The organism is Micromonospora sp. CPCC 205539, from assembly GCF_036906815.1.
Taxonomy (GTDB): domain Bacteria; phylum Actinomycetota; class Actinomycetes; order Mycobacteriales; family Micromonosporaceae; genus Micromonospora.
The window spans coordinates 1-57,671 of the sequence record NZ_JBAKHW010000012.1 but is presented as its reverse complement, the minus strand read 5'-3'; the positions used below and the strand labels follow the sequence as shown (position 1 = coordinate 57,671).

The following is a 57,671-nucleotide window of genomic DNA, read 5'->3' as shown; positions in this document are numbered from 1 at the left end:
ACGGCTGCACCGGCTCGGTGCCGAGTTGGGCGTCGCGCACGCCGTGGACTACCAGGACGTCTACCACGACCAGGTCGCTCTCAGTCAGTTGATCCGCTCCGCCGACGTGGTCGTGCTGCCCTACGACTCCCGCGAACAGGTCACCTCCGGCGTGCTCATCGAGGCCGTGGCCGCCGGGGTGCCCGTGGTGGCCACCGCGTTCCCGCACGCCGTCGAGCTGCTCACTGGTGGGCCCGGTCTGGTCGTACCCCATCAGGACCCGGCGGCGCTGGCCGTGGCGATCCGGCGGATCCTGCTCGAACCGGGCCTGGCCGCGCGGCTGGCCGGTCGTGTCCGGCCGCTCGCCGCGGACCTGCGCTGGCCGGCGGTGGCGGCCCGCTACGGCACCCTCGCCGAGCAGCTCACCGAGGTCCGGCCGCCCGCGGTCAGCGCGGCGTCGGCATGACCGCGACCACCGGCCATCCCCGGCCCCGGGTCGGCGAGCGCTGGGCGACGGCACCGGCCCCGAGCTTCGCGCACCTGTCCCGGCTGAGCGACGACACCGGCCTGTTCGAGCACGCCCGGCACGCCATCGTGCGCCGTGAGCACGGCTACTGCACGGACGACGTCGCCCGTGGCCTCGTCGTCCTCAGCCGCGAGCCGGAGCCCAGCGCGGAGATGATCCGGCTCGCGGAGCGCTACCTCGCCTTCCTGACCCACGCGCAGGACGCTGGCGGCGCCTTCCACAACCGGCTCGGGTACGACCGGCGGTGGGCCGACGAGCCCGGGCTCGGGGACTGGTGGGGTCGGGCGCTGTGGGGGCTCGGCACCGCCGTTGCCCGCAGCCCGGCCGCCTGGATACGGGAGGAGGCGCTGGTCGCCTTCAGCCGGGGTGCCGCGCGACGGTCCCCGGCGCCGCACGCGATGGCCTTCGCCGGGCTCGGTGCCGTCGAGGTGCTGCGCCGACACCCGGGCCACGCGGCTGCGGCAACGCTGCTGGCGGCCGCGGCTACGACGGTCGGCCCTCCCGATCCCGACCCGCGGTGGCCCTGGCCGCGACAGCAGTTGACCTACGCCAACGCCGCCCTCGCCGAGGTGGTCATCGCCGCCAGTCAGCTGCGCCACGGCGGCCCGCCCCTCGACGACGGGTTGCGGATGCTCGCCTGGTTGCGCGACGTGCAGTCCCGGGACGGACGGCTGTCGGTCGTGCCCGCGAAGGGATGGCGGCACGGGGCGGTACGCCTCCACCACGACCAGCAACCGATCGAGGTCGCCGCCTTCGCCGACGCCTGCGCCACGGCTGCCGCGGTCACCGGCGACCTGGGTTGGGAGACGGGGGTACGGCAGGCGATCGGCTGGTTCCTCGGCGACAACGACATCGGCACCCCGATGTGGGATCCGGAGACCGGGGGCGGCTACGACGGGCTGACCCCGCACGGCCCGAACCTCAACCAGGGCGCCGAGTCCACCCTCGCGCTCATCGCCACCCTGCAGCACGCCCGGCGGTGGTCGTGACCGCGGTCCTGGCGGTTCGACCGGACGTCACGCTCACCCCGGATCCACGCCGGGTCATCGTCAAGCTCTTCGTCCCGGGTGAGGACGCCGCGGTGGTACGCACTCGCGCACGGGCGCTCATCGACCGCGTCGCGCACCTCCCCGACGAGGAGACGGACCGGCTGCTGCGGGACATCTTCGACCGCTTCGATGCTCGGCACCGCGACCTGGCCGGCACGTTCCGCCACCACTACGACCTCGTCCGGCACCGCGCCGCCCGGGCCGGGGACCTGTCGCCCAACAGCCGGCTCCTGGTCGGCGCCTACTTCAGCCACGAGTACGCCGTCGAGTCCGCTGCCCTGTGCAACCCGTCGATCGTGGCGCACCCCGACCAGAGCGATCTGGGCTCCGGACAACTGCGCGTCGCGGTCAGCCTGCGTCAGATCGGCGAGGGTCACCTGTCGTCCATCGGGTTCGCCACCGCGGTCCTCGGTCCGGGAATTCGGCTCACCGTCGCCGATCGGTCCGGTCCGCTGGTCGTCGGGCAACGGCTGGGGGTACGGCACCGCCGTGACCTGCTCGCCGCGGGCCTGGCCGAGGAGGACTGCGACAACGAGGTCACCGCCACCGTGCTGGACGCCCTGCCCGACCGGTACGACGAGGCGGCCTTCGAACGGGTGCTCGGCAACCTGCCAGCGGACCTGCTTTCCCGTAGCACCGGCATGGCGACCCTCGAGCAGCTACGCCGCACCAACGCCGGCAGCTACGCCATGTCCTTCCCCGCCGACACGGCACTACAGGATCGGGTGCTCTGGCCGGCCATCCCGGCGGAGAGCAACGGTATGGAGGACGCCCGGTTCGTCCGGTTCGTCGGCGAGGCCGGACCGGTCTACCGGGCCACCTACACCGCCTACGACGGGCGGAGGATCGCTCCCCGCGCGTTGGTCAGCAGCGACCTCCGGCATTTCGAGATGACCCCGATGCGGGGTCCGGGTGCCCGGAACAAGGGGGTGGCGCTGTTCCCCCGTACCGTCGGCGGCCGGCACCTGGCCCTGTGCCGCGCCGACGGCGAGACCATCGGTCTGACCTGCCTCGACGACGACAACCGGTGGCAGACCCCGAGCCCGCTGCACGCACCCCGCGACGGGTGGGAGCTGATCCAGGTCGGCAACTGCGGATCGCCCATCGAGACCGAGGCGGGCTGGCTCGTACTCACGCACGGCGTCGGCCCGATGCGCCAGTACGCCATCGGCGCGCTCCTGCTCGACCTGCACCGACCGGAGCGGGTCGTCGCGCGACTCCGCGGCGCGCTCCTGACACCCGACCCGGGCGACCGGGACGGGTACGTGCCCAATGTCGTCTACTCCTGTGGCGGGCTCGTTCACGGTGGCGAGCTGTGGCTGCCGTATGGGGCGAGCGACGCGCGGGTCGGTTTCGCCACCGTGTCGGTGGCTGCCCTCCTCGCTGCAATGGCGGAATCCTCGCCACCGGGAGACCATGACGGGTGAGACTGGTGGCGGAGTGACGTGGAACGCCAAGGAACGGCGGGAGCAGCAATCGTGAGCGACATCAGCCTCGAAGCCGACCCTCGGCGGGGCAGCGACTACGCCGATCTGTCCCGGCAGATCCGCGCGGCGGGTCTGCTCGATCGGCGGCACGGCTACTACGCGGTACGGATCAGCCTTGTTGTCGGTGCGTTCGCCGGATTGTGGGCCCTATTCGCCCGCCTGGGTGAGTCGTGGTGGCAGCTCGGCGTGGCGGCGGCGCTCGCGGTGGTCATCGCGCAGGCCGGATTTATCGGCCACGACGCCGGCCACCGTCAGGTCGCCCGCTCGCGCCGGGCGAACGACCTCATCGGCATTCTGCACGCCAACCTCCTGACCGGGATCAGTTACGGCTGGTGGGTGGACAAGCACAACCGGCACCACGCGCATCCGAACACCGAGGGCAAGGACCCCGACATCAGCGTGGCGGCCCTGTCCTTCACCACCAACCAGGCCCGGCGACAGCGCGGCCTCGGCGCGCTGATCGTCCGGCACCAGGCGTACTTCTTCTTCCCGCTGCTCCTGCTGGAGGGCCTGCACCTGCACGCCATCAGCCTGTGGGGCGTCCTCGGCGGGCGTCGCATCGCGCGTCGAGGTGTCGAAGTCGGCCTGCTGGCCCTGCACCTCGGTGGCTACCTCACCGCCGTGTTCGTGGTCCTGAGCCCCGCGCAGGCGGTCGCCTTCATCGTCGTCAATCAGGGCCTGCTGGGTCTCTACCTCGGCTGTTCCTTCGCCCCCAACCACAAGGGCATGCCGATCCTCAGCGCCGACGACGACCTCGACTACCTGCGACGCCAGGTCCTCACCTCGCGCAACGTGCACGGCGGGCCGGTCGTCGACGCGGCGCTGGGTGGTCTGAACTACCAGATCGAACATCACCTGTTCCCGAGCATGCCGTGCCCCAACCTGCGTCGTGCCCGGCCACTGGTCCAGCGGTTCTGCGCCGAGCGTGACATCGCCTACCACGAGACCGGCCTGGGCCGCTCCTGGGCGGAAGGGCTGCGCCACCTGCACGACGTCGGCTCCGAAGGCCCGCGTACGAGCGACGCGAACCGCTGAGACTGCGGATGTCCCGGTGGTGCCCCGGCGGCCGGCCTCCGGCCGCCGGGGCTTACACCGATCAGGACTCGGAGGTCCGGCGTCGGTAGAGGAGCATCAGCAGGGCCGTGCCGGTCACGACGGCGACGCTGCCGATCCCCGTCAGGACGGGCAACAGCGCGCTGCCGCCGCTGCCGCCGGTGACCGGCAGTTCGGTGCGGGTGGGCGTGGGCTGGCCGGTCGGCTGGCCCGTGGGCTGCCCGGTCGGTGTGCCCGTCGGTTGGCCGGTGGGCGTGCCGGTGGGCGTGCCGGTGGGCTGGCCGGTCGGCGTTCCCGTCGGCTGGAGGCAGGCGGGAGGGTTGATGGTGTTGGTCTGGAGCGTGACGGCGCCGGTCTGCGCCAGGGCGCGGCCCTGGAGCGTGGCGCCGGTGTTCATCGAGATCGAGGCCTGGGCCATGATGTTGCCCATCATCCGGCTGCCGGTGCCGATCGTGGCCGAGCTGCCGATCTGCCAGTAGACGTTGCAGGGCGAGGCGCCGTTGATGAACACCACGCTGCTGTTGGACGCGGTGGTGAGGGTCGAGGCGATCTGGAAGATGAACACCGCCGCCGGGTCGTTCTGACTGTCGAGCGTCAGGGTTCCGGTCAGTTGCGCGGCGCCGATCCGGTACACCCCCGGGGTCAGCGTGGCGCCGCCCAGCTCTGCGGGGAGGTTGGTGAACGGTGTCCGGCCGGCGGCGTCGTTGTACGCGGTGGTCAGATCGTTCTTGGCCTGTAGGGCGACCGCGTCACCGAGGTGGGTCTCTCCGCCAACGAGCCCTGGCGGGAAGCCAGGCGCGGCGTTGCCGGGGCTGACACCGAGGTTCTGCGCCAGGAAGGTCGGCCCGGTGTTGGTGACCGTCGTGCCGGCGAGTACGGAGAAGTTCGCCGCGGTCCCCAGGTTCACCGGTGCCTCGGCGGCGCTGGCGCCCGTGCCACTGAAGATCAGTACGGCGACGGCCGCGCCGCCGGCGATGATGGCCCCGAGCGCGGACATGACCGCGCGCCGAGGATGGCGGATTAGATTGGTTGTCACGTTGTGCCCTTTCGCGAATGCGTCTCACCAGACAGCGGTCCCGTAGCGGCTGGAGAACCAAACCAGACCAAAGGTGTACGTAACCGGACTTTTACACATCAAGCTTGTGAAAGTTGCATAACCGGCTAGATAGCGAGAAAGGCTGGCTGAGTGGAGCGTCAGGCCGTGGCTGATCCGCTCGTGCAGGCATCGATCGTTCGAGCGGGCAGCGTCGACACATGCGGCGATCGACGACCACCGGTGACCCGAGTGGGATTTTGCACTCCCAGTGCACTTGTCTGTGTCTCCGGGGCTGTTTAGCGTCACACCATGCCTGCCTCCTGGACATTCGCCGTTGCTCGGAACGACCTTGGACGGACCACGATCGCCGAAGGTGAGACGGCCGCTCTGTCCGATGGGGAGGCGCTGCTGAGGGTGGACCGTGTCGGCCTCACCGCCAACAACGTCACCTACGCGGTGCTCGGCGACTCGATGAGGTACTGGGAGTTCTTCCCGCCCGGCCCGCGCGGACTCGAGCCGCACTGGGGGCTCCCGCCGCTGTGGGGCTTCGCGGAGGTGGTCGCGTCGACCGTCGAGGGGGCCGAGGCGGGGCAACGCGTCTACGGCTACCTCCCGCCCGCCGGTCACCTGGTGGTCCGGCCGGCCCGTGTGGACGCGTCCGGCTTCCGTGACGCGAGCGGGCACCGGGCCGAGCTGCCCTCGCCGTACAACGTCTACCGGTCGACCACGGGCGACCCGGCGTACCGGCCCGACCAGGAGGACCTGCTGGTCCTGTTCCGGCCGCTGTTCTTCACCTCGTTCATGCTCGCGGATCAGGTCTTGGACAACGACTGCTACGGGGCGACGTCGCTGGTGATGTCATCGGCGTCCAGCAAGACCGCGTACGCGGCGGCCTTCGAGCTGCACGGCCACGGCCCACGCCTGGTGGGGCTCACCTCGCCCGGCAACGTCGCGTTCACCCGGTCGCTCGGCTGCTACGACGATGTCCTCACCTACGACGACATCGCCGATCTGGCCCAGGCCCCGACGGTCTATCTCGACCTGTCCGGTGCGCCCTCGACCCGTGCCGCCCTGCGGCGGCACCTCGGCGACCACCTCGTCCGGGACATCGCCGTCGGCCTCACCAACCAGACGCCGAACGCCGACGCCGCCGAGGAGGTGTTCTTCGCGCCGGTGCAGATGCGCAAGCGCAGCCTGGATTGGGGCCGCGAAGGGCTCGACCAGCGGTTCACCGACGCTTGGCGTAGGTTCGCCGAGGTGGTGAGCGGGTGGCTCGACGTCCGGGCCGGCACCGGGCCCGATGCCCTGCAGAACGCGTGGCTCGAAGTCCTCGCGGGTCGTACGCCGCCGCGCGTGGGTCATGTCATCCAGTTGTGAGCGGGCGTCCTACGGGACGATCGCGTCGACGTAGCCGCCGTCGACCCGGACGGCCGCGCCGGTGGTGGCCGAGGCCAGGGGCGATGCGAGGTACGTGACCATGTTCGCGATCTCCTCGGGCTCGATGAGTCGCTGCAGCAGGGACTGCGGCCGGTGCAGCCGCATGAACTCGCGCTGCGCGTGATCCCACGGCACGCCCTCGCCGACGAGGTCGGAGACGAAATCCTCGATGCCTTCGGTGTGGGTCGGCCCGGCGAGCACCGAGTTGACGGTCACGCCCGTGCCGGCGGCGGTCTTCGCGAACCCTCGGGAGACGCCGAGCAGGGCCGTCTTGGAGACGCCGTAGTGGATCATCTCGGCCGGGATGGCGACGGCCGAGTCGCTGGCGATGTACTGCACCCGTCCCCAGCCGCGTTGAATCATGGCGGGCAGGTAGGCGCGGGTCAGCCGGACGCCGGCCAGCACGTTCACCTCGAAGTAGCGACGCCACTCGTCGTCCGAGATCTCGAGCGCCGGGGTGGGGCCGAAGATGCCGAGATTGTTGATCAGAATGTCGACGGTGGGGAGCAGTTCGAGCGTCCGCGCAGCACCCTCGTCGCTGGCCACGTCGGCATCGATCTCGACCACGTCGGCACCCGGGACGTCAGTACGCAGGGCGTCCGCCGCCCGCTTGACGGTGGCGGCCGTACGGCCATTGACCGCCACCCGCGCGCCGGCGCGGGCGAGCCCGGTGGCGATGGCGGCACCGATGCCCTGCGTCGAGCCCGTGACCAGCGCTGTCCTACCGGCGAGATCAATGGTGACCGTCATGGCTGTCCCGTTCGTTCGCGCTTGTCGGGCCACCCCGGCTGGGCGACCGCGTACGCCACCCTCGACCGTAGCGGTGCACGTGGTCCCCGGCATGCCGAAGTCGCGTTCCGTCAAGCGCTCGACTTAGGTTACCCTCGCCTACCATCGCGCTGGGAGGGCTGCGTAAAGCGGAACGGGGAGGCCCCGGTCCTCAAGGCCGCGGGTGGTCGGGAGTTCAGCCCGCATCGGCAGTTCGGCGAATAAACACGACGCGGTGGGCAGAACCTCCCGCGTCGGTGCAATAAGGGTAGGCTTGCCTAATCGCGGACATTCCCAGTCAACGGAGGCGGCATGCGGCTGTACCTCACCGCGCTCAACCCCACCGACGCCGTGCTGGAGGGTTTCCTCCCAGCGGCGGCCTCGCTCGGGTTGCCGCTCACCGTGCTGACCGACCGGCCCGAGGAGTGGCCGGCCGACGCGCCGGTGGCGCGGTGCGTGGTCCACGATGCGGCGGCGGTGGTCGCGGCGACAGCCTCGGACGGGCCGGTCGCTCTACTGTCCAACAGTGACCACCTGCAGGAGGTCACCGCGATCGCCGCCCGAAAGCTCGGCCTGCCCGGCAAGGACCCCGAGGCGGCCCGGCTCTCCAAGGACAAGGCGGCGGCCCGCCGCGCCATCGCTGCCGCCGGGCTCGACCTGGTCCGCGCCGTCACCGTCGACCCCGGTGCCCCGCCCACGGTGCCGGGTGAGATGTTTCCGGCCGTGGTCAAACCCCGCGAGGGGGTGGCCAGCGAGGACGCCTACCTGGTGGCCGACCAGCGCGAGCTGACGGCCCGGGTGGCCGAGATCCGTGCCCGGCGGCCGGACGTCGCACTGCTCGTCGAGGAGTACCTCGCCGGGGAGTTGCAGACCTACGAGACCCTCGGCGACGGCTCGGCGCTGGCCGCCCTCGGTGGGTGGCGCACCCACCTCGCGGCGCCACCGACCTTCATCGAGGAGAGCCTCGACTGGTCGCCACCGGGGGAGCGGATCAGCGCCCAGCTCCGGGCGCGGCTCGACGCGCTCGGGGTCGGCTTCGGCGCCTGCCACACCGAGTACGTCGTGCAGGACGGCCGGGTACGGCTCATCGAGGTGAACTACCGCCTCATCGGCGACCGCATGGATCTGATCCTCGCCGACCTGCTCGGTGTGCCGTTGTTCGACTACGTCATCCGGCTGCACCTCGGCGAGCCGCTGGCCGCCCTCGACCTGCCCGCGATCGTCGACCGGCATGCCCGTGTCGAGTACGTCTGCGCGGACCGTTCGGGCCGGCTCGTCTCCGCGCCGGGCCGGCTCGACGCGGTCCACGGCGACGTTCGGCTGAGCTGCCGACCACTGCGTGCGGTGGGCCGGACCGCCGCCCACACCGGCACGAACCGCGACTACCTCGCGGCTCTGCACGCGATCGGCACCGACCAGGACAGCGTCCGGCAGTCGCTGGCTGTCTTCCGAAGCGATCTTCAGTGGACCATTGTCGAGTGAGCGACGACTGCGAGCGGCAAGTGTTCACCCGGGTGCTCGACGCGCTGCTGCGCGAGGACCATCTCGGCCTGCTCAGCCGTGGCCGGTCCAACGGCCCCGACTGGTGGGAGGTGCCGCACGCCGCCGGGTTGCTCCGGATACCGGTTCGCGCGGACGGCTTCCAACACGCCCTGCGTAGCGCCGCGCCGATGGTGCAGGTCGTCGTCGACGGGGACACCCGCCGGACGGACACCGTGGACGGGCTGCTGACGGTGCTCGCCCCGCACGGCAGCTCCGAGGCCGAGGCCGGCTGGCGGAACTTCGGCGCCGAGTGCCGAGCCGACCTGCGGGCCCGGCGGCTCGCCGCCCGTACCCGGCCGGGGGTGCTCTCCTCGGTGGCCGCCGAACGTGCGACCACCACCACCGGCATGGCGGCGGCGCTCCTGGACGACGTGCTCGCGGCGCACCACGGTCACCCGGTCTACCCCACCGACCGCTGCCGGCACGGCCTCAGCGATGACGAGCTGCTCCGGTACGCGCCCGAGCACGCCCCCCGCCTGCCGCTGCGCTGGTACGCCGCCGACGCCGACGCGGTGCGGCTGACCGGCGATCTCCCGGCGTCGTGGCCACCGGCACCACGGCCGGATCAGCTCCTGCTGCCGGTGCACCCGCTCACCGCGGCACGTGACGCGCTACCCGTCACGGACCTGCCGCTGATCACCGCGCGGCCCACGCTCTCCATGCGGACGGTGGCGCTCGACCACGACCCCTACCTGCATCTGAAGCTGCCGCTGCCGACCGCGACCCTCGGTGCCCGCAACCGGCGGACACTGCATCCGGACACGCTCGCCGACGGCGCAGCCGTCGCCGGGCTGCTCGACCGGATCGCCGCTGCGGATCCGGCCTTCGCCGGCCGGATCCGGCATGCCGACGAGAGCACCTACGCCACCATCGACGAGCGGCGCGGCTTCCTGCTGCGCCGCTTCCCGCGCGACCTGTCCGAGGTCCAGGTGGTGCCGGTCGCGGCCCTCGCCGCGCCCGACCCGGTCGCGGGCACGGTCCTCGAACGGATCAGCCCCGGGCGGCCCGAAGCCTTGTTGGACGCCTACCTCGACCTGCTGCTCGACTGGCACGTGTGCCTCTGGCTGCGCCACGGGGTGGCCCTCGAGGCGCACCCGCAGAACATCTACCTGCTGGTGCACCCCGACGGGACGGTCGGCCTGCTCTACAAGGACAACGACGGCGCCCGGCTCGACCTCCGACATGCCGGCCCCGACGGGCTCCCGCTGCGCGACGACCGGATGTGGGTGCGCGACCCGCAGGAGCTGGCCGACGTGTTCATCACCATCACCCTGCACCTGGCCGCGGCGGCACCCCTGCTCGCCCTGGCGGCCCGCGGGTTGCCGGTGCCCACGCCCGCCGCCGCGCTGGCACCCCGGCTGGCCGCGGCCCGTGACCGGTGGGGCGACGGGCCGGCGGCACGATCCCTCACCGAGCGGGTCCTCACGGCCGCCCGGCTGCCCATCAAGGCGATGCTCACCGCGGGCACCCTGCTGCCCAAGCAGCGGCTGGGTTGCGACGACATCAACAAGTACTACCGGCGTACCGGCCCGAACTACCTGCGGGAGACACGATGACGAGCGCGCAGCTGCGCTCCCGGCCCGGGGTCGACACCGACCAACTCGCCGACCTGGCCACCGCCCACGCCGTCTTCGGCTGCCTGGTGCGTGAGGTCGCCCTGCCCGAGGGCGACACCACCGTGGCCGACACCGTGGCACGGCTGCTGTTGCGGCACACCGACGTGCAGCTGCGGTGCGCCGTCACGCGAACCTCGCCGCTGGGCGCGCACCGCTACGCCGGCCCGGTGCAGCGGATGACCGACGGCGGCGGGTGGGAGGACCTGGACGCGACACGGCTCGCCGGTCTGGTCGCGGCGGAACTCGCCGCGCGTACCGGCCTGGCCAACGATGAGTTCGTCGGGCAGGTCCGGGCAAGCCGCGACGCGGTGACCCGGTTGCTGGCCGACCGTCCGGCGCAAGATCCCACGCCCACCGGTGAGCCGGCCATCGACGCGTACGTCGACTCCGAACAGTCACTGGTCTTCGGCCACCCACACCACCCCGCGCCCAAGTGGCGCAGCGGCGACATGGACAACTGGCGGGCGTACGCGCCGGAGCTGCGTACCGCCTTCCGACTGCACTGGCTCGCCGTGCCGGACGATCTCGTCGCCGGAGCCGGGCCGTTCGACCCGCTCGTCGCCGCCCTCGATCCGCCCCGCCCCCCGGCCGGGCACCGGGTGCTGCCGGTGCACCCGTGGCAGCTGTCGCTGCTGCCGCCGACGGATCCGCGACTTCGTCACCTGGGTGCGTCCGGTGTTCCGGTGCGGCCGACGGCGAGCGTCCGTACCCTCTACGCGCCGGACGCCGACCTGTTCGTCAAGACCAGCCTGCACGTGCGGATCACCAACTGCCTGCGCAAGAACGCGCGGTACGAACTCACCGGCGCGGTGGCCCTGACCGAGCTGCTGGCCCGGGTGCCGCTGCCGGCCGGCGTCGAGTTGCTCGCCGAGCCGGCCTACCGCACGGTCGGCGCCCCCGGCGCGGACGAGGCGTACGGGACGATCCTGCGCACCGGCCTGCGTCCGCACCTGCGACCGGGGGAGACCCCGTTGCTGGCGGCGGCGCTGGCCGCCGTACCGCTGGTGGTGGCCGATCCGGTGGCGTGGTGGCGGGCCTACCTCGGGCTGCTGGTGCCGGCGGTGCTGCACTGCTGGCTCAGCCACGGTGTCGTGCACGAGGCGCACCTCCAGAACGTGGTCGTGGTGCTCGACTCCGAGCGCCGCCCGGTGCGGATGCTGCTGCGGGACCTGGAGGGGGTGAAGCTGGACACCACCTGGTGGGCGACCTGGCCCGACGGCGTCCCACCGCAAGCCGGCTACGGTGCGCGGGACGCACGCCACCGGGTCGTCTACTGCCTTTTCGTCAACCACCTGGCCGGCATCTGCGGTGCCCTCGCCGACGCGCGGCCGGGGATCGAGCGGCGGTTGTGGCAGGAGGTCCACGCCGCCGTCGCGACGGTGGCAGCGGATCTCGGTGACCCGTCCGAGCTGCGCGGGCTGCTGCGGGGCGAGCCGCTGGTGGCCAAGGCGAACCTGTTGGTCCGATGGCACCGCGACGGCGACCGCGCAGCGCCGTTCGTGCCGGTGCCGAACCCGATGGGCGGCCAGCGGTGACCCGACCGGTCTACGTCCACGACTTGCACGGGCTGGCCGAGCACGCCCGTTCCATCCGGGCGGCGCTGCCACGGCGGGTCGAGCTGCTCTACGCGGTCAAGGCGAACCCGGATCCGGGCGTGCTGCGGGCCCTCGCGCCGGTCGTCGACGGGTTCGAGGCCGCCAGTCGCGGTGAGTTACGCAGACTGGCCGAGGTGCTGCCCGGCCGGGTGCCGGCCGCGTACGCCGGGCCCGGCAAGACCGGCGAGGACCTCGCCGCCGCCCTCGCCGCTCCGGTGAGCCGCATCCACGTCGAGTCGCCGGCCGAGCTGCGGCGACTCGGTGCGTTGGCCGTCGCGTCGGGCCGGCCGGCCCGGGTCCTGCTGCGGGTGAACCTGCCGGTGGACGCGCCGGGGGCGAGCCTGGTCATGGGCGGCGGGCCCAGCCCGTTCGGCATGGACCCGGCCGACGCGGTGGAGTGTGCCCGCCGCCCGCCGGCCGGCATCGAGGTGCGCGGCATCCACGCCCACCTGGCCAGCGGGCTCGACGCCCCCCTCGCGGGCGCGATCGCCGCCGCCGTGGCCCGCTGGTCGACCGCCGAGGTGGGTGCGGTCGAGGTCGACGTCGGCGGAGGCATGGCCGTCGACTACGCCGACCCGACGGCACGATTCGACTGGGCGCGCTACGGCCAGGAGTTGGCGGACGTCCTCGACGCCCATCCGCACCTGCGGCTGCGCATAGAGCCGGGCCGGTCGGTCACCGCCTACTGCGGGGCGTACCTGACCGAGGTGATCGACGTGAAACGCTCGTACGGCGAGTGGTTCGTGGTGGTGGCCGGCGGCACCCACCACCTGCGCACACCGGCGGCGAAGGGGCACGCGCAGCCGTTCCGGGTGCACCGGCGGCAGAGTGCTGCCGGTCCGCGTACCGAAGGACCGGTCACCGTGGTCGGGCAGCTCTGCACTCCGAAGGACGTGCTGTCCCGGTCGTCCACGGCGGGGCCGATCGGCGTGGGGGACGTGCTGGAGTTCGCCATGGCCGGGGCGTACGCCTGGAACATCAGCCACCGCGACTTCCTGCTGCACGAGCCGCCGCTCTTCCGGATCGGTGACCCACAGGAGGTGGCCGCCGACTGGGTGGCCGGAGCGACCCTGTCCTAAACCGCGCTTCCTCGCGAGAATTCCGTAATGAGACCGGCTGCCGCCGGTCTCCGATCCAGGGGTGGACAGCGCATCCAGCCCGTGCGCCCGCGGATGAGCACAAGAGGAGTGAGGCATGTCGGCAACCGGTCGGGGACTACCCGACATCGGGTTGGTCGTCGCGGCCCGACGGGGCGACCAGCACGCCCTCAATGACGTCGTGGCAGCCTCCCTACCGTTGGTCTACAACATCGTCGGGCGGGCGCTTCGGGGCCACGCCGACGTCGACGACGTGGTCCAGGAGACGTTGGTACGGGTGATCCGGCACCTGCCCGCGCTCAACGACCCGGCGGCGTTCCGATCCTGGTTGGTGGCGATCACCATTCGTCAGGTGCGTGACTGGGAGCAGCGCCGACGCGTCGCCCTGAACCGTGACGCCGGGCTCGACGCGATCCACAACGTGCCCGATCCGGCCTCGGACTTCGCGGGGATGACCATCCTCCGGCTGGGTCTCACCGACCAGCGGCGCGAGGTCGCCGAGGCGACGCGCTGGCTCGACCCGGACGACCAGGAGCTGCTCTCGCTCTGGTGGTTGGAGGAGACCGGAGCGCTCGCGCGGAACGAGGTCGCCGACGCGCTCGGGATCTCCCCGGGGCACGTCGCGGTCCGGATCCACCGGATGAAGGAGCAGATCCAGAGTGCCCGTGCGGTCGTCCGCGCGCTGCGGGCCCAGCCCGGCTGCCCGGATCTGCGCGCCGCCGCCGCCGGCTGGGACGGCAACCCCAACCCGCTGTGGCGCAAGCGGCTGGCCCGGCACATCCGCGACTGCGCATCCTGCGGTCGCCAGGGTGCCACCCTGCTGCCCATCGACCGACTGCTCGCCGGCCTGCCGCTGCTGCCGCTGCCACCCAGCCTCAGCGCCCACTTCCCGAGCGCGGCACTGCCCCCGGCCGCCGCGCAACCGGCCGGGTACCACCCCTCGGACCCGGCAGTTGGGCACACCGCCGGGACGGCGACGCCCGGCGGTGTGCCCGTCGACAGCGGGCACGGCCTCGCCGACCTGGCGGCCCAGCCCCACGGCCTGGTTCCGAAGCTCGCCGTCGGGGCCGCCGCCGTCGTCCTCGCCATCACCACGGTGGTGGTCGTCCAGCAGGACGACCCGACGGCACCTTCGTGGGCAGCCCCGCCGACGACGGCGCCCATCGCCGTGCCCACGCCGAACGCATCACTCTCGCCGAGCGCGCGACCGTCCTCGAAGGCTCCGGTCGCGCCGGCGGTCAGCTCCGCGCGAAAGGGCGTCGGAGTATGGAGCTTTGGCGGGGTCAGCCAGGCCCTGGCCACCTCGAAGGCGGGCTGGTACTACACCTGGGGCACCCAGCACACGGGCATCAGCACTCCGCAGGGCGTGACCTTCGTGCCGATGATCCGCAGTGCGGAGAACGTCACCGATGCCGAGCTGGCCCGGGCCAAGGCGGCCGGGCCCTATCTGCTCACGTTCAACGAGCCGGACCTGGCCGAGCAGTCGAACATGACCGTCGAGCAGGCGCTGACCCTGTGGCCACGGCTGATGACGACCGGGAGCAAGCTCGGCAGCCCCGCGGTCGCCTGGGGCGGTGCCGAGCCGCAGGGCTGGCTGGACCGCTTCATGACCGGCGCATCCTCCCGCGGCTATCAGGTGGACTTCATCACCCTGCACTGGTTCGGCGCCGAGTTCACCACCACCACGGCGGTCAACCAACTCCGGCAGTACCTGCAGGCCGTGTACCAGCGGTACAAGAAACCAATCTGGCTGACCGAGTTCGCGATGATGCGCTTCGGCGGCGGAGGCCAGCAGTTTCCCCGCCAGGAGCAGCAGGCGGCCTTCCTCACGGCGGCCACCACCATGCTGGGTCAACTGCCCTACGTGCAGCGCTACGCCTGGTTCGGCCTGCCCGCCACCGACAAGGACCGCTCCGGGCTGTTCCGGGGCGCCTCCGACGTGACGCCGGTCGGGCGCGCCTTCCAGGCCGCCCGCTGAGCACACCCCCGCCTGGCAGAGAGAGGTGTTCCGTGGCATGACCGCAGGTTCCGCGCTCGGCTCCCGTGCCCGGCGGATCGTCGGCGTGGTGGCGACCCTCGTCGTGACCGCGCTGGCCGTGGGTGCCGCACAGGGTTGGGGCCACACCGACCAGACCGCTGTGGCCCCGCCACCCCCACCGGCGTCGAGCGCGCCGGTGGTCATCAACAGCACCGACGAGGCGTTCATCCAGCTGCTGATCCCGATGGACGAGGGCGCGCTCACACTATTCGACTACCTCGACACCAGACCCGCGGTCCTGGATCCGTCGCTCCGGGCCGTCGTCGATCCGATCCGGACCGCACACCAGACCGAGGTACGGGAGATGCGGGCGGTCCTGGCCGCCGCCAATGTTCCGGAGCAGAACATTCACGAGGGGCACCAGATGCCCGGCATGGTGACCGAGGTCGGCCTCGCCGAACTACGCGCGGCACCCGGCGTTGAGGCGCGGGCCCGAGCGGTCACCCTGATCCGGGCGCACCTCGAACAGATCCTGGTGCTGTGTCGGGGCGAGCAGGACGCCGGTGCCAGCCCGGAGTTGAAGGCGATCGCGGCCCGCATGCAGCAGGCCCGGACCGTCGAGCTGCGCGCCCTGGCAGACCAGCTCGGCGACCGGCACGACTAGAGAGAAGTCCCAACGGTTCGGCGGGCCGCGGGCTCAGGAGAACGTTCGGGCGGCCCACGTCCGGCCGTCCGGCCAACCGCGGAATAGACGAGAGCCCGCCTGCGACTCATCTCGCAGGCGGGCCCTCAGATCAGCACGCTGTTACAACCGCTTCGCCCGTCCGGGCGACGGCACCGTCGGCGCGAGCGCCGACTCCATCGCCGCGGTGTCGCGCGCCGGCTGCCCGGCCTTCGCACCCCAACCGTCCGGGCTGGACGGCGGGTACTGGAAGAACGTGCCCACCACGTCGACCACGACGCTGGTGTAGCCACCCGCGTTGAAGACGTTGAACATGTTGCCCGGGCCGACCATGGTCTGCACCGCGTTCGACACCACCGCGCCGGCGTTGGCGTTGAGGTTGGACGTGGTCGGCCGGGGGACGTCTTCCCAGCCCGCCGGCCAGACCGTGAGGTACGTGCTCGTGGTCGGCAGCACGGCCGTCACGTTCGTCGCCAGCGCCCACGTGTCGACGCCGGCAACCGGGCCCGCCGGGATCGTCGCCGTCTGGGCCGGCCCGAGCCGCGAGGGCCAGCCCAGACCAGCGCGGGTGTCGGCGATCCGGGTCGGCACGACCGGGTCGAAGCGCAGCCCGTTCGGCAGCGCCCCGTCGTCGTAGAAGCCGACGAGGTCGACGATGACGTGTGCGTTGGCGCTGGTGTACACGCCGATCGACGGCAGACCAGTGGCGCTGCCGCAGTCGTCACACGGCATCGTCGGCACCACGGCGAAGTTGGGCACCGTGGCGTTCTTCGTGTAGTTCACGGTGGACGTGTCCGGGAGGCTGTAGCCATCCCCGTTCCAGGCCGTCAGGAAGCCCGACGCCGTGGGCTGGGTAACCGTGATGTTCACCGCGAACGCGCGGATGTGCGGGTTGATGCTCGCGTTCCAGTTGGCCACCGAGTTGAGGTAGTAGTCAGCCGGGAGCCGGCTGCCCCACTCGCGGGTGTCGGTCAGACGGACCGGCTCGGCCAACGGGTGGTACTGCCCGCCGTTGTAGGTGGAGCAGCACCCATGGCCCTTGGAGTAGTAACCGGACACGTCCGCGATGATGTGCGTGGACCCGCCGGAGTTGTAGAAATCGACCTTGCCGTTGGTGCCGACCTTCACGGTGACCGAGTTCGCGCCGGTCCAGCCCTTGACGAAGTTCAGCGACGACGCGGTCGGGCGTGCCACGCCCGACGGGTAGACCGCGACGTAACCGCCGGCGGTCGGCCCGGTGACGGTCACGTTGAGCACGACCGTCGAGGCGTCCGTGGGCACGCCACCCACACCAGCGACCTGCAGCGACACCGAGCGACCCGCGCCGACCGCAGCCTTGGGCGCGCCCTTGCCGGAGCGGGTGTCCAAGATGCGGTTGGGCGACAACGCGTTGTAGGTGCCCCGCTCGCTGTCGTACCCGTAGACGCTCAGCGAGACCTGCGTCGAGCCCGCAGAGCTGTTGTCGGGCAGCGAGATGACCGCGTTTCCGGTCTGCGGGGCAGGCCGTGCGACCGTGGTGATCGTGCAGGTCTGACCCAGGCTCAGGGTCTGGAGCGAGCAGCCGTCATTCGTGATCTTGAAGAAGGCCGCGCCCGCGCCGGTGATCGACGCCTGGCCGAAGGTGATCGGCTCCGCGCCCGACCCGGTGACGGTCACCGTCTTCGGCGCGGACGTGTCGTAAGCCGCGACGTAGCCGAAGTCCAGGAACGACGGCGACACCGTGGCGTCGGGCTCTGCCGCGGCCGCAGCCTGCGCGGGGGCAGCCAGTGCGGTGGCGGAGAGCGATAGTGCGATGGCGCCGACAAGGGCACCACGAAGGATGCGCAACATTCCCCCATGAATGGTTGATCGCGCTGAGGATCGGGCGATCGCCCGATCCGCCGTGACGATATGAGATGGGTGTGACAACGAGCAAGGCACTAAAGGACCGATAAGGCGACCGAATCGCCATGTACCGAGTCACGGAACCGAGATTGGACACTGTCGACCGTTTCCGTCGCCCTTGATGAGCGACGCGGCACGTTGGAGCAATTGCTGCCGGCCGGCCGACGCAAGGCCCGACTCGATTGGCGCCCTGGTGCCGGTGCGGTGGACGGCTCCGCTGTTTCCGGGGTGTTCATCTGCGGCGGCAGCGCAGGTCGAGGTCTGGGCGGACCGGCCGATCCGGTCCAGCCGACCAGCCGGGTGCCATGGGCTGATCGGCGCTGCTGACCTCGGGAGACAGCGCGGTAGCCTTCCCCGCGCGCCATGATCGACTTTCGGGGGATGCTTGATGAACGTACGCGTGTGGGCGCGTCTCGGTGTTCTACCGCTGGTCGGTGGCCTGGGTCTGATCGCCCCGGTGCCTCCTGTCGCGGTCGCCGCGCCGGCAACGGCAGCAGTCAGTGACCTGTACGTGAGCAGCAAGGATTGCGTGCCGGGCGGGAATGGCACCGCCGAGGCACCGTTCTGCACCATCTCGGCGGCAGCCGCGCTGGCCGAGCCTGGGCAGGCGGTGCTGGTGCAGCCCGGCGACTATCCGGAGGCGGTGACCGTCAACCGGTCGGGCGAGGTCGACGCGCCAATCACCTTCCGCGCCGTCAACGGGCCGGGCGGAACCGTCTCGGTGGGCAACACCACCACGCCCGACGCCATCACCGGCGTGGTCTTCACCCTCACCAACGTGCACGACGTCCGAGTGGAGGGATTTCGCCTGGTGGGCGCCGCCGATCAGTCGACCCTCGTGGTGGACGGGTCGCAGCGCGTGACGGTCGACGGACTGAACGTCCGCGGCACCCGCTCCACCCGCGGCGCGGTCCGGGTGACCGGCGACTCGGGCAGCGTCACCGTCAGCCGGAGTTACCTGTCGAGCGGTCCTGCGGGGAGTCCCGGCCTGGCGATCGACGCCGGAGTCGCCGGCACGGTCGTGACCGACAACGAATTCTCCGGCGCGGGCCTGCGGGTCACCGACGCGCCGGGCACCGTCGTCACCAACAACACCCTGCTGACGAACTGTGTCGTGGGTATCGAGGTGGTCGGGGCCTCCAGCGGTGTTTCGCTCCAGAACAACATCGTGCGTACGCACTTCTTCCGGCAGGCCTGCGCTGCTCCGGCAAAGGCCACCGCGATCTCGGTCTCGACCGACTCATTGTCGGCGACGATCGCGGACTACAACCTCATCGACCCGATCAGCGGCGGCACTTTGTACGCCTGGGGCGACGGCGCGTACCGGGACCTGGCGGCCTTCCGAGAAGCCACCGGGCAGGGCGGCCACGACCTCGCGACGGACCCGATGATCGGCTCGTACCAGGGCTGGAACCGGAACTGGTACAAGATGGATCCGGCCTCACCGGCGGTGGACTCCGGGGACGCCTCCGCTCGGGGCGTCACCGGCACCGATCTGCTGGGTAACCCGCGTACCGACAACCCGGCGGTCGCCAACACCGGTACCGCTCTCGGGTACCACGACCGGGGCGCGGTGGAGGTGCAGGGTCCTTCGGACGGCCAGGCCGGCGTACGTCGCAAGCCCGGTGGAAATCCCCTCACGGTCACGGCATTCGCGGGCCTGCAGTACTCGTGGCCCGTCGGCGGCGACGAAGGCGTCTCGATCGCGTACCAGTTCGAGGGTGAGCGGTTCTGGCGGGTGACCGGCGCCCGTGCCCTCGACTACACCCTCCGCCGAGCCGGCCAGGTCTGCGTCCACATCCAGATCAGCTCCACCGGCTTCCGGCTCCCAGCCGAGACAACCGACTACCGCTGTACCGTGGTCGGTGCGCTCTATCAGACGGTGGACCCGACCCGGCTGCTCGACACCCGCAGCGCGGTCGGCACCCCCACCACCACGCCGGTCGTGGCCGGGGCCGAGGTGGTGCTCGACATCCCTACCATCAACGGGGTGGCGGTCGCCGACATCAGCGCGGTGGTGCTCAACGTGACCGTCACCCAGCCCCGTACCGCCGGCTTCCTCACGGTCTACCCGGACGGTTGGTCGCTGCCCGAATCATCGAACATCAACTTCGTCGCGAGCGAGACGGTCCCGAACCTGGCCACCGTGGCGATGACCAACGGCAAACTCCGGTTCCGCAACAGCAGCGGCGGCACCGTGCACGTGATCGCCGACCTCCAGGGCTTCTACGGCTCGTCCGGGGCCGCCATGGAGTCGCCCAACCCGACCCGGGTACTCGATACCCGCACCGGGACCGGCACGCCGATCGCGGCAAACGGTGATCTGCGCCTAGACCTCGCAGAGAAACTGCCGAGGTCGGTCACGGCGGCGATCGTCAACGTGACGGTTACCGGGCCGAAGACCGGCGGCGTCCTGACGCTCTACCCAGATACGCGACCGATGCCCACGGCGTCCAACCTGAATTTCGTGGCCGGTCAGACCATTCCGAGCCTGGCCATCGTGCCGCTGGTCGATGGCAAGGCGATGATCCACAACGCCAGCTCCGGTACCACCCACGTGGTGGTCGACCTGATGGGCTACTTTGCCGCACCGGTGCGGGGGATCGCCGAGCAGACGTACGTCCCGTACGGCCCGAGCCGGATCGCGGACAGCCGTGATTCCCGCGGCTGGTACCCCGCGACGTACTCCTACCCCTTGAACGACCGGCAGAAAACCCACGCTGGCGTCGAATACCTGGGGGCTTGGTGCGAGGACGACTGCCCGAAACCGAGGGCGGTGGTGGTGAACGTTACGGTCACCGATCCGAGCAACGCGGGCGTGCTGGCCGTCTACCCGCCCGGAGGAACGCCCTCGACGTCGAACCTCAACTTCGTGGCGAAGGAGACGGCTTCCAACCTCGCCATGGTCAGGCTCGGCGGCGACGGGCGGATCGGCGCCTACAACAACAGCAGCGGATCCACCCACGTCATTCTTGACGAAACGGGCTATTTCATCACGCTCCCCTGACCATCGCCTTAGGTCTGCCGCGACCGTGCCCCTGCTCGGGGCGGCCGCCGCCCGAGGTCAGCCGGGTTCGATTGCTGGTCCGTAAGTCACCAGCGAGACCGGGACCGATGAAGAAGCGCCGGTGACCGCACGTCGTGCGGATCGTCCGGGGCGCGGCCGGCTGCCACGCCCCGGACGGATTCGTCGGAGCTGTCAACCGCCGATGCTGACCAGCGTGCCGGCACCCTTCGGATACTCGATGTACGCGGTGGCCGGCCGGTCGGTGCTCACGTCCGACCATGACCCGGTCACCGTGATCGGCACGCCCTGCTTCGTCGTCGGAGCCTTCGGTGTGACCGAGAACGTGCCGGCCGGGGCGGTGCCACCGCCGACGACGTTCGACTGGATCGTGTACGGCGTCGACGACGTCCCCGGCGCATCACCCAGATCGACCACGGCCGCCAGATAGTCGCCCGGAGGCAACTGAGCCGCGCTCACCCGCGCGCGGTGCGCGTACTCACTGAGCCCGACCAGCGCGAACTGTTGGTCGTTGATCGGACGGCCGATCAGCAGGTAGAGCGCGGCGTCCGGATTGTCGGTGGTGACGAAGAACTCGCCCGCCTTGCTCCCCTGCGGCACGGTGAAGCTGAAGTACTGCTCGGGGTTGCTGGCCGAGATCTCGCCCTTGACGAGCGGCCCGGCGACCGGCCGATGCCCCGTGAGTGTGAGCTTTCCGCTGCCCGGGGTCACCGGGAAGCTGACGTTCCCCTGCGCTCCACTGCCGGCGACCCGGTCCGGAGCGAGCACCGAGAACGGCGTGATCACGATCGGGCTGCGGACGCTCACGTGCCCGCTGCCGGTCCACGTCAGCGATCCGACGACCGGGACGGCCGACGGTGCGGCCCGCTGGGTCAAGGTGATCTTGACCCGCGCCTTCTGGCCCGCCTTGGTGAAGAGCAGGGTGGACGGCTGCACCTGCACCTTGATGCCCGGCAGCTCCGCCGAGGCCCGGTAGATGCCGGGCCGGGTGGCGGTGACCGTACGGGTGATGGTCTGCGACCCGAGGAGTTGGCCGACGGCGATCGAGGGGTAGTTCAGGTCGCTCGGATCGACCGCCCGTACGGTCGGGCCCGCGTCCAGACCCTGACCCGCCTCGTACGCCAGCCAGTCCGCGTTGGTCGAGTCGTACACCAGGCCGGGGTCCATCATCCGGCGCGGGTTGACCTGGCCGGAGCCCTGCGTGAACGGATCGGTGTTGACGCCTCCGGTAGCGGTCTTGGTGTCCACCGCCGTCGTCATGAGCGCCGACTTCACCGCCATCGGGGACCAGGTCGGGTGCACCCCGAAGTAGAGCGCCGCGAGGCCCGTGATCTGCGGCGTAGCCATCGAGGTGCCGGAGAGGAAGTCGAAATTGTGGCCGAGGTTGCTCGGAGGAGCCACCGCGGCGAGGATGCCCACGCCCGGCGCAGCGATGTCCGGCTTGATGAGGTCGCCCTTGTTGGCGTTCGACGGGCCGCGCGAGGAGAAGGCGGCGATCTGCGGGTACGGCGTGTTGGACGAGCCGCCCGGCTGCAGGACGGCGGTGGCGCCCGGCGTGGTCGAGTAGGTCCGGACATCCGTGGCGCCCGGCACGTTGAGGTGCACGGTCGGCACCTGGTGGAGGTCGCCGTCGACGTCCAGGTCACTGGTGTTCACCAGCACCATGCCGACGCCGCCTGCCCGCTGCACCTCGGCCGACTTGGTCGGGCGAGCGGTGACGCCCCGGTCGCAGACGACGATGGTCCCGGTCGCCTTCGCCGGGTCGAGAGTGGCGTCCATGCAGAGCGCGGCGTCGCCGTCCGACGCACTGGCCAGCTTGACGTTCTGCGCGAGCACCAGGGGCTTGGGGCCGACCTGGCCGGTGACCGTGGTGCTGCCACCGACGAACGTCCGGCCGTCGCCGAGCTTGAGGGTCGCCTCGATCGGGGCCAACGTACTGGCGGCGACGGTGGTGACCCACGGCGCGGTGTTGTCCAGGGTCGCCGACTCGGGGCCGGAGTTGCCGGCCGCCGCAGAGACGAAGATCCCGGCCGCGGCCGCGTTGCGGAAAGCCTGCTGGATCGGATCGTCGAGCCCCGACTCGATCATCGAACCGACCGAGTAGTTGATGACGTCGACACCGTCGGCGACGGCCTGGTCGATCGCGGCCACGATGTCGGACGTCATGCCGCCGTCCTGTTTCCCGTCCTTGCTGGACCAGAGCGCCTTGTAGACGGAGATCGACGCGGCCGGTGCCACGCCGGAGATCTCGCCCAGGTCCCGGCCGTCCTCGGTCACCTTGACGTCGGCGTCACCGGCCGCCGTGGAGGCGGTGTGGGTGCCGTGGCCGTTTCCGTCGCGCGGCGAGACGAAGTCGCCCCGGTTCTCCGGCGGCACGAGCGACAGCCAGCCCTCTCCGAAGTACCGGGCCCCGACGATCTTCGAGTTGCAGGCGCTGGCGGTGAACTCGTCGCCGGTCTGACAGGTGCCGGTGAAGGTGCCCCCGTCGGCCTTGCGCATGGTGATCGCGTCACCCTTGCGCTGCGGCCGGTACGGATCCTTGGGGGTGGGCGGAGCGGTGCCGATCGGCGGCGCCGCGAAGGACGCGCTCTCGGGCCAGATGCCGGTGTCGATGTCGCCGATCACCACGCCCTTGCCGGCCTTCGCCGTGCCACCGAGAGCCGACCACAGCCCGCGCCGCCCGGACAGGCCTAGGAAGTCGGTGGCCGTCGAGTCGGAGGCCACCTTGTTCCACCCGTCCGGGGTGACGCGGAGAACGCCCGGCTGGTGGGAGAGCCGGGCCACCTGGGCGCCCGTCAGGTCCGCGGTGAACCCGTTCGTCACCACCGAGTAGTGCGTGCGGGCCGTCGCGCCGACCGAGGCGGCGACGCGGCTGTGCCGGTCCCTCAGGTAGTCCCGGTAGCGGCCGGCATCGCTGCTGCGGACGTCGGTCCGGGCGTTGGGGGTCGCCGCCGTCGACGGTAGGCCGGCGACCTCGCCCTGGTACGTGGCGACCGGCGCGTCCGACAGCGTGACGATGTACCGACCGGTGCCGAGGTGACGCGACGTGGGGGTGGGGACGGTCGGGTCACCGGCCGCCTGGACGGGTGACCCGGGCAGCACCGCGAGCAGCGACGCTATGGTCACCGTCGCTCCCCACGCCAGGCTGTTCCTTCGTGACGGTAAGGTCACGCGCTCCTCCTCCGTTGTGGCACCGGAGCAGCGGCTCCGGCCCGTCGTCGTGGCGCCACGACGAGTGCAAGCACGGCGTGGCACGCCCGGGTTGAGGCGATACGGCCGCCCTTCCCGGCGAGGTGAGTGAACGCCGCGCCTCCGGAGAGTGTCCAGATAATCTGGTGGCGTCCTTGGTCAACTGGCCAAGCCCGTCACTCGGCGACCCGTGCCCCACCCGACGGAGGTCGACCATCCATGCTGAGAGCCCTGGGCATCTCCGAAGCCGACGAGCGGACCTATCGGAGCTTTCTGGCCGGGGGGGAGCTGACCGCGCCGGACGTCGCCGGGGCGCTCGAGGTGACGGTGGCCCAGGCCCGGCAGTCCATCTCCCGCCTCACCACGCTCGGCGTTCTCAGGAGAACGACGCGCGGGCACTACCAGGCGGTGAACCCACAGACCGCGTTGGTGCCGCTGCTCAGACAACGGATGTTCGAGGCCGAGGCCACACTGGACGCCGCGCGCGGTGAGGTCGAGGCGATCACGGTGAGCTACCGGGAGGGGCAGCTACGCGGCAACCCGGGCGACCTGCTGGAGGTGCTCTCGGGGCGTGACGTCGTCATCGACCGCGTGGAGGAGCTGAACCGGTCCGCCAGCAGCCACATCTGGGTCCTGGACCGGCCGCCCTACCTGGGCCAGCCGGACGGCACGCTGCACAGCAACGAGGACGAACACGCCATCACGCGGGCCTGGATCGAGCGGGGCGTGGAGGTTCGCTCGATCTACTGCCCGGAATCGATGGAGCGCCCCGGGCGGTTCGCGACGCTGCTCGAACTCGCCGCGATCGGGGAGCAGTCGAGGTTGTTGCCGGCACTGCCCTTCAAGCTGCACATCATCGACAAGCGCATCGCCCTCATTCCGCTCTCCGGCGGCACCTACGACGGCATGGCCGTCCTCCACCCGTCCGGTCTGCTGGACGCGGTGATCGAACTCTACGAGGCGTACTGGGCGCGGGCCGAGCCGATCACCGGGGCGATGCCGACCCAGGATCACGACCTCAACGAGGACGACGTCCTCCTGCTCGGGATGTTGAAGGCCGGCCTGAAGGACCAGGCCATCGCCCGACAGTTGGGCATGAGCACGCGTACGGCCACCCGCCGCGTCGCGGTCGTCCTGGCCAAGCTCGGCGTCCAGACCCGCTTCCAGGCCGGAGTCCGCGCCACGGTCCAGGGGTTGATCTGACGGTCCAGGTCGAGCGGGAAGCACACCGGCCCGGGACCGCAGCGGTCCCGGGCCGGTGTGTCGCTAGCTACCTGATTACTTGATCAGCTTCCAGGGGCCGTTCTGGATACCGGGTTCCTGGCCGCGGGTCCACCACCTGGCCTCGTAGACGTGGCCCTTGAAGGACACCCGGTCGCCGGCGTTGTACACCCGCGTGGACGTCCAGGCCGCCGGGCTGTTGTCCGGCGGGGTCGGGGCGATCTCCTCCCAGGAGCCGTTGCGGTCGCCCGGCTTCTGGTTGCGGGTGTACCACTGGGCCCGCCACTTCTTGCCGTCGTACATGGCGAAGTCGCCGGTGTTGAAGACCCGCGAGGCGGTCCAGATCGAGGTGCCGTCCTCGGTCATGGCGATTTCCTGCCATGCGCCGTTGGGGTCACCCGGCTTCTGGTTCTTCGTGTACCAGGAGGCCCGGAAGACCCGGCCCTGATAGGTGACCCGGTCCCCGTCGTTGTAGACCGCCGACGAACTCCATTCCGCCGGCAGGTTCACCGTCAGGATGCCCGTGGCCTGCGCGGGGTCCAGATAATCGCTGCCCGAATACGACGCGGTCAGCGTGTGCTGGCCGCCCGCGAGGCCCACCGGGAGGGTGAACGTCGCGGTGCCGTTGGTGACGGCGGCGGAGCCGCGGATGGTCGTACCCTCGGTCAGTTGCACCGTGCCCGTGGCGGGCGTGGTGCCGGCCGCGACCTTGACGGTCACGGTCGCTGCGGTGCCCCAGTTGGTCGGGGCGGCGGCGACGGTCACCGTCGGTGCCTGCTTGGCGGTACGGAACACCGCCGGCTGGGCCACCGCGCTGCCGCCGTCGGCGCTCTCCGCCGATACGATCCAGCCGTACGAGGTGCCCGGCAGGAGCTTGTTCCAGGTCACCGTGGCGGTGCCGTTCGCGGTCACCTCGTCGGTGCCGATCGTGCCGGACGGCACGTAGGCGGCGAGCGAATCGGTGGCGAACGAGGTCTTGCGGGTCGTGAGGTCCACCGGGAGGGTCAGGTTGTCCTCGGCGCCGTTGTAACGGGGCTTCGGCTGGCTGCCGTCCTGGCGGATGTCGTACTCGGTCGCCCCGAAGTTGTTCAGGTACGGCGAGTACGTGTCGATGTGCATCTCGGCCCGGGCCACGTTGAACTGCAGCAGGCGCAGGAAGCTCGCGCCGAACTGCAGCCGGTCGGTGGCCTTGTGGTCCGGCTTGCCGTCACCGTTGATGTCGATGGTGCCGTCGGCGGCGACCAACTTCGGCCACAGCTCCCCGGCGGCGACCGTGTAGAACTGGTAGTCCGCCAGCAGTTCGACGACATCGTGGGAGACGGTGACGCCGACCTTCGACTTCAGGTTGGTGCCGACGCCGTGCTCGTGACCGGCGAGGACCAGGAAGACGTTCGGGTTGGCCTCGACGACCTGCTTGTAGAGCGGCGAGCCGTCCGGCGCGGAGAAGTCCGCCCCGCGACCGTCGGGGTTGGCCGACGGCTTGAGGTAGTCGTGGGAGAGCAGGACCCCGTTACGGTCCTTGTACCGCTTGAAGATCGAGTCGGCCCACTTGGCCTCCGCCGGGGTCACGCCGTACGACAGACCCACCGCCACGAAGTCCAGGCCACCGGCCGAGAAGAGCAGGTAGTTGTTCTGGTTGTCCTTGCCCGGCGTGACGGTGCCGTCGGCCTTGGTCACCTCGTCCCACGCGTGGTACTCGGTGCCCTTCGGCCACATCTTCGCCGTCTGGTAGTACCGGTCGGCGCTGAAGGTCCGGCTGAACCGCGACGTCGGGCCCGTCTCGGCGCCCAGTTGGTCGTCGTGGTTACCGGCGATGACCTGGTTGACCACACCGTTGTCGTCGAGGACCTTCTGGAAGCCGGAGGCGACCGCGAGTTCCTTCTCGACCTGCTCGTTCAGACCCGGCCGCTTGAGCGTGCCGTCCGAGTTGGTAGCCAGTGGGTCGTAGTAGTCGTTCTCGATGATGTCACCGGTGTGCGCGGTGTACGCGATCTTCCTGCTGGCGGCGTTGTCGGCCACCCACTGCGTCACACCGCGGTAACCCGCCGCCCAGACCGCCTGCTCCTCGGCCGTCTCGACGTCCGAGGGCTCGGCGGTGCCGTCCCAGTCGTCGTACGTGCCGCCGGCCGCGCCCTCGGTGACGTACTGGGTGTCGGTGAAGTGCACCAGCGAGAAGTCGTACGAGTTCGGATCCTCGAAGTGATCCTTGTCGTTCTGGGCGGACGAGTCGCGCGGCGACAGGTCGTCGGCGAACGGGTCCTCGCCGGTGACCAGCACGTGGACGACGCCACCGACGCGGTATGCGGCTTCGACCTGCGCGGTGAGGACGGTGTCGTGACCGACCTGGCCACGCGAACTGGTCAGCACGACCCACTTCTCGGTCGTCGGGTTCCACACCCGCAATGCCACGATCCGCGCCGGGTCGATGGTGCCCGACCAGCGCAGCGTCGGCGTCTCCTTGGTCGCCCCCAACGGCAGGTCGTACCGCTGGAACACCACGGACCGGCTGGACGGGGTGTCGACCGTCGCGCCGTCGAGCGGACGCAGCGAGGCGACGTTGACGCTCTTGTCGTGCTGGACATCCAGCGTGGTCGGCACGTCGGCCGCCTCGCCCTGGTAGCCGCCGGTCGGCAGGACCTCGTCCGCCTTCGTGAAGGTGGCGGTCAGCGCGACGCCGTCCTCGCCCGGGATCCGGGCGGAGAGCTCCGCCGAGACCGGGTCGGTGCCCTTGACGGCGGCGTCGAGCCCGGTCGGGACGTCCGGGATGCTCGCGCTGCTGAAGCGGACCTGACGGGTGGCGGTGTTACCGAGCGCGTCGGTCGCCGTCACCGCGATGGTGTGCTCCCCGGCCGGCAGACCGTGCCCGATCTGGTCACCCTGCTTGACGGCCGTACCGTCCAGCGTGATGGCCGGCGTGCCGACGACCCCGGTCGCGTCCTTGACCTTGATGTTGAGCGCGACGGTCGAGGTCAGCCGCTGCCCGGCGGCCGGGACGCTGCTCTCGATCTCCGGGGCGGTGTTGTCGACGGTGAAGCGCCGCGTCGAGGTCTTGTCGCCGACGACCGCCTTGATGGTGTGGGCGCCGTCCGCGATCGACGTGGTGTCGACGTCCGCGCGCTTGCCCAGCGCCGGCAGCGCCGAGCCGTCCTGCGCGGTGACGTCGAACAGGATCGTCTTGTTCAGTACGGCGTTGTAGCTGCTACCGCAGGTGCCGTCGCCGAGGCTCATGGTCACCTGCGAGCCGGGCGGGTAGCTGGCCGAGCCGATGGTGACCGTGGACTGCGCGATCTCCCGGGTCAGCTGGGTCGCCTTCGCGCCGGTCGGCAGGAGCTGGAAGTCCCGCAGCGTGAAGTCGTCGTAGTTGTCGCAACCGCCCGGCTTGGCGCTGCCGTGGTCGCTGCCCGCGACGAACTCGAGAGCGTTGACGCCCGGCACCAGCCACTCGTTCGGGAAGCTGAGGTCGGCGACCTCCTTCTCCCAGATGCCGATGTCCAGTGGGGTGCCGTTGACCAGCACCCTGTTGTCGTACCCGTTGTCGCTGCCGTTGCCACCGATGAACACCTTCAGGTGCGCGTCGTCCCCGCTGCCGAGGGTGTCGACGGTACGCGTCGTCGGCGCGTCGGCGATGGTGAAGTGGAACTCGGCGTCCTTGTTGGCCGCGCACGTGCCGTCGCCCAGCGCCAGCGCGGCGGCTGTCGTCTCGGCCTTCGTCACGGTCGTGCCGGTGGTGGTGACGAGGTACGTGGTGCCGGCCGTCACCGTGCCGGGCGTGCTCAGCGCGAGGCTCGTCGCCGCCCGGGTGAGCGTGAAGTCATCGTGGTTGGCGCAGGTCGCACCGTTGGCGGTGCCGTTGTAGTCGCCGGTCCTGACCTCGACGACGTTGTCACCGAGGTGCAGGAACCGGGTCGGGATCGGCAGCTTGACGGCCTCCGCCCCGGCGGTGCCGTAGTCGCCGCCGAGGTCGACCCGGTGGCCGTTCACCAGCACGTAGTTGTGGGAACGCGCCTCGACCGAGTTGCCGGCCTCGACGTTGAGGTCGAGGGTGGCGGTGCCGGCGGCCAACGTCTCCGCGTTCTCGGCGGGCTTGTCGTCGATGGCCAGCGATTCGACGCGGTCCTTGCTGCCGCTGGGAACCGCCGCGATCACGGGCCGGGTGCCGCGTACGCGGGCACCGTCGGCGGGGGTGACCGTCGCGGCGCCGGCCGGCGCGTTGTTGACGTCGACCTCGACGGCGGTCTTCGCGCCCGACAGGGTGGTCGCGCTGACGGTGTGCGTACCGTTGGTGAGCCTGGTGGTGTCCAGGTCGGTCCGCAGACCGGACGTGCTGCCCGGCTCGCCGGAGATGACGAAGGTCAGGTCCTGGTTGAGCGTCTTCGCCGAGCTGCCGCAGGTGCCGTCACCGAAGTTGTAGCTGAACAGGTTCTGCTCGCCGTCGGCGACCACGCCGAGCAGGCTGAGGCTGATGCTGCTGAGCGCGTAGTCGTCGTAGTTGGGGCAGCGGCCACCCTCACCGTTCGGCAGATCCTCGTAGCCGACGGCCGTCTTGGTGGTCGAGTCGACCCAGTTCGCACCGGTGTGGACGGTGACGATGTTCGCCCCGGAGTGCAACCACTCGCCCGGGAAGTCGAGGGTGCCAACCTGCCCACCCGCGATGTCCGGCAGGTAGACCCGGTCCGCCTCGGCCGTGTGGGTGTTGACGGTGAGGTAGTTGTGGTAGCGGGCCTCGGTGCCGTTGCCACCCATCTCGAAGGCGAAGTGGGCGGTGCCGGAGGTCCTGTCCGCGTCGATCTTGTCGCCGTCGACCGCGAGCGTGGTCACGGAGTCGTTCTCCGTGACGGGCTCGACGGTGACGGGGACCTTGCCCTCGAGGTTCTGCCCTGCGTGCAGGTTGATCACCGGGGCGTTGCCGCTGGTCGGGACCGCCTGCGCCCCCGCCATCGTGGGGGTGAGGGCCGTTGCCGGCCCGGCGATGAGGACGAGAGCGACCGCGGACAACAGTCCGCGTGGTCGCTTTCTACGCGCACGTCTTTCGTGCGTCATGGCGAGGTTTCTCCTTCTAATTGATGAGGCGAACCGCAGCGACTGCGGTCACGCCGATGCCGAGCACCGTGATGCCGGCGGCGGCGAGCAGGGGGGCCACCCGGGTGGCCAGTCGGAGGACGGCGTGCGACTGGGCGCCGCGGACGACGACGGAGCTGCCCGCGAGCGCCAGCAGGCCGACTCCGAAGAGCACCACGGCCATGCCGATGCCGAAGGCCAGGACGAGCAGCAGGGCGAAACCGGCGCGGCCGATGAACAGCCCGGTGACCAGGACGAGGAACGCAGCCGGGGACGGGGTGAGACCGCCGGACGCGCCGAGCATGAGCAGCCCCGGCCGCTTGCCGTCGCCGTGGTCGTGGCTGTGCCCGTGGTCGTGGCGGTGCGGATCGCCGTGGTCGTGCGGGTGGCTGTGTGCGTGGTGGTGGCCGTTCAGGTGCCGGCGGGCCAGCCAGATGCCGGTGGCCACGGCGAGCAGGCCGGCAGCGACCTGCAGCGCACCGGTGAGCTGCCGCATCCCCACGACGTCCGAGAGGGACAGGAAGGTCCACGCCACCCCGATCACCAGGACGGAGAGGGTGTGCATGACGGCGACCGAGCCGCCCAACCAGGCCGCGTCGCGGACCCGGCCCCGAGACCCGACGAGGTACGCGGCGGCCAGGCTCTTGCCGTGCCCGGGTGCCACCGCGTGGCCTGCTCCGGCGAGGACCGCGAAGGCGAACGCCAGCGGCGCGACGCCCGGCGCGTGCAGATAGTCCTGGAGCCGGTCCGAGAGCGACGCCGCGTGGAGGACGACCGTCGTGGCCATCATGCGGCGATCCGCCGACGGCGCCAGCGGTTCAGCAACAGCGCGGCGAGCGCCACGAGCAGCAGACCGCCGCCGACGGCGGCGATCTGTTCGGCGGCGCTTCGGCCGAGACCCGTACCGCTCTTCGCGGGCGCGTCGCCGAGCACCCAGTCGTGGGCGTACCGGCCGGACCCGTACACCGCCCGCTCGCCGTTCGAACCGCTGGCCAGCGTCTGGTACGCCGGGTTGAGGTCGGTGAGCATCCGTACCCCGACAGAGACCGTGCCGATCGGGCCGGGGCACGTGTAGTCGACGGTCACGCCGGACGCGGCGAGGTTGCTCGGCGGGGTGACCGTGCCGGCGCACGCGTCCCCGTCACTGGTGACGGTGATCTGCCTGCGCAGGTAGCCCGCGAACTGCTCGGACGGCCCGAGGGCGATCGCGTCCGAGGGCTGGAAGAACACCGCGCCGTCGAGCATGACGCGGTCCTGCGGCAGCACGCCGAGGTGGACCCCGAGGAGCGTGAGGTCGTCGGTGCCGCCGACCTTCCACCGTACGTGCACCACGTCGTGGCGCTGCGGGTCCGCGGTGACGGTCACGGTCTGCGGGTCGCCGAACGGATGCGCGCCCGCGGGGGCGGCCGGGACGAACAGGATCAGGGTGAACGCCAACAACGAGAAGAGGCTCGCCACGCCGCGGCGCGGCGCACGTCCGAGTGAGGGCAAGGGGACGCTCCGGTCTACAGGTGCCGTGGCACACCGAGGGGCGTGGCCGGCCAGCACCTTTCCGCAGCTTCACGAACTCACCGGTCAAGCCCGGATGAGAGTTAGCGATCTTGAAGTGAACAGTTGGTTGCCCGCCAGTGACGCCGCTCACCACCGCATCCAGACAGCGAAGCGGGCCCGGGCTCAAACCCGGGCCCGCGCGGCTGTCGCGGCACTTCGCCGGTCAGCAGCGGACTTCGGTCTCCTTCTGCGCCACGTCCGAGATTCCGCCGAGGGCCCGGGTGCACACCGACAGCGTGTTGGCGCCCGAGGACCAGACATCCGGGCCGCTCGAGCACTTCAGATCGCGGAGCGTGTTACCGGTCACGATCGAGGTGCAGACCTGGTACGCGCCATGGCTCGCCCGGTACTGCTGCCACACGTACGTGTAGGCGTAGTTCTTGCCGCAACCCTTGTACTGCTTGACCGACGCGGCGGTCTGCCCGCCAACCGTGACGTACGCCGTCGCGCCGATCTGCACCGAGCTCGCACAGCGCGGGTTGGTCTCGGCGTAGGCGGGGCCCGTGACCGCCAGCGCCGCGGGCACAGCCAGCCCGGCGGCCGCAAGGATGCGCACGCCACGTCGGGAAAGGCTCTTCATCGATGACCTCCTTCAATGCACCGGTGACCGTCGCGGCCGGTGTCGTCATCCACCACATTGATGACCGCCGAGGCGCGTTCGGTACCCTCTTACACGCTCTGACAACGCCTGACGACGACGTCTGACATCGGGGGAAGAGATGAGAGACCAGCGTGCTGCCGCCGAGTCGATCCAGGACAGAGCCACCGCCGAGCGCTTCGCCGAACAGCTGCGATCACTGCGGGCCGCCGCTGGCGACCCGTCGTTCCGGAAGATGGCTGGACGGTCGGGCCGGATCTCACACACGACGTTGCACGAGGCTGCCGCCGGGACCAGATTCCCCTCCTGGGAGACCACGCGCGAGTTCGTCCGAGCCTGCGACGCGGACGAGGCCCAGTGGCGGCGTCGTTGGGAGGACGCTCATCGCCCGGGGACCGACCACGCCGTCCCGGATCGCGAGCAGGCTCCGGTCAGCAGCGATCCTCCGGGCCGTGTAGACGCTCGAAACGCTGCTGATACGACGGCGACCGGCACCATCACCTCCGACCATGGGCCGGCCGACCAGCGCGCGTTACGGACCGCGGAGCTTCCGCAGGCGGAGGACGAGACCGCAGGTGCGCGACGGCACCGGATGCCGTGGCTCGCCGCCGCGGCGACGGTGGTGGTGGTGGCGATGGTCGCCGTCCTCGGTGCCAACGTCCGCGGCCGGTGGTCGGCGGACGGCTCCGGCCCCGTGACGGCGTCCCCCTCATCGTCCGCCCCGTCATCATCGGCAGAGTTCTCCGACTCGTTGATCCGCGGGGACTCGAGCAAGTTCCTCGGGGACATCACCGTCCCCGACGGATCGCACGTGAGGGTCAACGCCGAATTCGACAAGGTGTGGGCCCTCAAGAACGTGGGGACGGTCGACTGGCACAACCGCTTCCTGGCCCGGACGACCCCCACCGTCGCCGGCGACGGCTGCCAGACGCCGGATCGGGTCGCGATCGGCGACACGCCGCCTGGCGAGCAGGTGATGATCCGTGTCCGGGTCAGGGCGCCGAGCCGCCCCGGGAAGTGCTGGGTCAGCTGGAAGATGGTCGACGAGAACGGGCGGGAATTCTTCCCCAGCCGCCGGCCGGTGTACTTCATGGTCACCGTCATCGCCTGATTGCGTCTGGCGGCAGCCGCGGTCCAGCCCGCCGAGCCGTCACACTGGTCGATTCCCGGGCCCCGGGTCGCCTCCACCCCGCATCAAAGTGCCAATGCTCGATGTCAGCCCCCGGTGCCACCGAACCTGACAACACCGCATCCATCGAGGTCGGTGATGGTCTGACGGATCTGACAGGGCAGCAGGGGTACCGAACAGCAGGTCCCTTCTCGCAGTGTGGTGTCCGTCCCCGAACGCAACTCACCACCTACGAGGAGGATCGACGATGAGCCGTCCCTGGTTAGCCGTCGGGCTCGCCGCGCTCTGCGTGGCCGTCGGCGTCCCGGCCCATGCGTCGGCCGCGACATCCGGTGCCACGACGCAGCGGACCGTCACTGCGGCCGCGCGGCCTGTCGTGGACATGGAGGCCACCGTCCTGGCGGCTCAGATCGACCCCCGCCGTGCCGACAGCACACTGACCCCCGGCGCGAAGAGTTCCGTGCTCGCCGTGGAGCAGGCGCTCCAGGCCCGAAACCTGCTGGACGCGCAGTGGGTCGACGGCTACTTCGGCACCGTGACCATCTCGGCGTACGCGGCCTACCAGCGCTCACTCGGCTACACCGGCCTGGCCGCGAACGGGCTGCCCGGCACGACGTCACTGACGAAGCTCGGGCAGAACCGGTACACCGTCGGCAACACGATCGGCCCGGGCGCGAAGGTCCAGCGTGACGGGTACGTCGTCGACGCCCGTACGCAGGCGATGCTGGCCGAGGCCCAGCGTCTGCTCGGGCACACGCTGGTGCTCGAACAGGGCTCGTACAACCCCGGGGGCGACCCGACCTCGGCCGGTACGCACGACGGCGGGGGCGTGGTGGACATCGCGGTCACCGGCATGACCGCGGCCAAGCGCACCGCGGCCGTCCGCGCTCTACGCCAGGTCGGCTTCGCCGCCTGGGTCCGCAACCCGAGTCAGGGTGACTGGCCGTGGCACATCCACGCCACGGCGATCAACGACACGGACCTGTCCAGCCAGGCGCAGCACCAGGTCGGCGACTACTACCTCGGCCTGAACGGCCTGGCCAACGGCGGCCCGGACGACGGCCCCCGGATCACGATCAAGACCTGGGAGCAGTACCAGCGCGGGCAGTGACCCGCACCAGACCCAACCCTCCAACGATCACCAATCGTCCACGAGAGGACACCATGAACATCCGTAGGAACCTCGCCGTCGTCGGCGCAGCGCTCGCCATGACCACCTCCATCCTGAGCGTCGCCTCGCCAGCCTCGGCGGCAGCCCGGGACGGAGTCTGCGACAGCGGCGAGTTCTGCTACTACTACAACAGCGGCTACGCCGGCTCGATCTCGGACTTCACCGCGTCGGTCGACGACTACGGCACGACCCAGCCGTCCTGCTACGACTTCAAGGGCGCGGGCGCGGGCAAGGGCCTGTGCATCAAGAACAACGCCGCTTCGGTGTGGAACCGCACCAGCAAGACCGTGAAGGTCTACTTCAACAGCAACTTCGGCGGAGCGAGCCAGTCGTTCGCGTCCGGGGCGAAGGCCAACCTCAACGCGACGCTGAAGAACAACAACGCGTCGCACGATATCGGCGGCACCACCTACCCGGCCGATCCGCGCGCGTCCGACGCTGTCGCGTTCGCCAAGGCGCGGCTCGGGCACACCGACTGGAACAACCAGTGCGAGCTGTTCGTCGAGCGGGCGTTCGGCACCAGCGGCCGGTTCGCCACGGCGCGGACGCACTACCAGTGGCAGCGGGACAACGGGCGCATCCACACCGGCTCGGTGCCGCCCGCCGGAACGGCGGTGTTCTTCACGTCCACCACGTCGGCCGGGCACGTCATGCTCTCCATCGGCGGCAACAGCGCCATCAGCACCGGACCGACCGTCTACCAGACCAACTCGTTCCGGGACCGGTCCGACTACCTGGGCTGGGCGTACGTCCCGAGCGGCTGGTGACCCGGCATGCGTTCGCACCTGCTTCTGAGCAGCACCCAGGGCCCTCTCGACTTCAGTGGTCGCAGATGAACATCCTGCGAAGGGTTCCGGGCATCCTGGCCGTCCTGGCGGTGGCGCTCGTCGGCGTCGCGGTGGCGCCGAGCGCCGCGTCCGCGGCCGCCCGTGACGGGGGCTGCGACAGCGGAGAGTTCTGCTACTACTACAACAGCAACCAGGCCGGCTCGATCTCCGACTTCACCGACTCCCTGGACGACTACGGCACGACCCAGCCGTCGTGCTACGACTTCAAGGGCGCGGGCGCGGGCAAGGGCCTGTGCGTCAAGAACAACGCCGCGTCGGTGTGGAACCGCACCGGCAAGACCGTGCGGGTCTACTTCAACAGCAACTTCGCCGGTGCGAGCCAGGACTTCGCGTCCGGGGCGAAGGGCAACCTCAACGCCACGCTGAAGAACAACAACGCCTCGCACCAACTGCTGAGCGGGCCGACGGGCTGCAGCACCGACGGCACCAACAGCAAGCTCCCGAGCACGATCCTGGTCTACCGGGTCAGTCTCGGGCGCGTCGACCGGGTCGACTTCAAGACGTACGTCAAGAATGTCCTCCCGAACGAGTGGATCACGAGCTGGCCGAAGGCCTCGCTGGAGGCCGGTGCGGTAGCCGTCAAGAGCTACGGCTGGTACTGGGCGCTGCACTCGACCCGGAAGACCTCCGGTGGCCAGTGCTACGACGTCCGTGACGACACCGGCGACCAGGTCTACCGGCCGTCCTCGGCGCAGACGTCGACGTCCTCCGCGGTGGACAGCACGTGGTCGACCCGGATGACCCGCAGCGGCAACATCCTGCAGGCGCACTACTGCGCGACCACGACGGCGTGCGGTGGCTGGGTGGACGGGGACTGGCTGTCGCAGTACGGCTCGCGTGACCTCGCGAACGGGGGCAGCAGCTACCAGGCGATCCTGAGGCACTACTACAGCGGCATCGCCATTTCCTGAAATCACGCGCCGCTCGCCGCACAATCGCGGCGGGCGGCGCGCTCATGGCTGCGGCATCGCTGACGCGATGCGGCGTCATCACCGGGTTGAAGGGGCTTCTCGCGGTGGCGAATCGAAAAGAGTCATGACGAGCGCAACTATGCTCAAGAATCCGGATCCGAGCGCCAGTACCAGTACCAGTGAAGGTACGAACGCGGATGGCGGCGGGACCCATCCGTCGAGGACCCAGGGTAATGCGATTATGACGACGACGAATATCCACGACAGCACCTCGTTGGTGACGAGAGCAACCGAAATGCCCCTGGCGCCGTGCCGCAGAACCCGAAATGCCGAATCGACCGTCGCTGCGGTCAGCAACGCGCTGAGCGCGATGAACGCCAGCGTACCCCAGATCGGATCGAGATTAGCGAGTGCGAGCGGGACGATGAGCGGGAGTGCCGTGAGCAGGAAGACCCCTCGTACTCGGAACGAATGTATCGGTCAGCGCCGGCCGCAACGCGGCGAATGCGGCGCTGTTCTGAATCGAGATAGAAGAACACGCCCGAGGAACGTCCCGACCGACGTGGCCGCGATCTCTGCGAGGCCGATCAGGAACTCCTCGTTGACTTCTCGTATTTCGATCAAGCTCCTCACGGGCCGCCAACCTGGGCGGTGCTCCTCGTTAACCTAGCCGGACACCCAATCGCGATCTCGGTCGACGGCGGCAAACGGTGGCAGCCGATCCCGATCTACCGGACCGGCGACCGCTGGCAGGCAACCTACCGCCAACCAGCCGCAGGCGCGGTCTCACTGCGGTACGAGGCCGCGGACGCCGTTGGCAACACGGTCAGCCAGATCATCGGTGACGCCTACCTGACCGGCTAGCGGAAGGACCCCGATCATTCCCGACGGGCCTGGCCGAAAGATCTTGATGATCCCCAGGTGACGATGAAACCCAACACCCTTCCGACCGTGATGTACGGGTAGATCGACGACCGGGCGGCCGTGCAGCATCGCGCGGCCGTCCGGCCCGCGTCACCGGGTCAGCCAGACGCGCCAAAGGGCCGCGGGGTCGGTCAGCGGATCGCCGTGGATCAGGCTGAAGTGGGCCGGTCCGCCGATCGTCAGGCGGCCGGCTTCGGGAATGCCGAGCAGGTCGCCGCCGCGCCAGGTCACGGCCGCCAAGGCCGTACGCGGGGAGATGCCGGCCTCGACGAGGGACTGGACCTCCCAGGCGAGTTGGTTGGCGCGCAGCGAGCCGCCTCCGGCGTCCGAGCCGGCGGCGATCGTCACGCCGGCTGCGTCGGCGAGGCGAACGCTGGTGCGCATGGTCTCCCGCAGCTCCGCCGCCCCTTCACGGCCGAAAGTCAGCCAGGACTCGGGGACGGCCAAGGTCGATACGAGCGTGATGCCGTTCGCGGCCATGAGGGCCGCCGTGTCCGCGTCGATCTCGTTGCCGTGCTCCAGGCTGTCCACGCCGGCTGATGCCGCGAGGTGGGTGCCGGCGAGCGCGGTGGCGTGGGCCGCCACCTTCGCGCCGCGCTCGTGCGCTACGGCGACCGCGGCGGCCACCTCGGACACGCTGAAGGGCGCGGCGTCGGCGTCGGGCCCGTCGAGGTAGAGCTTCACCAGGTCGGAGCCGTCGTCGAGCTGACCGCGCACGGCCGTGACCAGGTCGACGGCGTGCTCGATCTCGACCGTGAGGCCGGGCGGCATGGCGCCGCGCCGGCTGATCCAAGTCCCGGCGGCTCTCAGGTACGGCCGCTCGGGGTTTCCGTGCCAGCGGTCTCGCAGCGTGAGGCTGGTGGCGCGGCCGTTCCGGCGCGGCGAGCCCACGTCGCGCGCCCACCGAATGCCGGCGCGGGCCATGAGCTCGCCGTTTTCCTCCCCGACGGCCAGCAGCTCGTCGACCGAGTCGAAGCCGTGCTCCACCCATTTCGCTCCGCCGGGCAGCGACACGTGCGCGTGCGAGTCGACCAGCCCGGGCACCAGCGTCGCGCCAGATCCATCGATCACAGTGACGCCACCCGGCTGCGGAGGCTTCTCGCCGATCCACATGCCGGTGATCACGCCGGCCTCGGCGAGAAGAGAGACGTCCGGGGTGACGGCGTCGGTGGTGCCGTCGGCGAGGGCGGCGGAGGTAACGAGCACGTGGTCGGCGGTCAGACGGGAAGAGGTCATGACAACGGAGACGAAGCCAAGGCGAAAGGATTCAGCCGTGTGATGTACCAGTCGGACGGGCGCACAGCCTTTCGTGTTGCCGCGGCAGATGCTCGACACGTTGGTGCGGACGGGAACGGCGGTGCCCCTGGCGAAACCTCGCAAAAGGAACAAACGTGGCGATGGGCCGGCGAGGGTCGCGAGCAGGGGCGGGTCAGGCGGCTCTTTCCCGGACGATCGAGTCGAGGATCGCGGCGAGCTCAGCAGGGCGGGACAGGAAGGGAGAGTGGCCGGTAGCGATGCGGCGGACATCCTGCGCGCGTGCGGCCATGTTGTTCTGCAGCTCGACCGGTAGGGAGGCGTCCTGCTCGGTCAGGATGTACGTCGACGCAACCGTGCGCCACGCGGCTTCGGTGACCCGGTCGACCCATGGCTGGACGCGCTGATCGACGAGCCTGCTGATCGCCTGATCGGCCACCGCCTCGGGGACGTCGGCGTAAAGCTGAGTGCGTGGGTCACTGCCAATCGGGAACAGGCCGTCGCTGTCGTCAGGGTCGGGGATGCCGTGGATGGTGAACATCGACTCGTTCACGTCGGGAACATAGGCCGCCACGTAGATCAGGTGCTCGACGTTCGGCAGGCCCGCTGCGGCCTCGGTGGCCGGGATGCCGCCGTAGGAATGGGCCACGACGAGGACCGGACCATCCACTGCCGTGATCGCCGTGCGGATCGCTGTTGCGTCTTCGCGCAAGCCGCCACGCGGATCCGGGCCGGTGGTCGGTAGCTTCACGGCGAGGCTCGCGTGGCCGCGGGCGTCAAGCTCGCCTCGCAGCAGATCGAAGCTGGATGGCAGGTGCCAGGCACCCGGAACGAGAACGAACGTCGACATAAGGTTTTCCTCGGCTCGAATAGGCACCCGGACGGTCTGTCTGGATCAACGTGCGAACTCGGCTCGAGATCATGGCAGTGCTATCCGTCACTCGTTAGCTCACCGCAAGCAACGCCCGGTGAGGCCGGAGAGGCGGAGTCGTCGGTCGGGGCCGCTTGCCGGGTAACGCAGGTCACTCCCTGCCAACACGGGTCAGTCCGCAGGTCGCCAAGCTGAACACTCGCGCCCCCGTAGCTCAGGGATAGAGCCCGTTCACTTGTCGAACCGGATCTCGACACGTCGGTTGCTGGCCCGCCCCTTCGGGTTGTCCTTGCCGTTCAGGGTGTTGGGCGCGACCGGCCGGGTCTCTCCGAAGCCGATGATCTCGTAGGTGATCTGGCTGCCGGCGACTCCCGGCGCCAGCGCGTCGCGGACTGCCTCGGCTCGCCGGCGGGACAGCGCGAGGTTCTGCGCGTCGTCGCCGATCGAGTCGGTGTGTCCGAAGATCTGGACTTTGCCGGTGGCCTGGGTGCGGAGCCGCTCCGTGATCTGGGCCAGTCGGGTCCGGGCGGCCGGGGAAAGATCGGCCTTGCCGAACGCGAACAGCACGTCCGCCGCCAGGGTCAGCTCGATGCGTCCACCCGACTCGGCCTCCAGGCTGTTGCCGTCGAGGTCCTCGGTGCGCAGATAGATGTCCTCCACGGGCGCCCGGATGTCGATGATCGGCGCGCTCACCTGCTCGCTCGGCCCGAGCGTTGGTCCGGGCACGGCGGTGGTCCCTGACGTCGGCGTCGGCGTCGGCGCGGACCAGGCGACGGCCGGTTCACCGACCAGCAGGACGGTCAGCGTGGTCGCGGCCAGCGCCGCGCGCCGGCTAAGCGAGCGGGACATTCTCGAAGACCGGAACTCGGGGGACGACGACATCGACGGCCGTGACGTCGTCCGGTGGGGCGCCGAACATGGCGTACAGGTCCACCGACTGCCCTGCCGCGACGAACACCGTGGAGAGGTCCGACGATGCGAGGTACTTCACCTGGCTGGGTGTCGCGTCCTGGTCACCGGCCCGAGCGACCAGGTGCCGCTTGCGGTTCTTGCGGTCGATCAGCGTCACGCCGGAGAAGGACAAGGAGATGGTGTCACCTTGGAAGTCGCTGGCAATCTGCCAGCGGTCCGAGCTGTCCGTGGGTGCATCCGTGCGGGTCAGCCGGACGCTGAGGCTGACGAATCCGCTGCTCCGTCGCAGCTGGTACAACTCGACTTTGATCGGGAAGACCTTGCCGCTGTTGCTGATCTGGATGTCCCGACTGGCGATCACCGTGCCCAGCGCATCGGGTTGACCGGGCGCGGCACCGACGGTCTCCTTCGAGTCCTTGGTGGCACCTCCCGAATCGTCGGACCTGCCGAAGCCACCACAGCCGGCGAGGACCAGGGCCATCGCTAGCGCGAGTGAACCGGCGGCGGTCGTGTGACGCAAACGCACGGAATTCCTCCCCATAGGCGAGCGGCCGCAGGTACCTGGACCACGATCCGCGACGATCCGCGACCATTCATGCAATCAGCTTGCAATCGCCTTGCAGACCGATTGTCGGGGTCGACGGTCTTGGTTACGGGATCCGTGTGATGCCGCTGATCGAGAGGCCCCAACGGTGCTGCGACACCGCCATGGGAGAGGCGAAAGATGGCGAAGTTTTGGCCGATCGCTGGGCCGAGGTGCATGGTGTCTTCGTGGATGATCAATTGAGGGCGGGCGTTCCCGGCCATGCGGTGGGTTGGATTCTCGGCGCGTTGACGGCCGGCGCGCTGGGTCTGGGCGCGGCGCTGCTGTGGATGCGTCGCCAGTTCGTCGTGGTCACGGTGGAGGGCGCCAGCATGGCGCCGACCCTGGCGGACGGTGACCGCGTGGTGGTCCAGCGTCGGCGGCTTGACCAGGTACGGAACGGCGATGTGGTCGTCCTCGAACCACCCGTGAATCCGCCCGGCGGATACGATCCCGGGCCTGCTGGTCCGGACGGGCGGCGCTGGAACATCAAGCGGGCGGTGGCGCTGCCGGGTGACCCGTTGCCCGCCGGCGTCACCGTAAGCGGGGTCGACCGGGTGCCCGCCGGATCACTGGTGGTTTTCGGCGATAATCCGGACAGCATCGACTCGCGGCAGCGCGGACTGTTCGACGCCGCGCAGTTGCTTGGCGTGGCAATTCGTCGGTTGGGTGGGCAGCCTCTCTAGCCGGCCATGCCGGTCTGGCTGCAACCTTCGTCAATTTCTACGCAGCACGGATTGACCTGTCGACTCGTATGCCGGCGCGTGATACGTTCTCCGCCATTCCCATGTAGATCATCAGTGCGGAGGAATGTCAATGTCACGTGTGTTGGGCAATCTTGGCGACCGGATGCTGGAGCGGCTGGTGCCGAAGGCGACCGCGAAGGCGGACGTCAGCTGGTACAGGCAGTGCTACTGCTCGAACCACGTCGCGTACATCCAGCTCTGTCACACCGTTGGTGGGATGACCGGCTGCGGCACTTGCTACCGGGGTGGCGGCTGCTGACCTTCGCGGAACGCAGCTGACGTCTCTCGCCCGGTCTGGCGGACGGACCCCTCCGCCGCCGGACCGGGCGAGCGGCGCGCAGCCCAGTGGCGAGAGTGAAGAGATGACCTACCTGCAAATCGGAAGTTGGGCAGTCCTGCTCGGCGTCTTTGTCGTCGCGCTGGCGGGGAAGATCCGCAAGCGGGCCGCGTTCGACGAGTTCCGCGCCTCGATCGCGGCGCTACGGGTCCTACCGCGACGGTGGTCCCTGCCGGTCGCGGTCGCCGTGGCCGCAACGGAGGCAACGGTTGTCGTGTTGCTCGCACTGCCGATCACGGCACTCGTGGGCGTCAGTCTGGCCGTGGCGCTGCTCGCCGCGTTCACCACCGGCATCGTGCTGGCCCTGCGGCAGGGGCAGCGTGCCCCGTGTCGATGCTTCGGGGCCTCCGCCACCCCGCTTGGTCCGACCCACGTCGTCCGCAACCTGGTGCTGATGGCGGTGGGCAGTGCCGGACTCCTCGCCGCCTTCGTTTCCGAGGCGACCACAGCGGCGAGGCCGCACCCCGCCGGCGTCGCCGTGACGCTGGCAACCGCCGCCGTCGCTGTCCTGCTCGTGGTACGCCTCGACGACCTGACGGCGTTGTTCACCAGCCACGCCCCCACCCGCTGATCCGCCCGGGGTGGACAAAAACCGAAGTGAGGGTCCTGATGCCGTTCCTGACCGCCGCAGTGGCGCTGATCGGAGCGCTCTGCCTGTTCAATCTGCTGCTCATCTTCGCGGTGCTACGCCGGCTGCGTGAGCACACCGCCGAGCTGGCCCGGCTCCAGGAGCAACGCCAAGCCGGCCCAGCCCTGTACGACCCGACGGTGCTCGTTGGGCGGATGTTGCCCGAGTTGCCGGTCGGAGCCGACGAGCGGCCTGAGCTGGTGGGCTTCTTCGACGCCGCCTGCGACGCGTGTCACAAGCATGCGCCGGAGTTCGCCGCCGCGGCAAAACGGCACGCTGCCGCCGCCGTCGTCACCGGCAAGGGGCAGGACGCGGACGACCTGGCCGATCTGCTGGCTGACGTACCCACCGTCCTGGTCGGCGCGGACGCCGTCGCAGTGACCGCCGCCCTCGGGCTGGAGGCGTTCCCGACCTTCCTCCACGTCGGCCTGGATGGCACGATCCTGCGTGCGCAGCTGACCGTGCCGGAGGGCCTGGTCGCGGCGGCCAAGGCGTGACGGTAGGGCCGACCCCGGGCGCCGATCTGGCCAAGATCGGCACCGGACAGTTGATCCGGCACGCCGGCACGGCATGGCGGCTCTGCTGGCGGGCTGGACCTGGCCCGGCGGCGTGCCAACTCGTGATCAGCGGGTTGGCCGGGCTGCTCCCGAGCGGCACCGCGTGGCTGACGAAGCTGCTCATCGACGCGCTCGCCGCCGGGCAACCGACCGCGGTGCTCCTCGGGTGGGCCGGCGGGCTCGCCGCCGTGGGGCTCACCGCCGGCGCGCTGCCGCACCTGACCGGCTATCTGCAGGCCGAGCTGGGCCGCCGGCTGGACCGGCTGATGCAGGACCAGTTGTACACCGCGGTGAACGGGTTCCAGGGCCTGTCGCGGTTCGAGAACCCGGCATTCCTCGACCAGCTGCGGATGGCCACCCAGGCCGCAGGCGGCGGCTTGGGCCCGGTCACCACGGGCCTCTTCGACACCGGCCGGAACATGCTTGCGCTGGTCGGTCTGCTAGCGACGCTCGCCGTGCTGAGCCCGGTGATGGCAGCACTGGTAACGGTGGCAGCGGTTCCGGTACTGATCGCCCGGCTGTCGCTGTCGAAGCGGCGAGTCACGTTGCTCGCCGGGCTCTCCGCCACCAGCCGTCGGCAGATCTTCTACTCCACGCTCATCACGGACGTCGCGGCCGCGAAGGAGGTACGGCTGTTCGGGCTGGCCGACTTCGTCAGGCAGCGGCTACTCGGGGAACTGTCGACCCTGCACGCCGGCGAGCGCCGGTTCGACCGCCGGGATGCGCTCACCCAGGCACTGCTCGCCGTGCTCTCCGCGGCGGTCGCCGGCCTCGGTCTGGTCTGGGCCGCGATGTCGGCCGCGGACGGCCGGTTGAGCATCGGTGACGTGACGGCCTTCGTGGCGGCGATGGCCGGGACGCAGGTGGCGCTGATCGGGTTGGTGGACAACCTCGCCGTCGCGCACCAGGCGCTGCTGCTGTTCACCTATCACGGGGCGGTGACTGCGCTACCCGACGACCTCACACCACCGGGCCGCGCGATCGCCGACGCGGACGCGGACGCGGAGGCGACCCTGCCCGCGCTGCGCCACGGTGTCGAGCTGCGCGACGTGTGGTTCCGCTACGACGAGAACCATCCGTGGGTGTTGCGCGGCGTCGACCTGACCATCCCGTACGGCACGTCGGTCGCGCTGGTGGGGCTCAACGGCGCGGGCAAGAGCACCCTCATCAAACTGCTCTGCCGGTTCTACGATCCGACCCGCGGCGAGATCCGCTGGGACGGCGTGGACATCCGCGACGTACCGCCCGCCGAGCTGCGCCGCCGCATGGGCGTACTGTTCCAGGACTTCATGAACTATGACCTGACCGCCGCCGAGAACATCGGGATGGGCGACCTGGCCGCCCTGGCGGACCGGAACCGGATCACGGCCGCCGCCGACCGGGCCGACGCGCACACCATCATCCAGGGCCTGCCCCGCGGGTACGACACGATGCTCAGCCGGATCTTCTTCGGGCCCGGCGACGGGGACGACCCGGAAGCGGGGGTCGCCCTGTCCGGCGGCCAGTGGCAGCGCATGGCGCTGGCCCGTACGCTGCTCCGCGATGGCCGTGACCTGCTCATTCTCGACGAACCGAGTGCGGGCCTCGACGCGCAGGCCGAGCACGAGGTGCACCGCCGGTTGCGTGAGCACCGCGCGGGACGGACCAGCCTGCTGGTCTCACATCGACTCGGGGCGGTCCGCGAAGCGGATCTGATCGTGGTGCTCCGCGACGGGCGGATCGTCGAACAGGGCCGGCATGAGGATCTGATTGCGGCCGACGAAGGCTACGCGCAACTGTTCGCCGTACAGGCCAGCGGCTACCGCGCCGAGGGAGAGGTGTCGATCTCCGGGTGACCAGCGCCAGCCGGTCGCCTACCCGGGCCAACGACGCGACCGCCAGGGTGATCAGGTCAGCGTCGAACAACCAGGGCGGCCGCCCGTCAACCCGTGCCAACGCGGGTCACCGCGCGGCCGACCCCCGGTCGCAACCCGGGGATCGTGTGATCCAGGCGTGGTCCTGGGCTTGAATGGCAGGGAGAACGCGTCGACGTCGGTGCTGTCCAACGGAAGGCGGATGACGACGACACCGCGGTGTTCGAGGAGGTCCACGACGTTGCCGATAGGTCCGGGGGTAGTTTCCACTCCTCGCGGACCTGTCCGGCGATGCGCTCGATCTCCTCGCCGGCGAGCTGTCGTCCCTGCGCGAGGAACTGCACCTTGGCCTGATCGATCGTCGCCCGCGTGTCGGCCTGGCTGCCAGCCCCATGGCGGGCCTCGGTGGTCTGCTCGATGGACTGGGTCGCCGTGAGGATCGCCTGCTCCGCTTTCGTCCGTGCACGTTAGAGGTGGGCGGCGGTGTGCTCGGGCTGCGTGGGGTGTGACATGTGCGTCGCCTTCTGTTCTGACTGGTGCCGTTGCTGTCGGGCTTGCTGCCCGTAAGGCGCGGCCGGCTTGTGCGGCTGACATCGCCCGCCGCCGCTGCCGCCGGCGTGCCGACGATGCGCTGACAGGGTCCGTCAGCGGTGAACGCGCGCACCCTCCCGGCGCTGACAGCCGCTGACAGCGCGCTGTCGGAGCGCTGTCAGTAGCCGGCGGAATCGTGAGTCCCATCGAGAACGAGGGAGTCGAGATGTCATATGCGATCCGGGCCGAGGGCCTGATCAAGCGATACGGGGACGTGTTCGCGCTGAATGGCGTCGATCTGGAGGTGCCGGCCGGAACGGTGGTCGGCGTGCTCGGTCCGAACGGGGCCGGCAAGACCACCACCGTCCGGATCCTGGCCACGTTGCTGCGCCCCGACGGCGGACGGGCGACGATCGGCGGGCACGACGTGGTCGGCGACCCGGTCCGAGTCCGCGGGCTGATCGGGCTGACCGGGCAGTACGCCTCGGTCGACGAGACGCTTTCCGCGGTGGAGAACCTCGTACTGTTGGGGCGGCTGCTCGACCTGTCAGGGCGTCAGGCCAGGGCCCGTGCGATGGAGTTGCTGGAGCGGTTCGAGCTCACCGACGCAGCCACCCGCCCGATCGCGACGTTCTCCGGGGGTATGCGCCGCCGGCTGGACCTGGCCGCCAGCCTGATCGGCCGGCCCCGGGTGCTGTTCCTGGACGAGCCGACCACGGGTCTGGATCCGCAGGCCCGTAACGGCCTGTGGGACGTCGTGCGCGGCCTCGTACTGGACGGCACGACGGTGCTGCTCACCACCCAGTACCTCGAGGAAGCCGACCAACTCGCCGACCGGATCACGGTCATCGACCAGGGCCGGGTCGTGGCCGAGGGGCGCCCCGGCGACCTCAAGCGCCGGATCGGCGGCCAGATCCTGCACGTGCGCCCCACCCTGACCACCGACATGGACGCCGTCGCCGGGATGCTCACCCAGCTCACCGACGCCACCCCGGACCGCGACGACAACACCGGCGTGATGGCGGTGCCCACCGCCGACCCGATGCTGGTCTCCGCGCTGGTACGGCGGTTGGACGCGGCCGGCATCACCGTCGACGAACTGGGCCTGCGCCTGCCCAGCCTCGACGAGGTCTTCCTGGCCATGACCCGCCAGAACACCCACTCCACTGAAAGGACTCCGGCATGACCGCCTCCGCCATCGCCCAGCCCCACACCCCGCGCGTCGCCGCGTACACCGCCCCGCTGCGCATCGGTCCGCTACGCGCCGCCGGGCACGGCCTCGCCCTGGCCGGGCGCGGGGTGACCAAACTGCGCAAGTCTCCGGCGATGCTCGCCGATGTCATCCTGACGCCGGTGGTGTTCCTGCTCATGTTCGTCTACCTGTTCGGCGGGGCCATCGGCGGCGGCGACATCGACGCGTACCTGCAGACGGTCGTCCCCGGCATCATGGTCATGACGGTCTTCCAGGCCAGCATCGGAATCGGCGTCTCGCTCAACGCCGACGCCAGCACCGGCGTCTTCGACCGGTTCCGGAGCATGCCGATAGCCCGCTCAGCTCCGCTGATCGGCGCGGTACTGGCCGACCTCGTGCGCTACCTGGTCGCGCTGACCGTCCTGCTCGCCCTGGCGTTCGCCATGGGTTACCGGGTGCAGACGAGCCTGGCCGCGCTGCCGGTCGCGATCGGGGTGCTGCTCGCCTTCGGGCTGAGCTTCAGCTGGATCTCGGTCTTCCTCGGCATGCTCGTGAAGTCACCCGGCGCGGTGCAGGGCATCATGACCATCCTCATCCTGCCGCTGACTTTCGCCAGCAACGTCTTCGTCCCCTCCCAGACAATGCCGGGCTGGCTGCAGGCCTGGTCCAACGTCAATCCCGTCAGCGTCATGTCCGAGACGCTGCGCGGCCTGATGAACGGTGGCGAGGTCATCGGCCCACTGCTGGGCAGCCTGGCTTGGATGGTCGGCGTCATCGTGGTCTTCTTCCCGCTGGCCATGCGCTCCTACCGCAAGAACGCCGCTTGACCTGTCACGACGCGACCGGCTGGCCCGCTTCCCGGGCCAGCCGGTCAAGCGCGTCCGGGCGGGCCATCGTGGCGCCGCGGTCGAAGGCGGCCTGGAAATCGGTTACGCCGATCGCCGCCACGAGACGGCCGATCAGCTCGCTTGTGTCAGGGTCGCCGCTGAGCAGCGCGCCGCGGATCACCTGCGCGATTCCCAGTGCGGTGGCCGCGCCCACGGCGTCACCCTCCAGGCACAGCAGACCTGACCACAGTTCTGCCGCCCACGCCGTGCCGTTGGCGTTGCCGTAGGCCAGCAGACCCCGGACCGCCCGGGGCAGCAGCTCACGCGCCGGACCGACGTCGCCTGCGGCGAGCCGGATGGAGAGCCGAAAGCCGGCGATCAGGTCCGGGCCCACGTCCTCGGGGTACAGCAACCGGTCCATGGCGGCTTCTTCGCGGTCGAGGGCCTGATCCGCCTGCTCGATCTCGCCGGCCCGGCAATGCGCGCTGGCCCGGTAGCCCCACAGCGAGTTCGCCAAGCGCCGGTGGCCCCGCACCATGGCCTGCCGTTGGGCCGCTTGCAGGCCTAGCAGCGCGCCCTCGATGTCACCGGCCCGTATCCGCGCCATGGACAACGCTGCACAGGTGGAGAACAGGTGCTGCTCGGTGCCGAGTTCGGTGGCGACGGCCAGCGCCCGCTCATAGTCGGCGATGGAGAGGGAGAACTCGCCCCGCAGGGTGTGCTCGCGGCCCATGGACAGGTAGCTCATCACCAGGCCCCAGCGGTCGCCTACCTCCTCGAACCCGCGCAGGGCCTCGCGCCGGGATTCCGCGCCGCTGTACGGGTCGCCCCGCTCGGACAGCAGGAAATCCCGGGCCCAGTGCGCGCTGGCCCGCACCCACGGGTCGGGGTGTGCCAGCACCTCTTGAAGCCCACCGTCCTCACCGACCAGTTGGGACATCCGCAGCAGCGGCAGCGCGGGATGGAACCCGAGCGCGGCTCTCGGGTTGTCGTCGGCCTGCCGCGCCTTGCCCGGCCGGCCGCCCGAGGCACCCCTGACGATCTCGAAGGCGGCCCGGGCATCGGGCGGCAACTCGCCCCGGAACGCGAGCACCTCGTCGAGGAACGTCTCGAACTGGGTGGTCATGCCCCGGATGCCCCAGTACCAGAACATGGCCCGGACAAACCGTACGGCCATCTCCACGTCGCCAGCCTCGAACGCCGCGCGGAGCGCCCACGCCAGATTGTCGTGTTCGGCGTCGAAGACAGCGATTGCCTCCAGCTGCTCACGCCTGCGCAGCAGTGGCTCCTGCTCCTCGGCGAGCGCGAGGAAGTACGCGGCGAAACCCGCCGGCACGTCGTCACCGGACTCGGCCAGCCGGACAGCGGCATAGGCGCGGATGGTCTCCAGCATCCGGTACCGGGCGCCGTCCTGCTGAACCAGCGACTTCTCCACCAGCGAGCCGAGCACATAAACCACGTCGTCGGCGCGCAGGCAGTCGTCGGCGCAGACCTGTTCCAGCACGGTCAGGGTCGCGCCGCCGGGCAGAGCCGACAACCGCCGGGCCAGCCTCCGCTCCGGCTCGTCCAGAAGCTCCCAACTCCACTCGACCACCGCCTGCAGCGTCCGCTGGCGCGGCAGCGCGGTCCTGCTGCCCGAGGCGAGCAGCCGGAAGCGGTCATCGAGACGGCGGGCGATCTGCACCACGCTCATGGAACGCATCCTGGCCGCCGCAAGTTCCAGAGCCAGCGGCATCCCGTCCAGGCGCCGGCAGATCTCCACCACGGCGCCGGTGGTGGTCGCGTCGAGCACGAAGCCCGGCGCGACGCTGACAGCCCGGTCGGCGAGCATCCGCACCGCTGCCGACGCCGCGGCCTCGGCCGGGTCCGAATCCTCCGACGGTAGCTCCAGCGGGCCCAGGTGACACAGAGCCTCGCCGGTGATCGCCAGCGGTTCCCGGCTGGTGGTCAGGATTCGCAGTTGGGGCAGTCTGTCCAGCAGCCGCGCGGCCAGCTCTGCCGCCGCCTCGACCACGTGCTCGCAGTTATCCAGCACCAGCAGCGCGTCGCCGACGTCGAGAAGTTCGGTCAGCCGGTCCAACGCGGCGACCTGCTCCATGCCACCGGCCTTGTACAGGCCGTTCAACGCCGCGAGCACGGCGTCCGGTAGTGGATCGGCGGCGCTGAGACCAGCCAGGGGTACGAACCAGATCCGGCCCTCGTGTGCCCGGTCAAGGGCTGCCGCCTCCAGCGACAGGCGGGTCTTGCCCGCCCCACCCGGCCCGATGATCGTGACCAGCCGTGACACCGCCAGCAGTTGCGCCACTCGGCCCAGTTCGCGCTCTCGCCCGAAGAAGCTGGTCAGCGGAATTGGCAGCCGAGGCGCAGGTGCCGCCTGGCCCGGTTGCGCGGCGGGCCGGTCCAGGTCTCCGCGCAGCAACGACACATGGGTCTTCTGCAGTTCGGGAGACGGGTCGACGCCAAGCTCGTCGGACAGGCTCGCGCGGATGTCCTCGTATGCCGCCAGCGCGTCGGACTGGCGGCCCGCCGCCGCCAACCCGCGCATGAGTAGCTCCGCAAGCCGCTCGTTCAGCGGTTGAGCCGCGGCGGCGGTGTTCAGGTCGGTGAGCACCTCGCCATGGCGGCCCAGCTTCAACTCCGCGTCGAACCGATCCTCGACGGCGGCGGCGCGTATACCGTCGAGGCGGGTGACCAGCAGGCTCGCGAACCGGGCGTCCAGCACATCGGCCAGCGCCGGGCCCTGCCACAACCCGAGCGCGGCGCCCAACAGCGCCGACGCCTCCTTGGCCCGTCCTGCAGCCAGCTCGCGCCTGCCCTTGGCCGCCAGCTCCTCGAAACGGCAGACGTCCACATCCTCAGCGCGCACCGGCAACCGGTAACCTCCAGCCACCAGCTCGACTCCACCGGCTGCGCCCAGCGCCTTGCGCAGCCGCGACACCAGGCCCTGCAGCGCGCTGGTCGCTCCTGTCGGCGGGTCCTCACCCCACAGGTCGTCGATCAGCGACTCAGCCGACACGGGCCGCCCGGCCTCCACCGCCAGCCGGGCCAGCAGCATGCGCAACCGCACACCGCCGATCTCGACGGGCACCCCGTCATCGTGGAAGGCCTGGACTGCACCGAGCAGAACGATTCGCACATCGGTAACCTCCCATGATCCTCTCAGTGGTCGTCAGCGGGGTAGCGGCTGGCTGAGAGTGCTGTGTCCGCGCCGGCAGCGATCGTCTTGCCCATGAACCCAACAAGAATTCACCGACGAGAAGGATCGTGGCGCGCACTTCGCCCGAGTCAGCGCGGGTTCGCGGCCCCGGGACCGGGCCGCGAACGCGCTGGTGTCAGGCTCGAAGGAACTTGCTGGGCGGCAGAGCGTGATCCACGATGCGGATGTCGTTGAGCCAGCCGTAGGAGGACTGTTCCACGATGCGGACGTAGTGTTAGTACTCCAACGCCTCTCGAATACCCTCTCAGGCCGCCTGGCACACCCGCGCGTCCGGGGCCGGCCGGAAGATCTCCCGGCACGAGTCCTCCGCCACCGCCCGGCAAATGCTGGCCCGGAGTCCGTGTCGCGACATGAGCCAGCGCTCGAAGCCCGCGGACGGGTTGTCGCCGAGGCGCGCTCCTGCCGTGCGGTGACCCTTGGGAGGGAGCGGGGCGGCGTACGTGATCTTGCGTGATGTGCTCGGTGTGTGTGCTCTCCAGCGGATGCCAACCCGAATCAACCGGTGCCGACGGGAGCCACTGCGGCCGACCGCCGGTCGCAAACCGGATCCGTGTGCTCGGGCTGTGGTCCTGGGCTGGGAGAACGGGGGCGCGGGTGACGTGGGTGAACGTGGGCCACTCCCTGCAACCCCAGGTGAACCCCCAGGTCGCGAGACTGACCACTCGCGCCCCCGTAGCTCAGGGGATAGAGCATCGGTTTCCTAATCAGCTACTATTTGCGTCGCCGCAGGCCGTTGACCTGCGGATTCTTGCTTCCCGTGGATCAACAATTGGTCGCAGGGCGGCACTGCTGTGATCGGTTGCTGAAGATTTGCGGGCAAGGCCTCTGCCTGCTCAGAGTGCGGATGCGCGATAACGTCTATCGATCGTATCGGCTCCCGATCCCAGGGCATCGCGTGTTTTTGACTGCATCGTTGGACCGCAACATCTGGCGTGCGCTGCGGCCCGGTCGATGCAGCAAGAGAAGCGTTCAGCAGGCCGGCTGGACGGCACTCTTGCCGACTCGGCGGCGTGGTGGCGGTTCGGGAGCCTCACGCTGGACGGCATCAAGAATCTTGCAGTCAACCCGCCAGCGCCCTGTTCAGGCGTTTTGGTCGCGTGGATCTTCGATGAAGGCCAGGAAGGATCGACCGAACCGCGTGACCGCGTCCAGCCGGACATGGTGGGCGAAGTATCGGTGATCGTTGTTGTACCCGGCTTCGCTGAGTGCGCCGACGTCGAGCAGTCCCTCGTCCCTGAGGCGCTCGCACTGCTTCTCCAGGAGGACCTCCGCGTCGCCGCTGTCGTAGCCTGGTGGCTGCCCCGGCGAAAACCGATGCGCGATATCGGCGACAAGCACCAACTCGGATTCCAAGAATTCCTGCTCGTTGCCGACGATTTCCTCGCGGTACTGAGGGTCTGCCAAGAATTTGAGCAAACGCAGTGCAACTGGCGGGAGTTGATCGACTAGATCAAAGAAGACATGCAGTTGATCTTCGTTCGGGTCGCCAGCAAGGGCAGTATTGAGCACCGCGTTGCGGAGCAACTCGCGCTTCTCTCGGCGACTCCGTTCGACGATCCGGGTTCCCGCCGACACTGCGTCCATAAACGCCTCGTTGTCCGCGAGGTGCTCGAAGTCGCCCACGCGTTCCTTCAGCTCATGCAGGGCGACGGCCAGGTCGGTGAGCCACTCCTCCATGCGCCGGTTGTGCTTTCGCACGAGCACGTCGGCGAGCGCAACCCCGAGCGGCCCGCCAACACCAGGGATCGCGGAGACCACCATCTCGGCGGTCTTGCTCAGTCCTTGCCGGCGGTCGCTCTGCGCGGGCGGTCTCAACTCCATGGTGAACATGATGGACGACGCTGGCCACCTCGATCGGTCACTCGGCCCGGCTCGGCCCGCGCGAGGGCGCCTGGTTGGCGGGGCCGTCGAGGGTAGGTCGGTGTGGACGATATTCCACGCCAGGATCGTTGCTGGTCCGGTGGGCGCGCCCTTGACGGGCCGGTTGGTCAGTGACTGCGCGGGCTACGCGGCCGCGGCGAGTGCGGAGATGACAGAGGTGGGCATCTGCTGGCGGGCGGTTCCGCTCGCGGTCGAGGTGAGAAAGTTCAGTAGGTGGCAGGGGCGCTCGGGGGCGCCGAGCGGGACTGGTTCGACCCGCCGCCATCCGCGAGCCGAGGCGGCCTTGATCGCGGTTAGGTAGGTGCCGTCGCTCATGCGGCCGAGCCTGCGGGCGCGCATCAGCAGCGCGGCCAGCGAGACCTGCCAGTAGCGCTTGAGTTCGAACAGTCTCGACCAGTTCCTCACCGCTCCAACGCGACACCGATGCCGCAGCCATACCGACCCATCTGCCCAGAGGACCGTCGCCATGAACGATGTGCCCTACCGGCAGCCCCGACACTCATCGAGCAGGACTACCTACGCCGAGCCCTTCTGCTCGAGGATGGCAGCATCATTGCGGCAGATGAGGGCATGGGATCAAGCCATCGTGGGCGCCGTCGGCGCGGTGGACCCGGGCAGGGCCGGCGACCCCGAGGCGCCGAGCCGGAAACGCCACCGCCGGCGGTGGTTGAGCTTCGCGGAGGGCTGCGTTGGCGGTGGCGGTCAGTGCTGCCCGACGAGGTGGCCCACCTCGGTCCGGGACGAGACGCCCAGCTTCCGCAGGATGTTCGAGACGTGAACGGCGGCGGTTTTCGGTGAGATGTACAGGCGTCGGGCCAGCTCGGTGTTGGTCAGCCCGTCGCTGATCAGTACTGCCACTTCCCGCTCGCGGGGGGTTAGGGCGGTCGGGCCGGTTACCGCAGGCGCCGCGTCGACCGGCGCCATACCCAGCTGAGCGCGGACCTGGGCGAGCTGGGCCACCCGCCAGCCACGCCACTCGGCCAGCAGGGGTGCGGCCGCCTCCACCTGCGCGGTGGCCTCCTCGCGCCGGTCGTTTGCGAGCAGACAGCGGGCGGCGCCGACGCGTACGGTGCCGCGGGTCGCCGGCCCCAGGATGTGGGCCTCGGCGATGGACAGGTAGCCGGCCAGCGCCTCGGCGTACTGGCTGCGCGCCTCCGCGAGCTGGGCGTCAACGAGTGTCCGGTAGGCGTCCCAGACGTCGGCGTCGAGTAGCGCGGTGGCCATCTGGTCGAGCCGGTGCGCCGGCAAGCCGATATGAAGCGCGGCAGAGATCAGGTCGTGGGCCTGTTCATCGCTGCGCCACGGCTGCTCGAGTAAGGCCGCGATGAGTTCCTCCAGGCTCGCTTCGGCACGCGGGAGGTCGCCGCGACGGCAGGCGAGGTGGAACGCGAGGCCGGGAATCGTCGCCGGCCAGTTGTCGGGCAGCGCTGCCAGGTCGGTGACGAGCTGCTCGACCTGGTCCAGCTCGCCGACCTCCAGATAGAGCCCGGCGAGGAAGACCCCGTGGTAGTCGGCCCAGCGGCCCCGGCGCCGGTAGCTGCGGTCCTGTTCGCGACCCTCCTCCAGCGCCGCGATCGCGGCGCGCAGGTCGCCGGCCCGCACCGCGAGCCGGGCTCGGCCCTGGAAGTACGTGGCCACCGCGAGTGACTCGAAGCCGGCTCGCTCGGCGTTGACCCGCATCCGTTCCAGTGTCTCGGCGTGCTCGGCCGGCGAGGTGGATGGCTCGCCGTGTACCAGGTCGTTGAGGGCACGGGCGGCCAGCACCCACTCGCCCGCCTTTTCGGCCTCGTCAACGAGTGCGGAAAGGATCTTGCGGCCGGCGGCGGCGGTCTGCGGGCGCTCAGTGAGCGTCGAGCCCTTCTCGATCAGCGCCGCCAGGCGGACGGCCGGCAGGTCGAATTCGTCCGCCAGCGCCAGCGCGCGGTCGGACCAGAGCAGTGCCGCGTCGAGGTCGTCGCGCAGGTACGCCGACTGCGCGATCGCGGTCATCGCCCGCGCCTGGTCGGCGCCGGGGGGAAGCTGCGCGATCAGGGTCCCGATGTCGTGCGTCAGGGCGCGCATCTCGTCGGTCTCACGGGACTCCCACGCGATGCGGACCAGGAGGTACAGCGACTCAGCCCGGTCGGTCGTGGTGCAGGCGACGTCACGCCAGCGCCGGCCGTACCGCAGGGCGTCATCCAGCAGGCCGGCCAGCCACGTCGCCCGGGCGGCGCCGGCAAGCAGGCCGGTGTCGTCGGGCACCTCGTCGAGGCCCATCTCCGCCAGCTGCAGGGCCTGGTAGGCGGAGCCGATGGAGAGGTAGAGCGCAGTGCCGCGGCGGGCCGCGGCGATCATGTCGTCGTACCGGCCGGCGCCGCGGGCGTGGTGCGCCACCATGGCTGGGTCGGAGGCACCACCTTTCAGGAGTACGTCGAGTGCTGTCTCGTGCAGCCGGCGTCGCTGCCGGCCGAGCATCTGGTCGGCAATCGCCTCGCGCACCAGCGCGTGCCGGAACGCGAACTCGTCATCGCCGGACTCGACCAGCACGCCCCGGGTGACCAGGTCGCGCAACACGGCGATGAGCTCGTCCTCGCCCACACCGGTCACGTCGGCGAGCAAGTCGAACGGGATGCGGTGGCCGAGCACGGTAGCCGCCTCGACGACGCGGTGGCTGACCGGGTCGAGGTCGTCGACCTGGCGGCGTAACACCTCGGCGAGGCTCCACGGCAGCGGCTGCTCGACCAGCGCCTCCACGTCGTACCCGGGCAGCGCGCGCAGCAACTCCTCCAGGAAGAACGGGTTGCCGCCAGTGCGGTGGTGCAGTGCCGCCACGGCGCGCAGCGGCGCCGGAGCGCCGGTGGCCGCCGCCAACAACGCCGCGGTCTGCGAGGGGATGAGGCGATCCAGACGTACGTGGGTGACGGTGTGCCGGCGTTCCATCCGGGCCAGCAGGCCAGCCACCGGTTGGCGGCGGGTCACCTCGTCCGGCCGGTACGTTCCGATGAGCAGCCGCGGCCCGCGCTGGTCGGCGATCCGCTCGAACAGCGCCGCGCTCTCCGAGTCGGCCCAATGTAGGTCCTCGAAGACGATGACCGCGGGGGAGTCGCCGATCAGGTCGGCCAGGATGGCGAGGCCGGTGTGCAGGCGCTCGACCGGGCTGCGCCGCGGGTCCGCGAGGGCCGCAAGCTGCTCCTCGTCGCTCTCTGGACGGCCGTCGATAGCGTCCAGGAGCACCTCGTACGGCCGAGACAGCGAGCCGGGTTCCGCCTGGCCGACCAGCACTACGGTCTCCGCCGACACGGTTGTCAGCAGCTCGTGCACCAGCCGGGTCTTTCCGATGCCCGGCTCGCCCGCGATGAGCGCAACCGCCGGCTCACGCGCCGAAGCGAGCTGCGCCAACCGGCGCAGCTCGCTTTCCCGCCCGATCATCATTGGGCTGGCACCGCCGCGGATGGTTCGCACGACGTGAGGGTACCGTCGGGCTGTCCACGGACGGCCAGGGCGTTACGGGCCGGGCGGGCCCGGCGGGCGCTGGTGAGTAGGCGCTCCCTGTCGGCCTCGGCGATCAACTCGCGGCGACGATCGTTCGCCAGAGCCAGCATCGTGCCCGGGTCTATCAACATGGCTTGTCTCCTTGTCAACCGCTGATGGATCAATCTTCGGTTGACAAGAGTGCTGCCACATCGGGCAGCGCTTACCTATCTTCACTGCTCAGCGGGGTTTAGCGGAGTGCGCGGGCCGCCTAGGCATACCTAGTGCCTGCAATCTTCAAGGGCGTCCACCAGTAGGGGTCACCGGATGCGGGGGGGGGGCATCGGGGGCGAGGGGTGGTTCTGGATCAGGACCGTTGGCGCGCTGCGGGACGGCGACCCTCGCGGTGGTGAACTGCACCAGTCGACTCGCGAAGGTGCCACGTTCGCGGCCACTCAGGCGAGACAGAACTCGTTGCCCTCGATGTCCTGCATCCCGAGGCACGACTCGTTGTCGCCATCGGCGCGCAGTAGTCGCCCGCGTACCGCGCCGAGCGCGACCAGTCGTGCGCATTCGGCCTCAAGTGCGGCCAGGCGCTCCTCACCCACGAGCCCGGTGCCGACCCGCACGTCAAGATGCGCCCGATTCTTGACGACCTTGCCTTCGGGAACGCGCTGGAAGTACAGTCGCGGACCCACACCTGAGGGATCACTGCAGGCGAACGCTGAACCCTGACGCTCAGGCGGCAGCGTGCGATTGAAATCGCCCCAACTAGCAAACCCCTCCGGTGGCGGCGGTACGACGTACCCCAACACCTCGCACCAGAAGCGAGCGACGCGCTCAGGATCTGCGCAGTCGAAGGTGACTTGGATCTGTTTGACCGATGCCATCGGCCCAGCATAGAAGTGGGGTCTTTCGTCGTCTCCACGGGCCCGAGGCTAGCTGCGCCACCGCGCCCCGATGAAGCGCCAGACCCGCGAGGATGAGCACCTGCCCGGGCCCCGGGCCCATGGCCCGTCGTACGGCGGTACGCTTCGCGCATTGCGTTGAAGGCCTCGGGGAGCAGGGCGTCCAAGCCTTCACCCGCCGCCAGCCGCTGCCGCATCGTCGCCGCCAGACCGGGCAGATCGACGTGCTGTCCGCTGGCCAGGTGTGCAGCGTGCCGCGCGATGGCCCGTAGCAGCAACCGATCCCTGTGCGCCATCGAGCCGAGCATCGTTAGCCCATCGCCGAACGGCTCCCACCATCGTACGTCGCTGAAGGCATAAGTCACTCCGTCAATGTTCTGCTGCCTGGGGCGGGTCACGCCGGTGTTTTGACCAACCGGGCCGTCCCAGTCACGGTCCTCCGGGGCATGTTTACCAGCACATGATCGGGTGCACTGTCATCGGCTACTTATGTACTGGTGCTACGACCGCAGCCCGGCCAGGCTTGGTCGAGGTGACCGGCGGGGTGGCTCTCTCATCGGCTGCCCACCG

Annotated in this window: 42 protein-coding genes (1 of these 42 running past the window's edge); 25 read left to right on the top strand and 17 right to left on the bottom strand. The window is 70.2% G+C overall.

The genetic code is table 11. The features are described 5' to 3' along the window. The 4 genes in view from V6V47_RS12940 to V6V47_RS12925 are tightly spaced (at most 48 nt apart) and all read left to right on the top strand, a layout consistent with a single transcriptional unit that may run on beyond the window. A protein-coding gene (locus V6V47_RS12940) for a glycosyltransferase (protein WP_334628418.1) crosses the window boundary here: on the top strand, nucleotides 1-445 show its final stretch. The gene continues 692 nt to the left of window position 1, outside the view; 445 of the gene's 1,137 nt are visible here — the last part of the coding sequence; its start codon lies beyond the left edge, outside the window; the stop codon is at nucleotides 443-445. Then, complete coding sequence (locus tag V6V47_RS12935) at nucleotides 442-1,494, top strand: glycosyltransferase (protein WP_334628417.1); 1,053 nt, start codon at nucleotides 442-444, stop codon at nucleotides 1,492-1,494. The genes V6V47_RS12940 and V6V47_RS12935 overlap by 4 nt, the downstream gene beginning before the upstream one ends. Further along, complete coding sequence (locus tag V6V47_RS12930; protein WP_334628416.1) at nucleotides 1,491-2,981, top strand: glycoside hydrolase family 130 protein; 1,491 nt, start codon at nucleotides 1,491-1,493, stop codon at nucleotides 2,979-2,981. The genes V6V47_RS12935 and V6V47_RS12930 overlap by 4 nt, the downstream gene beginning before the upstream one ends. A 48-nt stretch (nucleotides 2,982-3,029) precedes the next feature. Continuing rightward, nucleotides 3,030-4,076 carry a fatty acid desaturase family protein gene (locus V6V47_RS12925; RefSeq protein ID WP_442934228.1) on the top strand — a complete coding sequence of 349 codons (1,047 nt, stop codon included), beginning with the start codon at nucleotides 3,030-3,032 and terminating at the stop codon, nucleotides 4,074-4,076. Between the two features lie 61 nt (nucleotides 4,077-4,137). Here V6V47_RS12925 and V6V47_RS12920 read toward each other — a convergent pair whose 3' ends face one another. Beyond that, entirely contained in the window at nucleotides 4,138-5,091 is a 954-nt protein-coding gene (locus V6V47_RS12920) for an ice-binding family protein (RefSeq protein WP_334628414.1), read from the bottom strand. A gap of 348 nt (nucleotides 5,092-5,439) precedes the next feature. Between V6V47_RS12920 and V6V47_RS12915 the strand changes: the two genes are divergently transcribed. Then, complete coding sequence (locus V6V47_RS12915) at nucleotides 5,440-6,507, top strand: DUF2855 family protein (RefSeq protein ID WP_334628413.1); 1,068 nt, start codon at nucleotides 5,440-5,442, stop codon at nucleotides 6,505-6,507. Between the two features lie 9 nt (nucleotides 6,508-6,516). Here V6V47_RS12915 and V6V47_RS12910 read toward each other — a convergent pair whose 3' ends face one another. After that, nucleotides 6,517-7,317, bottom strand: a complete 801-nt coding sequence (locus tag V6V47_RS12910) for an SDR family NAD(P)-dependent oxidoreductase (RefSeq protein WP_334628412.1) — start codon at nucleotides 7,315-7,317, stop codon at nucleotides 6,517-6,519. 330 nt (nucleotides 7,318-7,647) lie between these two features. On the opposite strand from V6V47_RS12910, the gene V6V47_RS12905 reads away from it, so the two are divergent. From V6V47_RS12905 to V6V47_RS12880, 6 genes are all read left to right on the top strand, one after another. Continuing rightward, nucleotides 7,648-8,817: an ATP-grasp domain-containing protein gene (locus V6V47_RS12905; protein ID WP_334628411.1), complete on the top strand. Its 1,170-nt coding sequence runs from the start codon at nucleotides 7,648-7,650 to the stop codon at nucleotides 8,815-8,817. Next, a complete protein-coding gene (locus V6V47_RS12900; RefSeq protein WP_334628410.1) occupies nucleotides 8,814-10,433 on the top strand; it encodes an IucA/IucC family siderophore biosynthesis protein in 1,620 nt (539 codons plus the stop codon). The genes V6V47_RS12905 and V6V47_RS12900 overlap by 4 nt, the downstream gene beginning before the upstream one ends. After that, nucleotides 10,430-12,028: an IucA/IucC family protein gene (locus V6V47_RS12895; RefSeq protein ID WP_334628409.1), complete on the top strand. Its 1,599-nt coding sequence runs from the start codon at nucleotides 10,430-10,432 to the stop codon at nucleotides 12,026-12,028. Before V6V47_RS12900 ends, V6V47_RS12895 begins: the two co-directional genes overlap by 4 nt. Further along, the gene (locus V6V47_RS12890) at nucleotides 12,025-13,167 is read left to right on the top strand and encodes an alanine racemase (RefSeq protein ID WP_334628408.1); all 1,143 of its coding nucleotides are present in this window, start codon (nucleotides 12,025-12,027) and stop codon (nucleotides 13,165-13,167) included. The genes V6V47_RS12895 and V6V47_RS12890 overlap by 4 nt, the downstream gene beginning before the upstream one ends. A gap of 115 nt (nucleotides 13,168-13,282) precedes the next feature. Continuing rightward, a complete protein-coding gene (locus V6V47_RS12885; protein WP_334628407.1) occupies nucleotides 13,283-15,163 on the top strand; it encodes a sigma-70 family RNA polymerase sigma factor in 1,881 nt (626 codons plus the stop codon). A 37-nt stretch (nucleotides 15,164-15,200) separates the two neighbouring features. Continuing rightward, nucleotides 15,201-15,827, top strand: coding sequence for a DUF305 domain-containing protein (locus V6V47_RS12880; protein ID WP_334628406.1), 627 nt, complete (start codon nucleotides 15,201-15,203; stop codon nucleotides 15,825-15,827). Between the two features lie 141 nt (nucleotides 15,828-15,968). Here V6V47_RS12880 and V6V47_RS12875 read toward each other — a convergent pair whose 3' ends face one another. After that, a complete protein-coding gene (locus tag V6V47_RS12875; protein ID WP_334628405.1) occupies nucleotides 15,969-17,675 on the bottom strand; it encodes a hypothetical protein in 1,707 nt (568 codons plus the stop codon). A gap of 442 nt (nucleotides 17,676-18,117) precedes the next feature. Between V6V47_RS12875 and V6V47_RS12870 the strand changes: the two genes are divergently transcribed. After that, nucleotides 18,118-20,736: a right-handed parallel beta-helix repeat-containing protein gene (locus V6V47_RS12870; protein WP_334628404.1), complete on the top strand. Its 2,619-nt coding sequence runs from the start codon at nucleotides 18,118-18,120 to the stop codon at nucleotides 20,734-20,736. A gap of 192 nt (nucleotides 20,737-20,928) precedes the next feature. On the opposite strand, the gene V6V47_RS12865 is transcribed toward V6V47_RS12870, so the two are convergent. Further along, the gene (locus V6V47_RS12865) at nucleotides 20,929-23,880 is read right to left on the bottom strand and encodes a S8 family serine peptidase (RefSeq protein ID WP_334628403.1); all 2,952 of its coding nucleotides are present in this window, start codon (nucleotides 23,878-23,880) and stop codon (nucleotides 20,929-20,931) included. A gap of 282 nt (nucleotides 23,881-24,162) precedes the next feature. On the opposite strand from V6V47_RS12865, the gene V6V47_RS12860 reads away from it, so the two are divergent. Continuing rightward, nucleotides 24,163-25,146, top strand: coding sequence for a hypothetical protein (locus V6V47_RS12860; protein ID WP_334628402.1), 984 nt, complete (start codon nucleotides 24,163-24,165; stop codon nucleotides 25,144-25,146). Between the two features lie 75 nt (nucleotides 25,147-25,221). On the opposite strand, the gene V6V47_RS12855 is transcribed toward V6V47_RS12860, so the two are convergent. The 4 genes from V6V47_RS12855 to V6V47_RS12840 all read right to left on the bottom strand — a co-directional run bounded on the left by V6V47_RS12855 (nucleotide 25,222) and on the right by V6V47_RS12840 (nucleotide 32,353). Further along, the gene (locus tag V6V47_RS12855; RefSeq protein WP_334628401.1) at nucleotides 25,222-30,159 is read right to left on the bottom strand and encodes a carbohydrate-binding protein; all 4,938 of its coding nucleotides are present in this window, start codon (nucleotides 30,157-30,159) and stop codon (nucleotides 25,222-25,224) included. Between the two features lie 61 nt (nucleotides 30,160-30,220). Further along, on the bottom strand, nucleotides 30,221-31,012 hold the full coding sequence (locus V6V47_RS12850) for a HoxN/HupN/NixA family nickel/cobalt transporter (protein ID WP_334628400.1): 792 nt from the start codon (nucleotides 31,010-31,012) through the stop codon (nucleotides 30,221-30,223). Then, on the bottom strand, nucleotides 31,009-31,680 hold the full coding sequence (locus V6V47_RS12845; RefSeq protein ID WP_334628399.1) for a hypothetical protein: 672 nt from the start codon (nucleotides 31,678-31,680) through the stop codon (nucleotides 31,009-31,011). The genes V6V47_RS12850 and V6V47_RS12845 overlap by 4 nt, the downstream gene beginning before the upstream one ends. A gap of 256 nt (nucleotides 31,681-31,936) precedes the next feature. Next, nucleotides 31,937-32,353, bottom strand: coding sequence for a hypothetical protein (locus V6V47_RS12840; protein ID WP_334628398.1), 417 nt, complete (start codon nucleotides 32,351-32,353; stop codon nucleotides 31,937-31,939). A gap of 139 nt (nucleotides 32,354-32,492) precedes the next feature. Between V6V47_RS12840 and V6V47_RS12835 the strand changes: the two genes are divergently transcribed. The 5 genes from V6V47_RS12835 (at nucleotide 32,493) to V6V47_RS12815 (ending at nucleotide 37,294) form a co-directional block, all read left to right on the top strand. Next, nucleotides 32,493-33,482, top strand: a complete 990-nt coding sequence (locus tag V6V47_RS12835; protein WP_334628397.1) for an NBR1-Ig-like domain-containing protein — start codon at nucleotides 32,493-32,495, stop codon at nucleotides 33,480-33,482. A gap of 265 nt (nucleotides 33,483-33,747) precedes the next feature. Further along, nucleotides 33,748-34,611, top strand: coding sequence for a peptidoglycan-binding domain-containing protein (locus V6V47_RS12830; protein WP_334628396.1), 864 nt, complete (start codon nucleotides 33,748-33,750; stop codon nucleotides 34,609-34,611). Nucleotides 34,612-34,664: 53 nt separating this feature from the next. Continuing rightward, entirely contained in the window at nucleotides 34,665-35,438 is a 774-nt protein-coding gene (locus V6V47_RS12825) for a peptidase inhibitor family I36 protein (RefSeq protein WP_334628395.1), read from the top strand. Between the two features lie 65 nt (nucleotides 35,439-35,503). Next, on the top strand, nucleotides 35,504-36,430 hold the full coding sequence (locus V6V47_RS12820) for a SpoIID/LytB domain-containing protein (RefSeq protein WP_334628394.1): 927 nt from the start codon (nucleotides 35,504-35,506) through the stop codon (nucleotides 36,428-36,430). Nucleotides 36,431-37,081: 651 nt separating this feature from the next. Next, the gene (locus V6V47_RS12815; protein WP_334628393.1) at nucleotides 37,082-37,294 is read left to right on the top strand and encodes a hypothetical protein; all 213 of its coding nucleotides are present in this window, start codon (nucleotides 37,082-37,084) and stop codon (nucleotides 37,292-37,294) included. 150 nt (nucleotides 37,295-37,444) lie between these two features. Here the strand turns inward: V6V47_RS12815 and V6V47_RS12810 are convergent, their stop codons facing one another. The 4 genes from V6V47_RS12810 to V6V47_RS12795 form a co-directional block, all read right to left on the bottom strand. Continuing rightward, nucleotides 37,445-38,590, bottom strand: a complete 1,146-nt coding sequence (locus tag V6V47_RS12810; RefSeq protein WP_334628392.1) for an amidohydrolase family protein — start codon at nucleotides 38,588-38,590, stop codon at nucleotides 37,445-37,447. A 193-nt stretch (nucleotides 38,591-38,783) separates the two neighbouring features. Further along, nucleotides 38,784-39,458, bottom strand: a complete 675-nt coding sequence (locus tag V6V47_RS12805; protein ID WP_334628391.1) for an alpha/beta hydrolase — start codon at nucleotides 39,456-39,458, stop codon at nucleotides 38,784-38,786. 252 nt (nucleotides 39,459-39,710) lie between these two features. Further along, nucleotides 39,711-40,328: an OmpA family protein gene (locus V6V47_RS12800; RefSeq protein ID WP_334628390.1), complete on the bottom strand. Its 618-nt coding sequence runs from the start codon at nucleotides 40,326-40,328 to the stop codon at nucleotides 39,711-39,713. Continuing rightward, complete coding sequence (locus tag V6V47_RS12795; RefSeq protein ID WP_334628389.1) at nucleotides 40,312-40,917, bottom strand: hypothetical protein; 606 nt, start codon at nucleotides 40,915-40,917, stop codon at nucleotides 40,312-40,314. Before V6V47_RS12795 ends, V6V47_RS12800 begins: the two co-directional genes overlap by 17 nt. 140 nt (nucleotides 40,918-41,057) lie before the next feature. Between V6V47_RS12795 and V6V47_RS12790 the strand changes: the two genes are divergently transcribed. The 7 genes from V6V47_RS12790 to V6V47_RS12760 all read left to right on the top strand — a co-directional run bounded on the left by V6V47_RS12790 (nucleotide 41,058) and on the right by V6V47_RS12760 (nucleotide 47,645). Beyond that, on the top strand, nucleotides 41,058-41,660 hold the full coding sequence (locus V6V47_RS12790) for a S26 family signal peptidase (RefSeq protein ID WP_334628388.1): 603 nt from the start codon (nucleotides 41,058-41,060) through the stop codon (nucleotides 41,658-41,660). A gap of 130 nt (nucleotides 41,661-41,790) precedes the next feature. Then, nucleotides 41,791-41,979: a hypothetical protein gene (locus tag V6V47_RS12785; RefSeq protein WP_334628387.1), complete on the top strand. Its 189-nt coding sequence runs from the start codon at nucleotides 41,791-41,793 to the stop codon at nucleotides 41,977-41,979. 103 nt (nucleotides 41,980-42,082) lie between these two features. Next, nucleotides 42,083-42,628 carry a MauE/DoxX family redox-associated membrane protein gene (locus tag V6V47_RS12780; protein WP_334628386.1) on the top strand — a complete coding sequence of 182 codons (546 nt, stop codon included), beginning with the start codon at nucleotides 42,083-42,085 and terminating at the stop codon, nucleotides 42,626-42,628. A 38-nt stretch (nucleotides 42,629-42,666) separates the two neighbouring features. After that, nucleotides 42,667-43,182 (top strand): hypothetical protein, encoded by a 516-nt coding sequence (locus tag V6V47_RS12775; protein ID WP_334628385.1) that lies wholly within the window; start codon nucleotides 42,667-42,669, stop codon nucleotides 43,180-43,182. Next, nucleotides 43,179-45,077, top strand: coding sequence for an ABC transporter ATP-binding protein (locus V6V47_RS12770; RefSeq protein ID WP_334628384.1), 1,899 nt, complete (start codon nucleotides 43,179-43,181; stop codon nucleotides 45,075-45,077). The genes V6V47_RS12775 and V6V47_RS12770 overlap by 4 nt, the downstream gene beginning before the upstream one ends. A gap of 775 nt (nucleotides 45,078-45,852) precedes the next feature. After that, the gene (locus V6V47_RS12765) at nucleotides 45,853-46,812 is read left to right on the top strand and encodes an ATP-binding cassette domain-containing protein (protein WP_334628383.1); all 960 of its coding nucleotides are present in this window, start codon (nucleotides 45,853-45,855) and stop codon (nucleotides 46,810-46,812) included. Next, entirely contained in the window at nucleotides 46,809-47,645 is an 837-nt protein-coding gene (locus V6V47_RS12760; RefSeq protein WP_334628382.1) for an ABC transporter permease, read from the top strand. The genes V6V47_RS12765 and V6V47_RS12760 overlap by 4 nt, the downstream gene beginning before the upstream one ends. Nucleotides 47,646-47,649: 4 nt before the next feature. Here V6V47_RS12760 and V6V47_RS12755 read toward each other — a convergent pair whose 3' ends face one another. The 5 genes from V6V47_RS12755 to V6V47_RS12735 all read right to left on the bottom strand — a co-directional run bounded on the left by V6V47_RS12755 (nucleotide 47,650) and on the right by V6V47_RS12735 (nucleotide 57,083). After that, nucleotides 47,650-50,781, bottom strand: coding sequence for a BTAD domain-containing putative transcriptional regulator (locus V6V47_RS12755; protein WP_334628381.1), 3,132 nt, complete (start codon nucleotides 50,779-50,781; stop codon nucleotides 47,650-47,652). A gap of 1,161 nt (nucleotides 50,782-51,942) precedes the next feature. Then, the gene (locus V6V47_RS12750) at nucleotides 51,943-52,692 is read right to left on the bottom strand and encodes a hypothetical protein (RefSeq protein WP_334628380.1); all 750 of its coding nucleotides are present in this window, start codon (nucleotides 52,690-52,692) and stop codon (nucleotides 51,943-51,945) included. A gap of 174 nt (nucleotides 52,693-52,866) precedes the next feature. Beyond that, nucleotides 52,867-53,148 (bottom strand): hypothetical protein, encoded by a 282-nt coding sequence (locus V6V47_RS12745; RefSeq protein WP_334628379.1) that lies wholly within the window; start codon nucleotides 53,146-53,148, stop codon nucleotides 52,867-52,869. Between the two features lie 297 nt (nucleotides 53,149-53,445). After that, complete coding sequence (locus V6V47_RS12740; RefSeq protein ID WP_334628378.1) at nucleotides 53,446-56,184, bottom strand: helix-turn-helix transcriptional regulator; 2,739 nt, start codon at nucleotides 56,182-56,184, stop codon at nucleotides 53,446-53,448. 464 nt (nucleotides 56,185-56,648) lie between these two features. Further along, nucleotides 56,649-57,083 carry a VOC family protein gene (locus V6V47_RS12735; RefSeq protein ID WP_334628377.1) on the bottom strand — a complete coding sequence of 145 codons (435 nt, stop codon included), beginning with the start codon at nucleotides 57,081-57,083 and terminating at the stop codon, nucleotides 56,649-56,651. Between the last annotated feature and the right edge of the window lie 588 nt (nucleotides 57,084-57,671).

Excerpts from the sequence above, each read along its gene's own strand:
- V6V47_RS12735 (WP_334628377.1), bottom strand. The coding sequence starts at position 57,083 with ATGGCATCGGTCAAACAGATCCAAGTCACCTTCGACTGCGCAGATCCT.
- V6V47_RS12870 (WP_334628404.1), top strand. The coding sequence starts at position 18,118 with ATGAACGTACGCGTGTGGGCGCGTCTCGGTGTTCTACCGCTGGTCGGT.
- V6V47_RS12835 (WP_334628397.1), top strand. The coding sequence starts at position 32,493 with ATGAGAGACCAGCGTGCTGCCGCCGAGTCGATCCAGGACAGAGCCACC.
- V6V47_RS12885 (WP_334628407.1), top strand. The coding sequence starts at position 13,283 with ATGTCGGCAACCGGTCGGGGACTACCCGACATCGGGTTGGTCGTCGCG.
- V6V47_RS12825 (WP_334628395.1), top strand. The coding sequence starts at position 34,665 with ATGAACATCCGTAGGAACCTCGCCGTCGTCGGCGCAGCGCTCGCCATG.
- V6V47_RS12910 (WP_334628412.1), bottom strand. The coding sequence starts at position 7,317 with ATGACGGTCACCATTGATCTCGCCGGTAGGACAGCGCTGGTCACGGGC.
- V6V47_RS12790 (WP_334628388.1), top strand. The coding sequence starts at position 41,058 with ATGCCGCTGATCGAGAGGCCCCAACGGTGCTGCGACACCGCCATGGGA.
- V6V47_RS12750 (WP_334628380.1), bottom strand. The coding sequence starts at position 52,692 with ATGTTCACCATGGAGTTGAGACCGCCCGCGCAGAGCGACCGCCGGCAA.
- V6V47_RS12760 (WP_334628382.1), top strand. The coding sequence starts at position 46,809 with ATGACCGCCTCCGCCATCGCCCAGCCCCACACCCCGCGCGTCGCCGCG.
- V6V47_RS12860 (WP_334628402.1), top strand. The coding sequence starts at position 24,163 with ATGCTGAGAGCCCTGGGCATCTCCGAAGCCGACGAGCGGACCTATCGG.
- V6V47_RS12850 (WP_334628400.1), bottom strand. The coding sequence starts at position 31,012 with ATGATGGCCACGACGGTCGTCCTCCACGCGGCGTCGCTCTCGGACCGG.
- V6V47_RS12805 (WP_334628391.1), bottom strand. The coding sequence starts at position 39,458 with ATGTCGACGTTCGTTCTCGTTCCGGGTGCCTGGCACCTGCCATCCAGC.
- V6V47_RS12820 (WP_334628394.1), top strand. The coding sequence starts at position 35,504 with ATGAACATCCTGCGAAGGGTTCCGGGCATCCTGGCCGTCCTGGCGGTG.
- V6V47_RS12840 (WP_334628398.1), bottom strand. The coding sequence starts at position 32,353 with ATGAAGAGCCTTTCCCGACGTGGCGTGCGCATCCTTGCGGCCGCCGGG.
- V6V47_RS12785 (WP_334628387.1), top strand. The coding sequence starts at position 41,791 with ATGTCACGTGTGTTGGGCAATCTTGGCGACCGGATGCTGGAGCGGCTG.
- V6V47_RS12765 (WP_334628383.1), top strand. The coding sequence starts at position 45,853 with ATGTCATATGCGATCCGGGCCGAGGGCCTGATCAAGCGATACGGGGAC.
- V6V47_RS12780 (WP_334628386.1), top strand. The coding sequence starts at position 42,083 with ATGACCTACCTGCAAATCGGAAGTTGGGCAGTCCTGCTCGGCGTCTTT.
- V6V47_RS12915 (WP_334628413.1), top strand. The coding sequence starts at position 5,440 with ATGCCTGCCTCCTGGACATTCGCCGTTGCTCGGAACGACCTTGGACGG.
- V6V47_RS12810 (WP_334628392.1), bottom strand. The coding sequence starts at position 38,590 with ATGACCTCTTCCCGTCTGACCGCCGACCACGTGCTCGTTACCTCCGCC.
- V6V47_RS12830 (WP_334628396.1), top strand. The coding sequence starts at position 33,748 with ATGAGCCGTCCCTGGTTAGCCGTCGGGCTCGCCGCGCTCTGCGTGGCC.
- V6V47_RS12880 (WP_334628406.1), top strand. The coding sequence starts at position 15,201 with ATGACCGCAGGTTCCGCGCTCGGCTCCCGTGCCCGGCGGATCGTCGGC.
- V6V47_RS12800 (WP_334628390.1), bottom strand. The coding sequence starts at position 40,328 with ATGTCCCGCTCGCTTAGCCGGCGCGCGGCGCTGGCCGCGACCACGCTG.
- V6V47_RS12935 (WP_334628417.1), top strand. The coding sequence starts at position 442 with ATGACCGCGACCACCGGCCATCCCCGGCCCCGGGTCGGCGAGCGCTGG.
- V6V47_RS12905 (WP_334628411.1), top strand. The coding sequence starts at position 7,648 with ATGCGGCTGTACCTCACCGCGCTCAACCCCACCGACGCCGTGCTGGAG.
- V6V47_RS12895 (WP_334628409.1), top strand. The coding sequence starts at position 10,430 with ATGACGAGCGCGCAGCTGCGCTCCCGGCCCGGGGTCGACACCGACCAA.
- V6V47_RS12920 (WP_334628414.1), bottom strand. The coding sequence starts at position 5,091 with ATGTCCGCGCTCGGGGCCATCATCGCCGGCGGCGCGGCCGTCGCCGTA.
- V6V47_RS12775 (WP_334628385.1), top strand. The coding sequence starts at position 42,667 with ATGCCGTTCCTGACCGCCGCAGTGGCGCTGATCGGAGCGCTCTGCCTG.
- V6V47_RS12875 (WP_334628405.1), bottom strand. The coding sequence starts at position 17,675 with ATGTTGCGCATCCTTCGTGGTGCCCTTGTCGGCGCCATCGCACTATCG.